Annotated in this window: 51 protein-coding genes; 28 read left to right on the plus strand and 23 right to left on the minus strand. The window is 36.7% G+C overall.

Annotation, left to right across the window (positions count from 1 at the left end; all coding sequences use genetic code 11):
- The 3 genes from IQ237_RS19425 to IQ237_RS19435 all read right to left on the minus strand — a co-directional run.
- Nucleotides 1–196: hypothetical protein (locus tag IQ237_RS19425; RefSeq protein ID WP_194058140.1), on the minus strand; the 196-nt coding region annotated here is incomplete at its 3' end.
- Nucleotides 197–459: 263 nt separating this feature from the next.
- Complete coding sequence (locus tag IQ237_RS19430; RefSeq protein WP_194058142.1) at nt 460–2,634, minus strand: DEAD/DEAH box helicase; 2,175 nt, start codon at nt 2,632–2,634, stop codon at nt 460–462.
- Between the two features lie 221 nt (nt 2,635–2,855).
- Complete coding sequence (locus tag IQ237_RS19435) at nt 2,856–3,008, minus strand: hypothetical protein (RefSeq protein WP_194058143.1); 153 nt, start codon at nt 3,006–3,008, stop codon at nt 2,856–2,858.
- A 164-nt stretch (nt 3,009–3,172) separates the two neighbouring features.
- On the opposite strand from IQ237_RS19435, the gene IQ237_RS19440 reads away from it, so the two are divergent.
- A complete protein-coding gene (locus IQ237_RS19440; RefSeq protein WP_194058145.1) occupies nt 3,173–3,859 on the plus strand; it encodes a Uma2 family endonuclease in 687 nt (228 codons plus the stop codon).
- Between the two features lie 61 nt (nt 3,860–3,920).
- On the opposite strand, the gene IQ237_RS19445 is transcribed toward IQ237_RS19440, so the two are convergent.
- The 3 genes from IQ237_RS19445 to IQ237_RS19455 form a co-directional block, all read right to left on the minus strand.
- Nucleotides 3,921–4,901: a serine/threonine-protein kinase gene (locus IQ237_RS19445; protein ID WP_194058147.1), complete on the minus strand. Its 981-nt coding sequence runs from the start codon at nt 4,899–4,901 to the stop codon at nt 3,921–3,923.
- 461 nt (nt 4,902–5,362) lie between these two features.
- A complete protein-coding gene (locus IQ237_RS19450) occupies nt 5,363–6,580 on the minus strand; it encodes a HetZ-related protein (protein ID WP_194058149.1) in 1,218 nt (405 codons plus the stop codon).
- Between the two features lie 384 nt (nt 6,581–6,964).
- On the minus strand, nt 6,965–7,624 hold the full coding sequence (locus IQ237_RS19455; protein ID WP_194058151.1) for an L-threonylcarbamoyladenylate synthase: 660 nt from the start codon (nt 7,622–7,624) through the stop codon (nt 6,965–6,967).
- A 170-nt stretch (nt 7,625–7,794) separates the two neighbouring features.
- Here IQ237_RS19455 and larC point away from each other — a divergent pair, with 170 nt between their 5' ends.
- Complete coding sequence (larC, locus tag IQ237_RS19460; RefSeq protein ID WP_194058153.1) at nt 7,795–9,102, plus strand: nickel pincer cofactor biosynthesis protein LarC; 1,308 nt, start codon at nt 7,795–7,797, stop codon at nt 9,100–9,102.
- Between the two features lie 199 nt (nt 9,103–9,301).
- Here the strand turns inward: larC and IQ237_RS19465 are convergent, their stop codons facing one another.
- Nucleotides 9,302–9,904: a hypothetical protein gene (locus tag IQ237_RS19465; protein ID WP_194058155.1), complete on the minus strand. Its 603-nt coding sequence runs from the start codon at nt 9,902–9,904 to the stop codon at nt 9,302–9,304.
- Nucleotides 9,905–10,330: 426 nt separating this feature from the next.
- Between IQ237_RS19465 and IQ237_RS19470 the strand changes: the two genes are divergently transcribed.
- The 6 genes from IQ237_RS19470 (at nt 10,331) to IQ237_RS19495 (ending at nt 16,162) form a co-directional block, all read left to right on the plus strand.
- Nucleotides 10,331–11,272: a YbhN family protein gene (locus tag IQ237_RS19470; RefSeq protein ID WP_194058157.1), complete on the plus strand. Its 942-nt coding sequence runs from the start codon at nt 10,331–10,333 to the stop codon at nt 11,270–11,272.
- Nucleotides 11,273–11,359: 87 nt separating this feature from the next.
- Entirely contained in the window at nt 11,360–11,944 is a 585-nt protein-coding gene (locus IQ237_RS19475) for a Uma2 family endonuclease (protein ID WP_194058232.1), read from the plus strand.
- Nucleotides 11,945–13,453: 1,509 nt separating this feature from the next.
- Complete coding sequence (ndhL, locus tag IQ237_RS19480; protein ID WP_371851453.1) at nt 13,454–13,666, plus strand: NAD(P)H-quinone oxidoreductase subunit L; 213 nt, start codon at nt 13,454–13,456, stop codon at nt 13,664–13,666.
- Nucleotides 13,667–13,702: 36 nt separating this feature from the next.
- Nucleotides 13,703–14,005, plus strand: coding sequence for a DUF3007 family protein (locus IQ237_RS19485; RefSeq protein WP_194058159.1), 303 nt, complete (start codon nt 13,703–13,705; stop codon nt 14,003–14,005).
- 145 nt (nt 14,006–14,150) lie between these two features.
- Entirely contained in the window at nt 14,151–14,954 is an 804-nt protein-coding gene (gene trpA, locus IQ237_RS19490; RefSeq protein ID WP_137667988.1) for a tryptophan synthase subunit alpha, read from the plus strand.
- Nucleotides 14,955–15,505: 551 nt separating this feature from the next.
- Nucleotides 15,506–16,162: a heterocyst differentiation related protein gene (locus IQ237_RS19495; RefSeq protein WP_194058161.1), complete on the plus strand. Its 657-nt coding sequence runs from the start codon at nt 15,506–15,508 to the stop codon at nt 16,160–16,162.
- A gap of 85 nt (nt 16,163–16,247) precedes the next feature.
- Here the strand turns inward: IQ237_RS19495 and IQ237_RS19500 are convergent, their stop codons facing one another.
- Nucleotides 16,248–18,143: a serine/threonine protein kinase gene (locus IQ237_RS19500; RefSeq protein WP_194058164.1), complete on the minus strand. Its 1,896-nt coding sequence runs from the start codon at nt 18,141–18,143 to the stop codon at nt 16,248–16,250.
- A 166-nt stretch (nt 18,144–18,309) separates the two neighbouring features.
- Here IQ237_RS19500 and IQ237_RS19505 point away from each other — a divergent pair, with 166 nt between their 5' ends.
- On the plus strand, nt 18,310–18,798 hold the full coding sequence (locus IQ237_RS19505; protein WP_194058166.1) for a hypothetical protein: 489 nt from the start codon (nt 18,310–18,312) through the stop codon (nt 18,796–18,798).
- Nucleotides 18,799–18,891: 93 nt separating this feature from the next.
- Here the strand turns inward: IQ237_RS19505 and IQ237_RS19510 are convergent, their stop codons facing one another.
- Together IQ237_RS19510 and IQ237_RS19515 are read right to left on the minus strand one after the other, a co-directional pair.
- Complete coding sequence (locus IQ237_RS19510; protein WP_194058168.1) at nt 18,892–19,764, minus strand: DUF4435 domain-containing protein; 873 nt, start codon at nt 19,762–19,764, stop codon at nt 18,892–18,894.
- Complete coding sequence (locus IQ237_RS19515) at nt 19,761–21,035, minus strand: AAA family ATPase (RefSeq protein WP_194058170.1); 1,275 nt, start codon at nt 21,033–21,035, stop codon at nt 19,761–19,763. The genes IQ237_RS19510 and IQ237_RS19515 overlap by 4 nt, the downstream gene beginning before the upstream one ends.
- 462 nt (nt 21,036–21,497) lie before the next feature.
- Between IQ237_RS19515 and mgtE the strand changes: the two genes are divergently transcribed.
- The 4 genes from mgtE to IQ237_RS19535 all read left to right on the plus strand — a co-directional run bounded on the left by mgtE (nt 21,498) and on the right by IQ237_RS19535 (nt 25,077).
- A complete protein-coding gene (gene mgtE / locus IQ237_RS19520) occupies nt 21,498–22,847 on the plus strand; it encodes a magnesium transporter (RefSeq protein ID WP_194058172.1) in 1,350 nt (449 codons plus the stop codon).
- A 97-nt stretch (nt 22,848–22,944) separates the two neighbouring features.
- The gene (locus IQ237_RS19525; protein WP_194058174.1) at nt 22,945–23,940 is read left to right on the plus strand and encodes an aspartate carbamoyltransferase catalytic subunit; all 996 of its coding nucleotides are present in this window, start codon (nt 22,945–22,947) and stop codon (nt 23,938–23,940) included.
- A 419-nt stretch (nt 23,941–24,359) separates the two neighbouring features.
- Complete coding sequence (locus IQ237_RS19530) at nt 24,360–24,935, plus strand: Uma2 family endonuclease (RefSeq protein WP_194058176.1); 576 nt, start codon at nt 24,360–24,362, stop codon at nt 24,933–24,935.
- A 25-nt stretch (nt 24,936–24,960) separates the two neighbouring features.
- Entirely contained in the window at nt 24,961–25,077 is a 117-nt protein-coding gene (locus IQ237_RS19535; RefSeq protein ID WP_194058178.1) for a type II toxin-antitoxin system VapB family antitoxin, read from the plus strand.
- A 191-nt stretch (nt 25,078–25,268) separates the two neighbouring features.
- Here the strand turns inward: IQ237_RS19535 and IQ237_RS26925 are convergent, their stop codons facing one another.
- Both IQ237_RS26925 and IQ237_RS19545 read right to left on the minus strand, forming a co-directional pair.
- A complete protein-coding gene (locus IQ237_RS26925; RefSeq protein ID WP_194058180.1) occupies nt 25,269–25,724 on the minus strand; it encodes a DUF3368 domain-containing protein in 456 nt (151 codons plus the stop codon).
- Complete coding sequence (locus tag IQ237_RS19545; protein ID WP_194058182.1) at nt 25,721–25,939, minus strand: UPF0175 family protein; 219 nt, start codon at nt 25,937–25,939, stop codon at nt 25,721–25,723. Before IQ237_RS19545 ends, IQ237_RS26925 begins: the two co-directional genes overlap by 4 nt.
- Before the next feature lie 132 nt (nt 25,940–26,071).
- On the opposite strand from IQ237_RS19545, the gene pheT reads away from it, so the two are divergent.
- The 10 genes from pheT to IQ237_RS19595 all read left to right on the plus strand — a co-directional run bounded on the left by pheT (nt 26,072) and on the right by IQ237_RS19595 (nt 34,171).
- Nucleotides 26,072–28,507 carry a phenylalanine--tRNA ligase subunit beta gene (gene pheT / locus IQ237_RS19550; protein ID WP_194058184.1) on the plus strand — a complete coding sequence of 812 codons (2,436 nt, stop codon included), beginning with the start codon at nt 26,072–26,074 and terminating at the stop codon, nt 28,505–28,507.
- 427 nt (nt 28,508–28,934) lie between these two features.
- Nucleotides 28,935–29,177: a hypothetical protein gene (locus IQ237_RS19555; RefSeq protein WP_194058186.1), complete on the plus strand. Its 243-nt coding sequence runs from the start codon at nt 28,935–28,937 to the stop codon at nt 29,175–29,177.
- Between the two features lie 559 nt (nt 29,178–29,736).
- On the plus strand, nt 29,737–29,976 hold the full coding sequence (locus IQ237_RS19560; RefSeq protein WP_194058188.1) for a hypothetical protein: 240 nt from the start codon (nt 29,737–29,739) through the stop codon (nt 29,974–29,976).
- A gap of 61 nt (nt 29,977–30,037) precedes the next feature.
- On the plus strand, nt 30,038–30,277 hold the full coding sequence (locus IQ237_RS19565; RefSeq protein ID WP_194058190.1) for a hypothetical protein: 240 nt from the start codon (nt 30,038–30,040) through the stop codon (nt 30,275–30,277).
- A gap of 61 nt (nt 30,278–30,338) precedes the next feature.
- Nucleotides 30,339–30,578 carry a hypothetical protein gene (locus tag IQ237_RS19570; protein ID WP_194058192.1) on the plus strand — a complete coding sequence of 80 codons (240 nt, stop codon included), beginning with the start codon at nt 30,339–30,341 and terminating at the stop codon, nt 30,576–30,578.
- A 61-nt stretch (nt 30,579–30,639) separates the two neighbouring features.
- Nucleotides 30,640–30,870 carry a hypothetical protein gene (locus tag IQ237_RS19575; protein ID WP_194058194.1) on the plus strand — a complete coding sequence of 77 codons (231 nt, stop codon included), beginning with the start codon at nt 30,640–30,642 and terminating at the stop codon, nt 30,868–30,870.
- 156 nt (nt 30,871–31,026) lie between these two features.
- A complete protein-coding gene (locus IQ237_RS19580) occupies nt 31,027–31,296 on the plus strand; it encodes a hypothetical protein (RefSeq protein WP_194058196.1) in 270 nt (89 codons plus the stop codon).
- A 92-nt stretch (nt 31,297–31,388) separates the two neighbouring features.
- A complete protein-coding gene (locus IQ237_RS19585) occupies nt 31,389–32,591 on the plus strand; it encodes a phosphotransferase (protein WP_194058198.1) in 1,203 nt (400 codons plus the stop codon).
- Nucleotides 32,592–32,666: 75 nt separating this feature from the next.
- Nucleotides 32,667–33,764 (plus strand): T3SS effector HopA1 family protein, encoded by a 1,098-nt coding sequence (locus IQ237_RS19590; RefSeq protein WP_194058200.1) that lies wholly within the window; start codon nt 32,667–32,669, stop codon nt 33,762–33,764.
- Between the two features lie 104 nt (nt 33,765–33,868).
- Complete coding sequence (locus IQ237_RS19595) at nt 33,869–34,171, plus strand: HetP family heterocyst commitment protein (RefSeq protein WP_194058202.1); 303 nt, start codon at nt 33,869–33,871, stop codon at nt 34,169–34,171.
- A 167-nt stretch (nt 34,172–34,338) separates the two neighbouring features.
- Here IQ237_RS19595 and IQ237_RS19600 read toward each other — a convergent pair whose 3' ends face one another.
- From IQ237_RS19600 to IQ237_RS19620, 5 genes are all read right to left on the minus strand, one after another.
- Complete coding sequence (locus IQ237_RS19600; RefSeq protein WP_194058204.1) at nt 34,339–35,139, minus strand: peptidylprolyl isomerase; 801 nt, start codon at nt 35,137–35,139, stop codon at nt 34,339–34,341.
- Between the two features lie 79 nt (nt 35,140–35,218).
- Nucleotides 35,219–36,745 carry an HlyD family efflux transporter periplasmic adaptor subunit gene (locus tag IQ237_RS19605; RefSeq protein ID WP_194058206.1) on the minus strand — a complete coding sequence of 509 codons (1,527 nt, stop codon included), beginning with the start codon at nt 36,743–36,745 and terminating at the stop codon, nt 35,219–35,221.
- A 324-nt stretch (nt 36,746–37,069) separates the two neighbouring features.
- A complete protein-coding gene (locus tag IQ237_RS19610) occupies nt 37,070–40,123 on the minus strand; it encodes an ABC transporter transmembrane domain-containing protein (protein ID WP_194058208.1) in 3,054 nt (1,017 codons plus the stop codon).
- 17 nt (nt 40,124–40,140) lie between these two features.
- The gene (locus tag IQ237_RS19615; RefSeq protein WP_194058210.1) at nt 40,141–40,740 is read right to left on the minus strand and encodes a helix-turn-helix domain-containing protein; all 600 of its coding nucleotides are present in this window, start codon (nt 40,738–40,740) and stop codon (nt 40,141–40,143) included.
- Between the two features lie 1,716 nt (nt 40,741–42,456).
- Entirely contained in the window at nt 42,457–44,982 is a 2,526-nt protein-coding gene (locus tag IQ237_RS19620; RefSeq protein ID WP_194058212.1) for a mannose-1-phosphate guanyltransferase, read from the minus strand.
- A gap of 571 nt (nt 44,983–45,553) precedes the next feature.
- Between IQ237_RS19620 and IQ237_RS19625 the strand changes: the two genes are divergently transcribed.
- Nucleotides 45,554–45,742 (plus strand): hypothetical protein, encoded by a 189-nt coding sequence (locus tag IQ237_RS19625; RefSeq protein WP_194058214.1) that lies wholly within the window; start codon nt 45,554–45,556, stop codon nt 45,740–45,742.
- A 152-nt stretch (nt 45,743–45,894) separates the two neighbouring features.
- On the opposite strand, the gene IQ237_RS19630 is transcribed toward IQ237_RS19625, so the two are convergent.
- Nucleotides 45,895–46,164 carry a YciI family protein gene (locus IQ237_RS19630; protein ID WP_194058216.1) on the minus strand — a complete coding sequence of 90 codons (270 nt, stop codon included), beginning with the start codon at nt 46,162–46,164 and terminating at the stop codon, nt 45,895–45,897.
- A 64-nt stretch (nt 46,165–46,228) separates the two neighbouring features.
- Here IQ237_RS19630 and IQ237_RS26740 point away from each other — a divergent pair, with 64 nt between their 5' ends.
- The 3 genes from IQ237_RS26740 (at nt 46,229) to IQ237_RS19640 (ending at nt 47,618) form a co-directional block, all read left to right on the plus strand.
- A complete protein-coding gene (locus IQ237_RS26740; RefSeq protein ID WP_255512692.1) occupies nt 46,229–46,357 on the plus strand; it encodes a hypothetical protein in 129 nt (42 codons plus the stop codon).
- Nucleotides 46,358–46,401: 44 nt separating this feature from the next.
- Nucleotides 46,402–46,941, plus strand: a complete 540-nt coding sequence (locus tag IQ237_RS19635; protein WP_194058218.1) for a Uma2 family endonuclease — start codon at nt 46,402–46,404, stop codon at nt 46,939–46,941.
- 137 nt (nt 46,942–47,078) lie between these two features.
- The gene (locus IQ237_RS19640) at nt 47,079–47,618 is read left to right on the plus strand and encodes a Uma2 family endonuclease (protein ID WP_194058220.1); all 540 of its coding nucleotides are present in this window, start codon (nt 47,079–47,081) and stop codon (nt 47,616–47,618) included.
- 240 nt (nt 47,619–47,858) lie between these two features.
- Here IQ237_RS19640 and IQ237_RS19645 read toward each other — a convergent pair whose 3' ends face one another.
- A complete protein-coding gene (locus IQ237_RS19645; protein WP_194058222.1) occupies nt 47,859–49,358 on the minus strand; it encodes a pitrilysin family protein in 1,500 nt (499 codons plus the stop codon).
- A gap of 127 nt (nt 49,359–49,485) precedes the next feature.
- Complete coding sequence (locus IQ237_RS19650) at nt 49,486–51,093, minus strand: pitrilysin family protein (protein WP_194058224.1); 1,608 nt, start codon at nt 51,091–51,093, stop codon at nt 49,486–49,488.
- A gap of 150 nt (nt 51,094–51,243) precedes the next feature.
- Between IQ237_RS19650 and IQ237_RS19655 the strand changes: the two genes are divergently transcribed.
- Nucleotides 51,244–51,858 (plus strand): TetR/AcrR family transcriptional regulator, encoded by a 615-nt coding sequence (locus tag IQ237_RS19655; RefSeq protein ID WP_194058226.1) that lies wholly within the window; start codon nt 51,244–51,246, stop codon nt 51,856–51,858.
- Nucleotides 51,859–51,939: 81 nt separating this feature from the next.
- Here IQ237_RS19655 and IQ237_RS19660 read toward each other — a convergent pair whose 3' ends face one another.
- From IQ237_RS19660 to IQ237_RS19670, 3 genes are all read right to left on the minus strand, one after another.
- Nucleotides 51,940–52,392 (minus strand): DUF4332 domain-containing protein, encoded by a 453-nt coding sequence (locus tag IQ237_RS19660; RefSeq protein WP_194058228.1) that lies wholly within the window; start codon nt 52,390–52,392, stop codon nt 51,940–51,942.
- A gap of 213 nt (nt 52,393–52,605) precedes the next feature.
- Nucleotides 52,606–53,403 (minus strand): PhzF family phenazine biosynthesis protein, encoded by a 798-nt coding sequence (locus IQ237_RS19665; RefSeq protein ID WP_194058230.1) that lies wholly within the window; start codon nt 53,401–53,403, stop codon nt 52,606–52,608.
- A gap of 66 nt (nt 53,404–53,469) precedes the next feature.
- The gene (locus IQ237_RS19670; protein WP_309225785.1) at nt 53,470–53,679 is read right to left on the minus strand and encodes a Uma2 family endonuclease; all 210 of its coding nucleotides are present in this window, start codon (nt 53,677–53,679) and stop codon (nt 53,470–53,472) included.
- Nucleotides 53,680–53,799 lie beyond the last annotated feature (120 nt).

Consider the following 53,799-nt stretch of genomic DNA (forward strand, 5'->3'; position numbering starts at 1 on the left):
CTGGTGTAAAGTATACACTTTCAAATTCTTGATCGGGGGTGTTCTCAATAAGTCCGGGACTGGTGCTGTTAATCTTGACAATAGATGGTATCGTACCTGTAAAGTCTATATTCAGATTTTCGGCTAAAACTTTGACTGGGAAAGCAGCAGCAATAATCATAGCTAAACTTATAGTTATTGTAGTTTGGTAGTTCATCATTCAGAATTGACTATAGGAAATAGATCAATCATAACTTTTCAAACACCCTCTAAGAGGATGTTTTAAAAGTTTTGGGCGAATATAATTCGCTACTAAGTAAGTGGGCGTTAAAAATTGTCGTTATGACAAGGGAACAGGGAACAGGGAACAGGGAATAGAGAAGAGGTTTTTGAATATTTTACTTTTTGTTACATATTTCGGTTTTTTTCTGTTCACCTACTTACACAAGCAAGGGAATAAATTCCCTGTCTTATAAAATATTAATCCCCATCCCCAATATCCCGCTTAGGTGGACGCTTATAAGCAAAGGTAAAACTCTCACCACTAGCAATTACTTTCCGCATCTCATCATACATGGGATAATTACCAACACCACTTAAATTTGCCCAACCCCGCGCCCTCGTTAACGCAACAAACAACTGGTTACGGAAACTGACATCACTTTCATTCCGTGCAACGTGATCAAAACCCACCACATAAACCATATCTGCTTCATGGCCTTTTGCGCGAGTAATACGAGAAACTGTCACCCCACCATCACACCAAAATTTATCAGGATCATTATTGGGATATTGGGGAACTAAATCATTTAATTTTAAAGCTGTGGGAATATAAACATCAATGTCCTGTTCCATTAAAAAACTTGCAACAGATGTTTCTAATTCCATTACTTCCAAAGGTGAACCTAAAACTAAAACCAAAATATCCCGACTGGGGTTAAGTCCATCATGGACAATATTGTGCATGATCTTTTCTGATAAAGCTGTCATTTCTGCTTCACGGGAAGAGAAAGTTTCAAATTCTAAAACCGGTTCTCCCCACAGTTCAGGAATAGGGTTTGGTGAAAATTCAGGTTTTCTAGTAATAGTAATTGGTTGACCAACTCGGCGAAAATCTCCTTTGACTTCATAACCAATTCTATGCCAATCTTCTTTATTTGTAATTCCCGTTAACATCCCTTCAGGACGTAATAAACCCATTCCCATTGCATGAGCAGCAGTTAAAATTTGTCCGGGTGTGCGATAACAACGACGCATTACTTCTGAACGTTTAATACCTCCAGAATATAGGGGTTGTTTATTCAATAAATTACTTAATTTTTCCCCAAAAACTTCTTTCGCTTTGGGAACTACTAAACTATCCAAACTTTGCGCTTCATCATAAGCCCAAATTAATCTTTTTTCTTCGGTTTTATCTTCACTTACTGGTTTTAATGCTTGATACGCTAACCAATAAATTGCTTGTTTATCTTCATATTTTAAATCATCATCTGCTACTAAATCTTGACCTTCATCTATCAAAATTGCATCAAACATGGGTTCAATTTTGATTTCTTCTAACAGTCGTTTACTTAAATCTATTAAACCCCGGTTTGGTTGTCTTTCCTTGGTATTTTGGACTGTTCCCGGTCTTTTTCCGTGATATTCACAAATGGTACTATATAAACCAGGTTGTTCTTTTGCACCCCAAGCATGAAGTACCTGTAATTTTAAATTTGTTTTGGGATCATAGTGCATTTCTCCACAACTAAAACGCCGTATCCATTGATCCAATAAACCAATCATTAAATCATATAAGGAACGGGTAAAAAATACTAAGGCAATATTCCAATCTGGATGTTTTAGGTGCATACTTGCGGCTTTTTGACAGAGTAAAACTGTTTTTCCTGAACCTGCAATACCGCGAATACGTTGGGGACCTGGGGGAATTTCTTTACCGATATGTTCCTGTTGTAAATCTATTTCATAGAGTTTTTCTCGTAAACTGTCAATCACCGCAGAACGGGTTTTTCCTGTAGTTGCAACTCGCTCACGGGGAGGTTTACGCAATACGGGAGTACCGCCAACTACTGAAAGTAATAATTCCCAATCTTTATCTTCGATGTTTTCACCGGGAATGAGAATATTAGCCTTTTCAATTGTTTCTATTAAACCAACTTTTCCTAATTGATCTTGAAGAATAATTGGCGGAATATCGGGTAATTCATGAAAACCTTTTTCTTGCCATTGTTGTGATGTAATATGAGGTAAGGCAATTATCGCTCTACCGTTAATTTTTCTCCAAAGTGCAGCTTCCCTATCACTATAGGATATGATTGCTCGTAGTTGATGTTCTGCAATTTGATAGGGATTGATTTCGGTAACATCACTATTTTGCAATTGCCAAGTTTGCCTGTTAATATTAGTAATCTGGTCAATATTTAGAGATTGAACAGCAATTACTAATACTCCAAATTCTCGATCAACTATTAATATATCCGGTTCTTTTCTTATTTCTCCTACTTTGAAAAAAATAGGATACCGCCAATATCCAATGCAGTTTCTATCTGCAAATGCACCCCGTACAGCATCCCATACTTTCTGCTCTCCGTCTTGATTTTTTATAGCTTCGGTAGTGATAAATTTGCTACCCTGTTCTTCTATGCCTACAGTCATTTGTTTTGCCTGTATAAGATAGTTAATACTGTTAAGCTAACACTATCTATAGCTTGTGAACAGTGAGATTATACGGATATGGGTTTTTCAGTATTTTTAACTATAAATTTACGGTTTTTATCAAAAAAATGTGAATTTGTGTAAGTTACTGTCAGTACAATATTGATCAGAACATAGGTTGATGCACACACTGGTATCTAGTACAAATTTAAAAGTATTCGTCATCTATCTCTATCTTCTCTAATCATTTCTGTATTATCTCGCAACTTAAAATCTGCTGGATTTGAACGACGAATATTTTGGGTTTCTTCTAATAGTTTCAAAATTTTAGTACGTCTTCCTGATTCTATTTGCTGTTTTTCTATAGGACTCATATTTGATTTTTGAACAGAACTCAGTACATACTGAAAGCCTTCTTTCCTGTTCCCTGTTCCCTCTTTCAGACTGGTAATTTAGCATAACAAGTACGGTAGAACCTTTTTTCTTTTTATTTTATCTATGTTAAAATCAACATAGTTTAGTTATAGTGAAGACGATTATGTTAAATTACGATTTGCGTCAATGTCTTCCATCTTCTGCGGAACTTCCTGACTCTGATGATACTCCAGTGGATAACGAATTACAAAACCTCATCCCTAATTTATTAGAAGCTATTTTAGCTTTAGTTTGGCAAAATAGAAATGATTGGTTTTTTGGTGTAGATATGGGAATTTATTATGCACCAAGTAAACCACCTTTAGTTCCTGATGGTTTTTTGAGTTTGGGTGTAGAACGTTTTATTGGTGAGGAAGGAAGGTTAAGTTATGTACTGTGGGAAGAAGATAATATTCCCCCGATTTTTGCTTTAGAAGTGGTTTCTAAAACCTACGGTGGTGAATATGAAAGAAAGAAAGTTGACTATGCAAAGTTAGGAATTTTATATTATGCAATTTATGTTCCTAATCGTCAATACCGGCGTAAACGTCAACCTTTGGAGATTTATAAATTAGAAAATCATCAATATATTTTACAACCTGATGGGCGGTTATGGATGCCAGAAATTGGTTTAGCGTTAGGAAGAGAAAGGGGTACTTATTTAGGGAGAGATAGAGAATGGTTATATTGGTATAATCAACAAAGTGAAAGGTTGCTAACTCCTGAAGAATTAGTGTATCAAGAAAGATTAAAAGCGGAAAGGTTAGCGCGAAAATTACGAGAATTAGGAGTTAACCCAGATGATATTTAATTAGTAGTTATATATCCCCAGATCCCCGACTTCTTTAAGAAGTCAGGGATCTATGAAATTTCTATTCTAATTTGATAATTTTTCCCGTAGTTTCAGGAATTTGATCATTTGGTTTTTTCATACCTGGTAACATTGCAGTATGAAAAATTAGGATAGAAATTAATGTGAACATCACCCCAAATAAAATCATATCTGTTCCTGAACGACTAGAAATACTCACAGATGAATTATTTATTTTTCCATTTGATAAAGGTATTGTTTTCTGTACAGATGGGGGTTTTTGTAAGTCTTGAATTATTTCCTGCGCTGATTGATATCTGGTATCTTGATATTCATCAATCATTTTACATAAAATCTCTTTTAAATCATCGGTAATATGAATATCCCTATACCAAGTATCAGTTAAATTCTCAGGTTTTAATCCCGTAATTAATTCAATTATTGTCATTCCCAGTGCATAAATATCACTATTTTTTTCTGGATAACCTCTCATTTGTTCTATGGGTGCATATCCACGGGAAAATATATTAGTACCTGGTGTTTGTAATTTTGTATCATTGGGATTTTCTGCTTTGACTGCACCAAAATCTATTAAAAATAACTTGTCATTATGATCTATCATAATATTATCAGGTTTAATATCACGATGGATAATACCTTTTTTGTGAATATAATCGAGTATTTTTAAGATATCTAGGAGAATTTTTTGAGATTTTTCAATACTCAAATTTTTAGCTTCATGCAGTTTTTCCCTTAATGTTTCACCATGAATATATTGTTGTACTAAGTAATATTGTTGATTTTCTGCGATATAATCTACAAAATCAGGAATTTGTTGATGAGCTTGCAACTTTTGTAAAATTTCTTTCTCGTCATTAAACTTGCGTTGAGCGATCGCTATTTTATTTGGATCATTGCTAGAAAATGTCAATTGTTTAACCGCGTAGTTTTTTCTATACTGATCCACTGCTAAATAAGTTGTCCCAAAATTACCACTTCCTAAAATTTTGAGCAGTTGATATTTTCCACCAATATTATTCATATAGCACCACCATCACAGAGATGATCCCCTTCTTCATCTTCAGCATGAGCAAAGATTAAGAAATTTTACTTAATCTATACTATACCAAATATGCTATGATTGGTGAAATTTACATTAGTTGATTTATTAAGTATTTTTACGGTAATGATTCAGGGGTAAGATCCCCTACTGCTAGAATCAATTTACAATTTATTGACAGGATAGTAAAAGAAGTCGGGGATCTTAATTTTTTTTGATTTTTCTTAATTTTTAATGGTGATACAGCAGATTGCAGATCCATTAGGTACAGAATCTAAATTGAAACCTATACACTAAGCTAGTTTTACTTCTGACTCCTGCTGTAACTACTTCTCTAATTCTCCCGTGATGGGGGAGAAATAGAGGAGAATGTTATTTTGTAGAAACAGGTGTATAAGGTGGCTAGGTATGCAGATAAATGTAACAATTTCACCAGAGAATGATCAGGCCTTAACTTCAACATTACCGTTGCGGATAGCCCAAGCTAATTCTAACATTTGAGTCCAGCGTTTTTGTAGCTGTTTGGGAGTGCATTGTACAGCCTTAGCGATCGCCTGATCACTTTCCTTCGCAGTTTTCAAGTTAAAAATTTGCTGTTGTTGTTCAGTCAATTGATTCCAGAAAACTTCCCATTGTTGAGAAGACAAACCCAACTTATGTTCTAAACCAGCACCCAACCATTGATGTACTAATTGCCAATGATGCTGTTTAGCGAACTTTTCAACATGATATTTAAATCTTTGTTGCAAATAATCACGTTGACGACTAGTTAAACCTAAAATTTGGTCAATTTCTGGTGCAGACAAATCTTGAAGTTTCAAAGACAGATAATTCATACAGTCAGATTGACCTTGAGACTCCAGATATTTCATCAACTCAGTAATTACGCGATCGCGTTCCGACTCCTCAGAAGGATCAAAACTAGGTTTAGCAACCATCTGGGATCTAATCTGCTGCACCGCTAAATTACGTTGATAAGACTCCGCTTCTTCAGTTTTAGCAGAATCAACCGCCATTTCAATATCAACAGTAGTTTCCTGGGGTTGACGACGAGCAAAACCTTGAGCGCGTAAAACAATTAACTGTTGATTAGCACCACCAGGTAAATTAATTCGACGTTTAGCATACTGTTCCGTAAACGCCATATACTCAGCTAATTGTAACTGAGTCCGGGGAGTATAATCTTCAGCTAATTCATTTTCCCGACGAAAAGCTTTAATCGCTTCGATATAAAAAGCTTGGAGAAAATCCTCAATCAGATTATAACGAGCTTCAAAGCCCAATTCAGAGCCAGCAAGAGTAACGTGGCGATAAACAATAGCACCTAAACTACTATGTAACTCTACCCTTCCTTGCCGAGAACCCAACTGATAGTAACGCAAACACTTTTGTAAACGATGTCTTGCTAAAGTAATCTGCCAAGACCTAACTTGCCCAGAAGTTTGAATGCGAGAACTTTTATCACATATCCGTTCTACTTCTTTGGTGATGCGCTCTGATACAGATTGCACGCATCGAGATGAAGCCTTGACTTGAGACTGCATTTCCTGACAAAGAAGCTGCACTAAAGTCTCAGAATTAGTACCTGATAAATCTTCATTTGAATCATCACTATCAAAAGCAGTTGTAGAATTTGGCAGATTGACGAAGTTAGCTTTCATGACTTTTCCTGGAGTTGGTATTGCACCTTAACTAAAACGCAGACACAGTTCTTAAGTCCAGTCATCATCAGAGAATCTTGCTGACATACATCTATCAAGACTCGCCGCAGATACTGTTGACATATAAGACTGTAGGAAATTTCAGAAGTTAAGGGGCCTGTCAAGTGTGTCGCTTTTTTGATCAGCAACCAGATTAAAGGTGAGATATCGGTATGGAGAAGACGCTAAAAATGATTCAAACCCTAGCAATGCTAAGATTTGCCGCCATCTCATTTTCCGTGATCCCAGCGTTTTTTGGTATGACAATTTCAAAATTGGAGTCAAAATTGGAGTATATTTATCACAATTTGCGAAACAGAGGGTTGAATCTGTAAAGCTCAATTATTATACCCAAGCTGCTGCTGCTTCCCAACCTAAACCCCTCCGTGTAATTATTGGTTCTTCATCCGTCAAGTCTAAAATGGTAGACACTTGATTCGTAGGTTCTTCACCTGTATCAATAATGATGTCCACCAAGTTATCTAAACGGTCAAATAGCTCTACCCTTGACAGAATAGATTCAGAATCTACTCCTAATATTTCATCATCTGTGTCATTGTGTGGTAAATGTGCCGAAGTGGAAATAATCGGATTTCCTAACGCTTCCAGCAATGCCAAACATACCCTATGATCTGGCACGCGGATTCCTGTAGTTTTTCGCTTAGGACTTTGCACCAGTCGCGGTACTAATTTGGTAGCAGGTAGCAAAAAGGTGTAAGTACCTGGTATCAAACGCTTCATAATCCGATAGGCTGTATCACTTACGAAGGCATAAGTAGACACATTAGAAAGTGAAGGACATAAAAAAGTCAGTGGTTTATCATTGGCTAACTGCTTAATTTGTCTCACTCTTTCCACCGCCGACTTAGCATTCAAATCACAACCAATGGCATAGACTGTATCAGTAGGGTAGAGCATGATAGCGCCACTAGAAAGCGCCAACTTTATATCCTCTATACGGCGGTTTTGAGGGTTATCAGGATGAATTTCAAAAATCTTGGCCATAGCAGGTGACAGGTGACAGGTTATAGGTAACAGGTTATAGGTTATAGGTTATAGGTAACAGGTTATAGGTTATGGGTTATAGGTGAATAGTATTTGCAATCACCAATCACCCATTACCAATCACCAATCACCAATCACCAATCACCCATTACCCATTACCCAAATAATTTATGAATAAAATTGCTTATTTTCAATGTCCCACGGGAATTTCCGGTGATATGTGTCTGGGTGCTTTGGTAAGTCTGGGTGTTCCCGTAGAGTATCTGATAGAAAAACTCAATGGTTTAGGAATTGAGCAGGAATACCAGTTACGGTCAGAACTTGTCCACAGACAAACACAACAAGCAACTAAGGTTCATGTAGACCTAGTACATCACCATCACCATCATCATGAACACTCTCACCATCATGGCCGTCACCTGCCAGAAATAGAAGAGATGATTGTTAACGCCAATCTACCATCACAGGCAACAGCTTGGAGTTTAGCCGTTTTCCGCCAGTTAGCAGTGGCAGAAGGGGCAGTTCATGGCATTGAACCGGAAAAAGTTCATTTTCATGAAGTCGGTGCTGTAGACGCGATTGTAGATATTGTTGGGACTTGCTTGGGTTTAGATTGGCTAGGTATCAATACAAATAAAGAAGGATTACCTTTAATATACTGTTCACCGTTTCCCACTGGTGGGGGAACTGTTCGTGCGGCACATGGAAAAATGCCAGTACCAGTACCCGCAGTTTTGAAGTTGTGGGAAATGCGAAGTTGTCCAGTTTATAGTAATGGGATTGAAAAAGAACTGGTGACACCCACAGGGGCAGCGATCGCCACTACTTTAGCTAGAAGTTTTGGTTCACCACCACTAATGACTCTCAAACAAGTAGGATTGGGAGCAGGTTCTCTCGATTTACCCATCCCTAATATACTACGGCTGTGGATTGGTGAAAGTTCAAATCTTCCAACCACTGTTACAGATGTTGCTCATACTCATCACCATTCAGAACATCATGCAGAACATCATTCAGAATCACATTTAGAACCTGTTTCAGTTTTAGAAACTCAAGTTGATGATTTAAATCCCCAAGCGATCGGTTATATATTTGATGCTTTATTTGCGGCTGGGGCGGTGGATGTCTTTACTCAAAGTATAGGGATGAAAAAATCACGTCCAGGAATTTTATTAACTGTGATTTGTCATCCAGAAAATTTAGCTAGTTGTGAAGAAATTTTATTTCGTGAAACTACAACTTTAGGGATTCGTCGCACAATTCAACAACGTCGTATTTTACAACGAGAAATACAACAAGTAGAAACACCCTATGGTAAAGTCGGTGTCAAAATTGCTTGGAAAGGAGAAGCAGCAGCAAAAGTCATTAGCAATGTGCAGCCAGAATATGAAGATTGTGCAGACTTAGCACGAAAACATAATATTCCCTGGCGGGAAATTCAGCGTTTGGCTTTACATAATTGGTATAGTCAAAATTAACTTTCAAGTAATCATTTTTTAGTTCCATAGGTCTGATAAAAGTCTGATAAAAAAATGGTGGGCAATGCCCACCCTACCAATACTTTTTTTGCATATTTTACCCAATTACCAATTACCAATTACCAATTACCAATTACCAATTACCAATTACCAATTACCAGCCCAAACAGATATGATAAGTTGACCACTGGCAATGATATCAATCCGCTTCTCTTAAAGTCCTATTTATTGCTTCTCCTGTATCCTCTGCTCGACGTTGAATATTTCTCCCAACATCTTCCGTTCCACGTTGTACATTTTTGGTTAAATCTTTAAATCCTCTTTCCACATTTTCCTGTAGATTTTCCATTCCTCTTTGAGTACCCTTGGTTACTCCTTCTCTCAACTCTTCCGCTGAACTTCCCACATCTTCACCTAAGTTTTTCACCCGTTCACCAAAAGGTGTTCCTTCTCGATAATTACGAATATATTGATCAGTGCTATCAACTCCCTTGCGTTCAATATTTCTCCGAGCATTTTCTATGAGTTGATCTGCTCTATATCTGGCTGCTTTTTCAGCTTCTCTCGCTCTGGGATCTACATCACTAAAGTTATTCATTCCTCCTTGATATTTGGAAATAGGATAATCTTTTGTCGGATCATATCTTTTCGCATTTGGTGGTTGTGCCGCTGGTTGTGGTGGTTGTCCCGCTATATTAGGACGATTACAAGCTTGTGCTAAACATAGGAATGTTAACGCCAAAAATATGCTTAAAATTTTCAATGGTCGCAGATTTTGTAACCAATTAGTTAGCCTTTTCATCTTATCCTCCTTGTATTTTTTTGACTGCATACAAGCATAAAATCTGAATCACAAAAGTCTATTTACTTACTGCGAGATTTTTCTTTAATTCAGGTCTATTACTTGCTTTATATGCTTTTTATTTTAAAAATCCTGAAGCTTTTTCTACTGACTATTAGAGGATGTTTGAAAAGTTTTTAATGTATAAATAAACCCCTCTCCAAACCTCTCCCCGACGCGAGGAGAGGCTTTGAAACCCTCATTCCCTTGTAGGGAAGGGGGGAAGGGGGGTTAGGTTTCTAGAGATTATCGGTTTCATCTAATACTTTTCAAACAACCTCTTAGGTGACATTTTAGTGGTGATTAATTTTTGATTTTATCTAACTATAGAGAGATATTATTTAATATAATGATCTTGCTCCATTTAATGCTTAAATTCTACAAATAATGAAAAAAGTTGTGAAAAACGCTTTACGCTGGTTCATTTTCGGGGGAACGCTATTTTTTTTAGGGAAAGCTTTAAAGGATAATTGGCTAGAAGTGAGTTCTATCCGTATAGATGCGGCAGGATGGGCAACTTTAACAATTGCTACTGGTGTAACTTTACTGGCACATACTTGGGCTGGTTGGATCTGGACTTGGATATTAAAAGAGTTTAATCAATCTGTTTCAACTTTTGAATTTATTCAAGTTTATTTAAAAACGAATATTGCTAAGTATTTACCTGGCAATGTTTGGCATTATTACGGGCGTATCTTAGCGGCTAAAAATGCTAATATTTCTACTGTTACTGCAACTTTAAGCGTTTTATTAGAACCTTTACTCATGGCTGCTGCGGCTTTAATTACTGTTGTTTTGTTTGGTAGTCAATTGGCAGTTAATAACACTAATATTTGGGTACAAATTCTGCAATTTCTCAGTTTAATTGTGCTGCTGGGTGCGGTTCATCCTTGGGTATTAAACTCGATCATTCGTTTTTTATATCGGTTAAAAAATCAAAACAAAAATCAAAATTCTACATCAGAAAATCAGTCTATTAATGGTTTAAGTCTTGACCGCTATCCTCTGCTTCCTTTGTTGGGTGAATTGATTTTTTTAGGATTGCGGGGAACTGGTTTTATTTTAACTATGTATGCTTTATTTTCTGTAAAATTAAGCCAAATTCCTTTATTATTCGGTGCTTTTAGTTTTGCTTGGGTTTTGGGTTTGGTTGTTCCCGGTGCGCCTGGTGGTTTGGGGGTTTTTGAAGCAACTGCGATCGCTCTTTTACAACATCGTTTCCCCGCTGCTTTGGTAATTAGTGCGATCGCTCTCTATCGTCTCATCAGTATTTTGGCTGAAACCGCTGGTGCTGCTTTAGCTTCCCTGGATGAACGTTTTTCTAGTTAGGTGACTGGTGATTGATGATTGGAAAACAAGGGAACAGAAAATTATAATAAAAGTATTACCAATTACCAATTACCAATCACCAAAAAAATGATCGCCGCTAAAGACAAAACCCCCCACCTCACCCCAGAAGAGTACCTGACCTGGGAACTCACCCAACTGGAAAAACACGAATATATCAACGGGCAAGTTTACGCCATGAGTGGCGGTAGCATCAATCATGGTCGTATTGCCATCCGCTTCACCGCCATGTTTGACAGCCACCTAGAAAATACAGGCTGCATCACTGGAAATTCTGATATCAAAGTTAATATTTTCGGTACTAATAACTACACTTACCCAGATGCCAGCGTCACCTGCGACGAGCGCGACAAAACTAATACCCAATACATCACCTACCCCTGCTTAATTGTTGAAGTTTTATCAGGCAGCACCGAAGCTTATGATCGTGGTGGTAAATTTAGAATGTATCAAAATAATCCAGCCTTAATAGATTATCTCCTAGTCAGTTCTACTAGCATGGAAATTGACTTATATCATAAAAACGACGCAGGAGACTGGTTAATTATCAACTACAAACCAGGTGACACTATTGAACTCAAAAGTATTAACCTCAAATTCCCCATTGAACAAGTCTATCGCGGTTTAACCCTTGAAGCAGGGAATGGGAAGTAAAACAAAAGCATTGCATATCATGATTTGTCTTATTTGTCAATACCAGGATATAGAACCCGCAAATAACAGCATTGATTTTTTGGGAAAATTAGTTTTTCTGAACCTTGGTTAATTGGTTAAGTTTTGTATATTTGATTTTTTAACTTTTCGCAAAGTCTTATATAGCAATGATTTCTAGCTGATGCTGAAAAATTAATCCTTAAAATAGGTACTATTTAGGTAATTTACAAATTCTTCTAAATCATACCAGAAGGCTGAAAATATTGCAATACCGTGAATAAATAAAAAGAATTCTCAATTAATTGTTAAGAAATAATAAAGCAAAAATCTTGAATTATATAAATTTTAAAATTGATAATGTTTTATAATCAGTTTTACCTATCTGTAATAATGAAAGGCGAGTAATTGATAGGAGTAATTAATAAAATTAAAAAAGCCAGTGTAACTGAAGATATCACACTGACTATAATTAGTTTTATTTATCAAAGGTGGGAGTGGGGGGACTTGAACCCCCACGACCGTTTAAGGTCAACGGATTTTCATTCTCTCGCAGCTTTCGCTACTGCCTTAAAGGTTTTGAGAATTGGACTCTCCCTTTACCCTCGGCTTTACGTTAGGGTAGCTCCCGTCGAGTCTCTGCACCTTCCCGGAATTTTAACTTTGAAACTTTGGCTTTTGGATTTAACACCAAAATCAATTTTCAACTGTAAACTTTCTGGGCTTGGCTCAGGATTGCCATATCTGTTCACATAGATTACAGATTTAGGTTTCCCTGAATTTGAGAGCTTCCACTTGAAAGATTTCTCTATCAAGGCTCAGTTTTCTAAGTCCGTAGCGTCTACCATTCCGCCACACTCCCAAAGGATTTTTACTTAGGGTTTTTTGCTTTTGTATCTCAAAACACCTTTGGTAATCTTACCATTAACTGCGTTTTTTGTGCAAGTAGTTTGAAAAAATTTTTTTAACTTTTTTTTAAGTTGGATTTTTCACAAGCTACGGTGTTTGATGCACTCGCATTTAACAGGCGATTTTGATTATAACACAATCTTACCTGGTTTTGATGATTTTGCCAAGTATTTGGCAATTTTTTTTTCTTGGCTGGCTACAACTCTTGAAAATAGGCAGGTTCAGGGGAGATAGGGATATCTCACAGGGGTAGGTATTTTACATTTTCGTGAGGGCAAGACTTGGGGGACAAGGAAGGACAGTGGACAAGGGAGGAAACCCGTGCAAATAATGTACAATTGGTCACAAAAACCGACGCTCAACAGACCATTTTTGTATAAAATCTTCCTTGTCTACAATACCTCCTTGTCTTCCAGGTCCTGCCTTAACAGATAATATTAAAAACCTACCCCTGTGAGGATAGGGAGATAGGGCAGGTAGGGAGAAATTATTTGTATTTTCTCAATCACCAGACACCAATCACCAATACTTCCCTTAGTTGACAGGTTGGGCATATCATGGTTAGTAGATGCACCAAATGGTATTCTCAAATCTAAACAAAGAATTATGGTTGTAGCATTACTGTATTTAGCTTTAGCGGGAGCTTATCTTCTGGTAGTACCAATGATTGTGATGTTTTATCTCAAGCTGCGTTGGTATTCTGCCAGTTCTGTAGAACGTGGATTCATGTACTTTTTGGTGTTTTTCTTCTTTCCGGGTCTGTTGCTGCTCTCCCCAATTGCCAATGTTCGACCCCGGCGCAGACAAATTGTTTAATTTGTTCACTTAGTATATTGGTAGGTCATAACTCTCATGCGACGTATTGATGCAATCGGTATTACTTTGGGCGTTTTTTTGGCTGGTGGACTGGCTTATGTAGGATTACAGTTAGTCGGTTTAGATGTCCAAGACGCTGGAATTTGGAGTCAAGCTTTACTGGTTGTGGGTTTGATAGGTTGGTTAGCCACATATCTTTTCCGTGCAGGGAGTAAAAAAATGACCTACCATCAACAACGGGAAGAGTATGAAAAGGCGTTTATAGAAAAGCGACTAGATGAACTCTCTCCCGAAGAATTGGCGAAATTACAAGCTGAAATCGAATTAGGTGACAGGTGACAGGTGACAGGTGACAGGTGACAGGTGACAGGTGACAGGTGACAGGGAAGATGGGAAGATGGGAAGATAGGGAGATGGGGAGATGGGGAGAATAATATATTCCCTGTTCCCTGTTCCCTGTTCCCTGACCACTGACCACTAACAAATGACTGCAATTTCTCGTTGTTTTGAAACTTTAAGACGGAATCACGAGTGCGCTCTGATTCCGTTTATTACTGCTGGTGATCCTGATTTAGAAACTACTGCTCAGGCTTTAAAAGTTTTAGATCGTTCTGGTGCGGATATTATTGAACTGGGTGTTCCCTATTCTGATCCACTGGCAGATGGTCCGGTGATTCAAGCTGCTGCTACCCGCGCTTTACAAAAGGGTACTACCTTGGATCAGGTACTGGAAATGTTGCAAGCTACTACTCCCAGTTTGCAAGCGCCAATTATTTTATTTACTTATTACAATCCAATTTTACACCGAGGAATTGATAAGTTTCTGGGGCAAATTAAGGCTGCTGGTGTGGCAGGTTTGGTAGTTCCTGATTTGCCCTTGGAAGAGGCAGCAGGGCTACTGAAACCAGCGAGTGAGATGGATCTTGATTTAACTTTGTTGGTAGCTCCTACCAGTTCTGCTGAGAGAATTGAAGCGATCGCCAAAGCATCCCAAGGTTTTATCTATTTGGTAAGTGTGACTGGGGTAACGGGAATGCGATCGCAAATGGAAAGTCGTGTTTCTGACTTACTCACACAAATTCGCAGTTTTACAGATAAACCCATTGGTGTTGGTTTTGGAATTTCCGATCCTGAACAAGCGCGGCAAGTGCGAGAATGGGGAGCGGATGCAGCAATTGTTGGTAGTGCTGTGGTAAAGCGTTTAGCAGAAGGAACACCAGAACAAGGACTCTCGGCGATCGCTCAATTTTGCCAAACTCTCAAGCAAACAATCACAACTCCCTCTTGATGATTTGGGAAAAGTAGATTAAAAAAGATATCAGCGTAGTTTTTTTATCATTCCCTGGTGGACAATTTGACTGATATAGTCTTGAATACTAACAATACATACCAGGCTGAAAAAAACTACCTGATATATTTGCTTATAGGTTGAGTCCTATGTGAATTAAAACTAGGCAATAAATTTATGATTGTGAGAGAGAGCTTGTCCTAAGTTGACAATTTCATAGACAAAACTATACTTAACTTATATTGACAAAAATCAATATATTTTCCGGAAAAAATCAACTACTTGATATATAATACGGTGATATCAAGTATTGAATTGAGACTATTGCCGACGCGAAAACCAAGCAATGATGGTGGTAGTCTTTTTCAGAAACTTAATTGGAACACAATCGCGTTGGGCTACAGCGTGAAAGTCTACAGAGGGATAACTGCTCCCATGCTCCCGTTGAAGTAGAAAGTAAAGTCTAGTTTTGTCTAGGTTTTATATAGCAGTATAATATTGTGTCAGTCACAAATAAATTATGGTTTGGTATTAGTTGAGGGGTAAATTTTATGAGTGAAAGTATGGCATTTATCGGCGGAGTGGCTGTAGCTGGTTTAGCGGCTCTCCTGTTGCTCAAAGGAACGAATACCCCTATACAACAACCTAACTTTGCTGTGGCTCCACAAATGCCATCTGCGGTTGTAGCGCCCCAATTTATGCAGCCTTCAATGCAATATCCCCCTTATGGGCAACCAGTATATCCTAACCCCCAACCCATTGCACCCAATTCCGACCAACGTCTGGAAATGGAAAAGCTGAATATGCAGATGGAGAAGTTGAAAACCGACAATGAACAACTAAGATTACAAAATCAGCAACTTCAAGGTCAGGTTCAAAGTTTCACTCAACATCAGTGGCAGTTAGCTCAACAGCAAAATCAGCAAAAAGTCGCTGCTGCACTACCACCTGAACAAAATCCCTGGTGGTCTTCACCTATAATTTGGGCTGTAGGTGGGGCAACTCTGACTATTGGTGGTGGTGTGGTTGTGGCTGGAGTTCTATCTTTGTTCTCTCCTAAGCAACGTCCTGCCCGTACCGTCCAAGTAATTCACCCCTATCACGGACCTACACCTCCTTTAGCTACAATTAGACGGGCTGAATTTTTACCATCTTCCCGCCCAGAAACCAGAAGAGTAGAAACGGCAGAATACGACGAATTACATTAATTGGTGATTGGTGATTGGTGATTGGGTATTGGTAATAATAAACTATTGCCTTTTGCCTCTTGCCTCTTGCCTTCAAAACCATTACCTAATTATCACTATCTTCCTGTTCCTTGGCGGTGGGTGTTTCGGAAGTCGTTGGTTGATTTTGATTGGGTTTTTGGTTTTGGTTAGGGATAACCTGTTTAGCAGCGTTTTCTGCGGCTTGTTTAAACAATGGTTCTAGTTTATTTTGCCAATATTTAATATTAGGTAATTTTTCGGGTTGGTCTCGATAAGCTAACACTTTATCCCATTGACCGTTATCAATAGCTTTATTAATCTCATTAGCTATTGCTTCTGCTTTCGCCCAGTCTTCCTGCCATTGGTTGATGATCTCTACTGTTTCTTTAAGACCGGATGTAGCATTTTTAGGAATTGTTTTTAGTTGAGCGATCGCCCCTTGCACATCTCCAGATTCAAATTTCTGTCTAGCTGTTTCCACAATTTTTTTCTGCTCCTCACCCGCTGGAGATTTTTCAGATTTTACTGGGTTGGAAGTAACCACAGCAGTTGGTGTTGGTTGCGGTTTAGGAACAGGTCGAGATGCAATTAAAGGCAGATCATCTACAGTTTGAATAGAAATTCCTTGATCCCGCAAACAAGCAATCCATTCATTATTATTAATAATAACATCAGAGTGCGCCCAAGCCAAACGACCAGATTTAAGTTTTAATTCTATCCAACCGCGTTTTGTTCTTTTACCAGTGACATCAAACTCACTAGCATCACCAAGAGTCTTTAAAATATTATCAGAATTAATCGCACTGGGTTCAGAACGGACATTAGAATTAGGCTTGACTATAGCCAAGCAATTTGTAGCTGAAGTGCTGCTTTTCCCTGTCCAATTAGCAGCGATATTTTTCACATTTGGATATAAATTTGTTACCAAAGCTGCTGCACCACCAGCTAATAATAAACCAATGATCAAGGGTAATGGATCAGGTTTGTTATCATCTTGTTGAGGAACAGGTTTAGGAGCTATAGGATTATGGTTAGCCGGTGCAACAGCAACAGTTTGCTGTGAAAAGATTTGAGATAGTTTACTGGTAGAAGCGGGTTTGGGGGGATGGTAGCTAACTTGTTTGGGAGCTTCGGAATAAACAGAAGATGTAGAAGTCATATTCACAAACTCTCTACAAGCTTGTAGTGCTTCTGTTGCTGTTTGGTAGCGATCCTTGAAGTGATAACGCACCATTTTACTCAGAATTTCTGCCAAGCGGTAATTAACTGGGATAAAATGCTGCCAGAGAATTTCACCAGTATCAGGATCTTCTTGAAATTGGTTAGCGGGTACTCCAGTTAAAGCTTGAATAGCAATGATACCCAGGGAATAAATATCACTATTAGGACGAGGTTTACCTTGTCCTTGTTCTGTAGGCATATAGCCAGGAGTGCCTATAGCAACTGTAGCTGTTAGCTGTGCGCCAACAGAGACTAAAGGCGATCTTAATTGTTTAACTGCCCCAAAGTCTACTAAAACTAATTTATAATCAGCAGCACGACGGATGATATTATCTGGTTTGATGTCACGATGAATTACACCTTGTTGATGGACAAATTCTAAAATTTCCAGGACTTCCAACAACAACTGCATCACTTGGTTTTGACTCCAAGGTTGGCCGGGTATTAGTTCTTCAGTCAGAGTATGTCCGTCAATGTATTCTTGAACTAAGAAAAATTCTTGATTTTCGTCAAAATAAGCTAATAGTCTGGGTATTTGGTCATGATTACCCAATTTTTCTAAAGTTTCGGCTTCGCTGTTAAATAGACGTTTAGCAGTTTCAAAGATTTTTTGGTCTGTGCTGGCAGGTTTAAGGTGTTTGACAACGCAGATGGGATTACCAGGCCGCCTGGTATCTTCAGCAATATAGGTTTGACCAAATCCTCCCGTTGCCAAAATGCGTATGACTTGGTATCTATGGTCTAGTAGTTTGCCAATCATTATTCCCTCCCCAGTTTTAACACCTAATTTTGCAAACGGTAATAAATATCTCCAAATTTTCTGTCCTGAGATCCGCTATCTTGAGAAAAGATTTAGACTAAAATTGCAGTTTTTTAATAAAAACAACAAATTGTTACTGTTTGTTTAGTATTTTTCTTAACTAACAATGCCACCTAAGATAACAAATTCTACTACATGGCAACAAGCTGAAATTCTTATGCAACCGGCTTTTATTCGCGTTGTTGATAATATTCGTAAGCATCTGGATACATCCTCTTGGAAAGGAATTTACCATGATGTACTGATTTGGCCACCTGGTACAACTGATGAAACCAAGGCTATGGTGGCACAGTTGTTGCAAGATATGGAAACTGCCACACCGGAACAGGTGGAAGATATTAAGGCCAATCTTGCTTTGTTGCCTATGCCCCATCCAGGATACCATTTGCGCTTGCAACGTCAAGAGCAGGAAGTAAATGTGGATTTGTGGGATCTGTGTTATCAAGTGTGTTTTGTTAATTATAGTCCTGAGAGTACGGATGTTGATATTGATACTAATTTATTAGATGAGTTTGGGGAAGTGGATTGGCAACATTTGGAAAATAAGACTAAGCAGTTAGTTAAACGGGTATTTGACAGTTTACCAGAGGGTTAATTCCTGCGGGGTGGGGGGTTTGGGGTGTTGTGTGGGATTATACAGAATATCAGGTGACAGGTGACAGGTGACAGGTGAAAGTTTTTGAGGTTCTTAATTTTCTGAAGATGGGGATGATAAAACTTGATAAGGTTGGTTATTTTGTTCCCATCCTTGAATCAATTTATATAACTGTGTATCACGGAAATAAGATTCTTCGTATGCCAATCTTAAACTTATTTCTAATACTTCTGGTTTAACATCATTACTGTTCCATGTTCCCCAGATTTTACACAATCCTATGGACAAAATACAAATTAAATCATGACCACAACAAACTTGAAGCGGATCATGATCATTATCTTGTAAATTCTCTAACTTTTCTTGAATATCTTTTTCTATCAGTGCTGGTTTTTGGGAATGATCTTTAACTGCTTTAATTAATTTGGCAATATCTACTTTTAAGGTTTTTTGATCTATAAATTTACTGTAGGTGAGATTTTCAAATTTAAGTGATAGATTGAATTTTAAAGATACCCATCTTAAATAACCGATTAATTTACCATTTTCCAAGAGATTTATAATAATTGGTTGATAAAGTTTATAAAAATTATTGATTTTTTCCTCACTGCCAAATTCACGCATTAATTTATCAAGTGCAGGAGATTGAATTAACATAATTTCTAAATCATGATAATCAGTAAATAATAGATTTTGACTAGCTGGTAAAGTTCCTTCTAGTCTGGAAAAATCTGCATCAACAATAGCTAAGACACCTGTAAAATTATCTCTTTCAAGAATAGATAATGCAGCTATAGCTTTATCTTTATTGTTAGCAATTTCAAAGTTACATTTTTTATTATCTAAACAGCGTTCATATACCCGCGTATCGGTAGAACCTTCAACAATTATAAAAGTCCCTGAATAAGCACTGCGTCTCATCCGAATTTGATTAGCAATAAACTCAGGTGTGATAAATTCTCTCATCTCTGAGGACCTTTTAATTCAACAGTTAAGTCCCATCTATCATGAATTATACCAGGTGAGTGAGTTGCTAGTAAAATATCAATGTTAGCTATTTTTGTAATTTCTTTTAAATCTTTTAAAAAATTAACTTGCCATTCTACGTGCAGTGATAGTTCTGGTTCATCAATTAAAATTAATGAATTTGGTTTAACTTTAAATAATAATTCATAAAGCATAACTAATTCATGTTGTTCTCCCGAAGATAATTTTTCAGGAGATAAGGAATTATCATTGCAAGTAAATATAAAACCTTTTTCCTTATCAATATTTATTTCTTTATAAGAAAATCTTTGATTGATTATTTTCTTCATAAGTTCTATTCTTTGAGAGAGGTTATCAAATACAGCAAGTTTCTTTTCTACATCTTCTATATAAACTGATAAAACTTGTTTGATGTTTTCGTCTATTTGTTCGGAGATTTGAAAGTTTGTATTTTCATCTTTATCTAAGAGTCCAGCATTTATTAAATGTTTTCTCTTGTTTTCAACTGCATCGAGTTTTTTAATAAGCTGATCATTTGTGAGAGAATTTGTTGATGCTTTTTGAACTAATCTAACGGGAAATGTTCTATCTAGTGATTGTGATAATGTACCATATTCAGCTAATTTTTCCTGGATGTTTTCTGCCAGTTCATTGGCATAAGCATTTACAGATGGTATCATTTCATTATCTTCTGATATATTTAATAGTCTCTCGGACTCTATCAAATGAATATCTATAGAATTAATTATGTCTTGTAACCATTCTGGTAGTTTTTGAAGTGTTGATCCATACAAAAATATTGCATATTTTCTAAAATCTTCCATCATTGGCATCTCTTTTTTAGTAGTCCAATTTTCAGTATTTTTTAAGTTTAAAGTTTTTTTAGAAGTCCTTTCTGGTATAAAATAATCATGCTGATTGAATAATAATTCGTATTCATTGCGACTGGTATTTGTTTTTAAAACAATTCTTATCTCAGGTTTTTCTACATTGTCATCAATATTTGATTCTGGGGGTTTATGAAACTGAAGACAACTACCATCATCAAAATCTATTTGTAATTTTTTAAATGGAATATTGTTTAATCCTGAAAACTGAAAACTAAAAATATAATTCAATAATTTCAATATCGCAGTTTTACCAATACCATTTAAACCGTAGATAATAGTTATTCTGTCTTCTGTATTCAGGGGAATAACATGATTAAAAATACCAAAAAGTTCTGTAACGGAAATTTGCTTAATTCTCATATTGTCCTCATTAAAAAGTAATTTAACAGGTTTTTAACGCTGATGATGTTACATGGAATTATATTATAGCTTTTTAATACCCAGATCACCGACTTCTTCAAGAAGCTGGGGATCTATCTACTATCTACTGAAAAATATATTCATTGTGTAAAGATTTCCTGTAAAGTGGCTGATAGACTTGACACAGATTAATATAGTAGTAAAATCTCTACATCTATAAAAAATCAAGGCATCTCCAATATATGCCTGTGTATAATGCTACAACATAAAGTCATTATTACCAGGTTGTTATCAAATCAGCCCTTTCCGGGTTAGGATGATAACTTAATGATGACTTGATTAAATATCAATATTGAGTTCTTGAAATTTTATGGACAAAAGTCCACCAGATGGCAGTAGTATCCTCCCCTAAGCTGGCGAGAAAGTCTCCCAGCGAGGGGGAGACATTAGGAGGAATTTATCATGCTGACACAAGATGTTCGCAATTCTTTGGATGTTGCTGACTTAAATCAATTGAAATGTGATTTAAATAATCTGCAACCTGTGGATGTGGGAGAATATATTTCAGAATTACCGGAAAAACACAGGGCGATCGCTTTTCGTTTACTGAACAAAAATCAAGCTATTGATGTATTTGAATATTTACCCACAGAAGTACAAGAAGAACTGATCAACTCTTTACATGATGTGCAAGTAGTACATCTAGTAGAAGAAATGAGTCCTGATGAAAGAGCATACTTGTTTGATGAACTACCAGCAGGAGTAGTTAAACGTTTATTACAACAACTTAGCCCAGAACAAAGACAAGCTACCGCAACGATTTTGGGTTATCCTGAAGGTACTGCCGGCAGGGTAATGACAACAGAATATGTACGGTTGCGACAAGGTTTGACTGTAGGTGAAGCGTTAAGTAAAATTCGTTTACAAGACGAGGATAAAGAAACAATTTACTATGCTTACGTCACCGATGATAATCGTAAATTAGTTAGTGTTGTTTCTTTGCGTCAGTTATTATTTACATTTCCCGAAGTCTTAATTAAAGATATTGCTAGTTCTCATGTTGTGAAAGTGAAAACTGAAACCCTACAGGAAGAAGCTGCCCGCATTATGCAACGTTATGATTTAATTGCTATGCCTGTGGTGGATAGGGAAGAGAGATTAGTCGGGATTATTACCATTGATGATGTGATTGATATTTTAGAAGAAGAAGCTACAGAAGATATCCAAAAATTAGCTGCTGTGAGTGGGGATGAAGAAGCTTTGTCTCCTCCTCATGTAACTATTAAAAAACGGTTGCCTTGGTTATTAGGTATCATGGCATTGTATATTGGTGCTGCTAGTGCGATCGCTCCTTTTCAACAAGTTATTGCGGCTGTACCGGTTCTAGCTGTAATTATGCCCATATTTTCTAATACCGGGGGAACTGTCGGTATTCAAGCCTTAACCGTGACTATTCGCGGTTTAGGTGTAGGAGAAGTAACAGCAGAAGACACAGGCAAAATTCTCCGCAAAGAACTATTAGCAGGTTTAGGAACAGCTGTTGCTTTAGGTATAACAATGATTGCCCTTTCTCTTATTTGGGCAAAACCGAATGAAAGATGGGTAGCTTTAGTTGCCGGCACAGTCATGGCAACGAATACAATGGTTGCTGTTAGCTTGGGAACTTTGCTACCAATGGGATTAAAACGACTCAAGTTAGATCCGGCTTTAATGAGTGGTCCATTAGTAACAACCATGCTGGATACTATTGGTTTTATCACCTTCCTCAGCATAGTTTCCTTTGCTTTGAAAGTGTTTAATTTACCAACTTAAAGGTTTGGTGATTGGTAATTGGTAATTGTTCATGACTACTGCTAATTACCTCAAAAATCCCAAATCTAAAATCTAAAATCTAAAATCTAAAATTTCAATGCCTACAACTACTTGGAATCGTCATCACATTCTTTCTTTATCTGACTTCACAACGGATGAATATAATGCGGTTTTACAAACTGCGGCTTCATTTAGAGAGGTACTATCACGCAGAACAAAAAAAGTACCCACATTACAGGGACAAGTGGTGGCAAATTTATTTTTTGAACCTTCTACTCGCACCCGGAGTAGTTTTGAAATAGCTGCTAAAAGGTTAAGTGCAGATACTCTGAATTTTGCTGCGGCTACATCTTCCATGACTAAAGGAGAAACAATATTAGATACTGCTAAAACCTATTTAGCAATGGGTACAGATATTATGGTAATTCGCCATAAAGAAGCAGGAGTACCCCAGGCGATCGCCCAAGAAATGGATCGTTTAGGTGAAAAAGTCAGTGTTTTAAATGCAGGTGATGGACAACATGAGCATCCATCTCAAGCATTATTAGATTTATCTACAATTTGTAGTTTAATTAATCCAGAAAAACCCAGAATTGAATTATTGGAAGGTAAAAAAATTGCCATTGTTGGGGATATTTTACATTCTCGTGTTGCCCGTTCTAATATTTGGAGTTTAACCGCCAGTGGTGCAGAAGTGCATTTAGCAGCACCTCCCACTTTATTACCTAAATTCTTTGCTGAATATTTACAAGGTACAGCAAATGCAGAACGGTTATTTATCCATTGGCAACTAGAACCAGCTTTAGAAAATGCTGATTTTGTGATGACATTGCGTTTGCAAAAAGAACGAATGACAGCCCATTTATTACCCAGTTTAAGGGAATATCATCAATTATTTGGGATTACTAGAAATCAGTTAAAAACCTGTAAAACAAATGTGAAAGTTTTACATCCTGGTCCAGTTAATAGAGGTGTAGAAATTAGTTCAGATTTAATGGATGATCCTGAATTTAGTTTAATTCAAGATCAGGTGACAAGCGGTGTAGCTGTGCGGATGGCTTTGTTATATTTTATTGGTGGTGGTAGGGGATAATTAATTTTTTGTCAGAATCAGGATGTTCAAGATTTAAGGATTTACAAGATTTAATTTGTCAGAATCAGGATTTACAGGATTTGAGGATTTACAGGATAAGTAACTAGGAAACTGATAAAATATATTAAATTTTTGATCCTGATGTGATATAATAGTTAGGATTGATTGACAGTATAATATAAATATTAATTAGCTAACTCTAGTTGCTAATCGCTCTAGCTAACCCTAGTCATGATTAATTACTGATAAAATACCTGTTTTCATCCTGTAAATCCTCAAATCCTGGAAATCCTGATTTCGACAATACAGAAAAATACCTGTTTTCATCCTGTAAATCCTTTAATCCTGGACATCCTGATTCTGACAAATTCCTTAACTAGAAACTTACATTATAGTCACTCCATCACCCAATATTGACAATGACAGCCATAACCATTAACTTAAACCCTATTGTCAGATTTACCGATGATCAATTTTATCAACTATGTCGGGAAAATCCTGATGTGAAATTTGAACGCAACGCAAAAGGAGAACTATTAGTTATGTCACCCACTGGAGGAGAAACAGGAAGAAGTAATTTTGAAATTGGAATTGATTTTGGTGTTTGGAATCGTCAAAATAAACTAGGAGTGTGTTTTGATTCTTCCACCTGTTTTAAACTGCCTAATGGTGCAAATCGCTCTCCAGATGTTGCATGGATTAAAAAAGAAAGATGGGATAATTTAACTCCAGAAGAAAAAACTAAATTTCCTCCCATTGCTCCAGATTTTGTTTTAGAATTAATGTCACCTACAGATAGCTTGCAAGAAACACAAAATAAGATGCAAGAATATATGGAAAATGGGGTAAAATTAGGTTGGTTAATAAATCCTAAGACGCAGCAAGTAGAAATTTATCGTTTAGGTAAACCAGTGGAAATATTAGCCGAACCTTTAGAATTATCAGGGGAAGATATTTTACCCGGATTTATTTTGAATATGGCAATAGTTTGGTAAATGAAACTTTAGAGAAACATACAATATGATAACAAATTTAGAAATAGACGAAAACTTAATCAAAGAAGTCTTAGAACTGAGTGGTTATAGTGATCAAAGTGCTGTAATTGCAAAAGCTTTAAAACAGCAAGAAATTATATAGGAATAATATTTGATATCTGAAATTGTTTGCGTAGTCAGATAAAACGCAAAAGGTAAGATACAAAAGGGTTTCAGAAAATTTAGGTGTACGGATTTTTTTCAAAAATCAAATATGAGTCCTATAGAACTATTTCGTATAATTGAATATGAAGATGATTATGACTAGAAACAACAGCGCAAAAGTTGTAATTATTATAATTCTCCCGCTAAAATTAAAGCTTTTTGAATTAAAGCAGGTGCTATCCGAAAATTAACAGATTCTAGTGACATGATCACTGGTTTAACTTCCGAAATCACACCTTTTTCTTTAGCACGTAGTAACATTCCTAGTGTACCTATAACTTTTAAACCCATTTGTTGAGCAATACGACGAGCATTACGTTCATCTATAATTAAAAAAACATCTCCTAATTCTATTGCTAGTGCTATAGCTTCCGCTTCTCCTGGATCAAGTTGGGTTTTTAAAGCAGCAATTAAAGCTAAATTAGCTACTGATTGAACTATTGGCCAATCTGCATTAATACCTACTTCTTGCTGTACAGCTAATGGTATGAATATAGAAGAGAAAACCTGTGGTAATATTTCTAAACGTCCTATTCTTTCTAAACCAATCAAACAGGTGCTATTAGTAACAGCAACTTCACTCACAGATTCATCTCCTGTTCTAGTTCTTCAGGTGGATAATTAATTACAGGAACTCCCATTTTTCCCAGTAACTCTATATATGTACTCTTAGAATAACCTGCTAGTTTAGCAGCTTGTCCTAAAGATAATTTACCAGATTCAAATAATTTAACTGTCAACAATAGTTGTGCTTCATCAAGAGAAATATTTGCAGGTAATTCCAGCCTAAGCTCATTCATAATTCTTCGCTGATAATAATTTGGTTAACCATATCTTGAACTTTAGCATACACAGCCAAATATCCTAAAAATTATCATAAAATTAATTATAAAATTAAAGCAAAACACAAATCCAAACACAACGACAACTAAATGCGTATCTCTTTCAATTGGTTACGGGAACTCGTAGAAATTAACCAAACTCCAGAAGAACTAGCCCACACCTTGACAATGGCAGGGTTTGAGGTTGAAGATATAGAAGATCGACGCACTTGGGCGGATGGCGTTGTGATCGGTAAAGTGCTGCAACGGGAACAGCACCCCAACGCGGATAAACTGAGTGTCTGTACAGTAGATGTAGGTGCAGAGGAAACATTAAACATTGTTTGTGGTGCGTCTAATGTCCGCGCAGATATTTATGTACCAGTTGCAACGAAAGGTACTTACTTACCCAAAATTGACTTAAAAATTAAACCCACAAAACTTAGAGGTGTACCCTCAAACGGGATGATCTGTTCTTTAAAAGAACTAGGTTTACCGACTGATGTAGACGGGATTCATATTTTCACAGAAGAAAATCTCACCTTGGGTAGTGATGTACGTCCTTTTCTGGGTTTAGAAGATGTCATTTTAGATGTCACCGCAACCGCTAACCGTGCAGATGCTTTATCTATGGTGGGTATTGCGCGAGAAGTTGCAGCTTTAACCGGTGGAAAGTTATCTATTCCTCAACCTTCAGCAGTTACAATTAATAATAATCCTGGAAATTTAAGCTTGAAGATTTCCGAAAATAAAGCTTGTCCTGCATACATTGGAACTGTTGTTGAAAATATCAAAATTGCCCCTTCTCCTGAGTGGTTAAAACAAAAATTACTTGCTGCGGGAGTTCGTCCCATTAATAATGTGGTAGATATCACAAATTATGTGTTATTAGAATGGGGACAACCGTTACACGCTTTTGATCAAGAAAGATTAAAATCTGTAGCTGGTGGTGAAAATTTAACCATTGGTGTCTGCTTTGCTGAAAGTGGGGAAACTATCAAAACTTTAGATGGACAAACCCGCAATTTATCTACCCAAAATTTATTAATTACTGCTAATAACAAAGCTGTTGCTTTAGCAGGAGTAATGGGTGGTGAAGAAACCGAAGTTTATGAAGGTACAACCAGTTTAGTTTTAGAAGCGGCGTTATTTGATTCTGTGGCTATTCGTCGTTCTTCTCGCGGTGTGGGTTTAAGAAGTGAAGCTTCGGGACGATATGAAAGAGGTGTAAATCGAGCAGAATTAGAAACTGCTTGTAACCGCGCTTTATCCCTAATTCAAGAATTAGCAAATGGGGTGATTGTGCAACAGGAAATAGTTGATAATCGTCCTGATGCTGCTACCTGGACACATTCTATTGTTTTGCGGTTAAATAGAATTAATGAAGTGCTAGGTCCAATTGATTTAGGATTAGAAACTGGAGAATTAGAAGCAGCAGATGTAGAAAGAATTTTGACTGCTTTGGGATGTGAATTAACTGATAATAATGACCGCACTTGGACGGTAAAAGTACCACCCTATCGTTACCGTGATTTAGAACGGGAAATTGATTTAATTGAAGAAATTGCCCGTCTTTATGGTTATGATAATTTCGTGGATACTTTGCCAGAAAAAACCGAACCAGGTTATTTACCTTTAGATCAAGAATTACTGCGAAAAATTCGCTCTTATTTACGGGGTGAAGGTTTAACAGAATTAATGCAATATTCTTTAGTTAAACCAGGGGAAGATAAACAAATTGTTTTGAGTAACCCTTTATTTGCAGAGTATTCAGCTTTGCGGACTGATTTGATTTCTGGATTGATTGATGCTTTTCAATACAATTTAGAACAAGGAAATGGGGCGTTAAATGGTTTTGAAATCGGGCGCATTTTCTGGCAAGAAGAAGAAGGGTTAGATGAAGCTGAAGCGTTAGCTGGGATTATGGGTGGTGATACTAGCATTGGTAAATGGTCCAGTGGTGGACGTGAACAACCAATGACTTGGTTTGAAGCGAAAGGTATTTTAGAAAATGTCTTTCAACAATTTAGTTTAGAGGTAGAATTTCAACCAGAAAATAGAGATTCCCGGTTACATCCAGGAAGGACTGCTTCTTTATGGTTGGGTGGTAATAGACTGGGAACTTTTGGACAAGTTCACCCCCAACTAAGAAGGGAAAAAGGTTTACCAGATGCGGTTTATGTGTTCCAGTTAAGTTTGGATACTTTGTTAAATGCACTGGATAATGATGATTTACTAATTCCCAAGTTTCAATCCTATTCTACCTATCCAGCTAGTGATAGAGATTTGGCATTTTTTGCACCTGTGAAAGTCACAGTTTCCGAACTGGAAAAAGTGATTAACAAAGCTGGGAAAGGGTTGTTAGAATCGGTGGAAGTCTTTGATGAATACAGGGGTGAAAATGTTCCTGCTGGTCAAAGAAGTTTAGCTTTTCGTTTAGTTTATCGTGCTGGCGATCGCACTCTCACTGATAATGAAGTTGAACCTGTACATAATAAAGTGCGAGAAGCTTTAGTAGAAAAATTCGGTGTGAGTTTGAGAAGTTAATTTATCACAGGCCGCTGATAACGATACCTTGAGCATACATAGGGCATTGGGCATGGATAATAAAACCAATGCCCTATTTCATTGTGATCATGGGCGCTCTCATCTCCTGTGCTGTCTTCCGGGGGGAATAGGTTGAAAACCCTATTTAAGCTGTTAGGCAGCTAAATTTTATCATCCTAATCTAGTTAAGTCTTGTGGTGCGGGCATCTTGCCCGCTAGACTTATACAAATTAAATACACAACAGCTTAATAGAAAATTGCATTTCTCAAAAACTATCAGTTTGCTAGACAAAACTCATGAAATTCTGTCTGGAAAATGGCTCTCAAAATCTTGACTTGATCAGATATAAGTTCACAATATAAGCAAGGGAATTTAAAATTTTAACTCAGTTCTATTCAAACCAGTATTTCAGGAGGCGATCCAAAAATGGGCATAAAAATTTATGACCTCTACCTTAATCATGATGCACAGTTTATTCAGGAAGCAACTCCTGGGGAAATGATCAATATCAAAGGTGGTTTTGGTAGAAGAAGAAGGAGAAATCCAAGCACAACATTAGAAAGTAGTGATATTTCCGCGCTAATGGAAGACATAAATACTAATCTCGATAGATGGAGAATGGACATTGACACCACACTTGAGGACTTGAGACAGTCAATCAATTTTTAACAGATTGGCTGGGTAATTTAACCATAGTTTCCATATTCGTGTGTTTTCTGTTTAGGAATAGATAACGCACGATTTTTTATGCTATTTTCAAAATCATCACACCAGATAGGATAATTGATTTTTGTTTATCTATCCTGGACTTACTCAATCAAGATTGGACTAAAAACCTAATTCTTGGTAGGGGTAATTCATGAATTACCCTTACTTTCATTCTTTTTTGTGTAAGTCCTGATATAGCTGTAAACAGAGTATTTAGGACATCTTCTGTAGGGTTTTAGCATTTGCTAAACCCCTACTATATCTGTGAAATCTTATGGTTTACTTACAGCATTTCCAATCTGAATGTTGACTTGAAAAGTCATGTAACTCAAAAATTAATCAGCTATAAAAAAGACATAAATTCATGATTAATGTCTGATCAACCCAGTTCAAACCCTTGATTTTTCAAATTTTCTTCAATAAAAATAGGAGTATCGGTTGAGCAAAGAAAAACTTAACCGCTCCCACAAATTCTCATCATTGTTCTAATCACTGAGAACAAGTCTTTTAGGAGGAAATTATGGCTAGTATCAAACTCTCTGAATTGCAAGCAACTGGTTCTGAATTATTCCAAGATTCCGAAAGCTTTCTTAACGAAATGAGCGATGTTAATTCCATTGCTGTTTATGGTGGATATTCTGGTAGCAGCGTGAGTGATATGTCCACACTCACAAAATTAGCTGAAGCTTTTGTGAATACCTATGGTATTGCTCATATCGCTTACTTAGCTAAGTCCTACAGCGACAAGGGCTACTGGTAATTTTATAGTTCCCCATCGTGCAATTTTTAATCACTGAGAACAAGTCTTTTAGGAGGAAATTATGGCTAGTATCAAACTATCTGAATTGCAAGTAACTGGTTCTGAATTATTCCAAGATTCCGAAAGCTTTCTTAACGAAATGAGCGATGTTAATTCCATTGCTGTTTATGGTGGATATTCTGGTAGCAACGTGAGTGATATGTCCACACTCACAAAATTAGCTGAAGCTTTTGTGAATACCTATGGTATTGGACATATCGGTTACTTAGCTAAGTCCTACAGCGACAAGGGCTACTGGTAATTTTGTAGTTCCCCATCGTGCAATTTTTAATCACTGAAAACAAGTCTTTGAAGAGGAAATTATGGCTAGTATCAAACTATCTGAATTGCAAGTAACTGGTTCTGAATTATTCCAAGATTCCGAAAGTTTTCTCAACGAAATGAGCGATGTTAATTCCATTGCTGTTTATGGTGGATATACTGGTAGCAACGTGAGTGATATGTCCACACTCACAAAATTAGCTGAAGCTTTTGTGAATACCTATGGTATTGCTCATATCGGTTACTTAGCTAAGTCCTACAGCGACAAGGGCTACTGGTAATTTTGTAGTTCCCCATCGTGCAATTTTTAATCACTGAAAACAAGTCTTTGAGGAGGAAATTATGGCTAGTATCAAACTATCTGAATTGCAAGTAACTGGTTCTGAATTATTCCAAGATTCCGAAAGCTTTCTTAATGAAATGAGCGATGCTAATTCTGTTTATGGTGGATATGACAGCAATGTGAGTGATATCTCAACACTCACAAAATTAGCGGAAGCTTTTGTAAATACCTATGGTATTGGACATATTGGTTACTTAGCTAAGTCCTACAGCGGAAAAGGCTACTGGTAGTTTTGTAGTTTTGTAGTGAACGACTGAGTTAAATGGCTCTCCTGGGATTAACGGTAAAAGTAATTTATGTAATTAACATAAGTTGACTATTTTACCAATAAACCAGGAGAGCCAATAAAAAAATCAACAAAATCTAATTTTTACAACATTAAATAAATGGCACGAATTATTATTGCTGACCTGCATCCTATGGATTCAGAAGGATTTCTCAATGAAGTCAATAATCAGGATTCTCAAGCAGTATTTGGTGGTGTAGATGGTTCTAGTTCTCAAATTCTAAATTTTGGTGTTAAGACTCTTGAATTTATGCTTGTAATTGCGGCTATTGATGCTATTTCATTTTTAACGAGTTCATTCATAAACACAGATTATGAATTTAGTAGTAGAGACTTGTCATTAGAAAGTATGTACAATATTCAAGAATAAAAATAATTTTTAAATGCGAAAGCAAAAATAAGGAGATTTCTGGAAATTTATCAAATTTTATTGATTAAAAGTTTTTCATTTTCATTAAAGCTATGCCATTTCTTTTAAGTTCTCAAAACGTTTTTTCTTATCTCATTTCCCACGGACTTTGTACTCAAGCAGAACAGTCATTGAGTAAAATTGAGTTAAAATCTGCCAAAAATTTTAATTTATTAGTTAGCTTGCCCGATGGTAGTCAATTGTTGGTAAAACAAGAACGTCTTAACCGAGAAGGTAGAACTCGTGGTGAGTTTTTAGATGAATGGCAAGTTCATGATTTTTTCCAAACCTTCCCAGAAGTCAGTCATCTACGCTCATCTGTATCAGAAGTAATTCATTTTGATGCTGAAAATTCCATCATTGTTTTTAATTATCTCAATAACTATCGGGATGTAGCAGAATTTTATGCTAAGGAGAATTTATTCCCGACTAAAATTGCTCGCTCAATAGGAGAAAATTTAGCTTCAATTCATCGTTTAACTTTAGACCGTCAAGAGTATCAGCAATTTTTACAAAATTCTGAAGTGATCACACAAACAAGTTCTCAGATGAATGGGGGAGTAAATAGAATTACACCAGAAGTATTTGGTCACGTTACATCTGATGGGTTGAAATTCTTTGCACTTTATCAACGTTACGATAATTTAGGAAAAGCGATCGCCAATTTGAAAGAGGCTTTTCATCCTTGTTGTTTAACTCACAATGATCTCAAACTTAACAATATTTTGCTTTCTTTAGATTGGGAAACAGCAGCAGAAAGAGAAATATCTTCAGAATTTTTCTTGCCTGATCAACATGATAAAATTATTCGTTTAATTGACTGGGAACGTGGTTCTTGGGGAGATCCAGCCAACGATTTAGGATCAATAATTGCTAGTTATTTACAAATTTGGCTATATAGTATGGTAGCTAGTAGAACCATGCCCATTGAAGAATCTTTACGTTTAGCGGCAATTCCTTTACATCTAATACAGCCTTCCATAGCAGAATTAATGGCTACTTATTTAGCTAACTTTCCCGAAATTTTAGAGCGTAGTCCTGAGTTTTTACAACGAGTTGTGCAATTTACCGGTTTTTCTTTAATTACATCTATTCAAGCTAAATTGCAACATGAAAGAACCTTTGGTAATTCGGGTATCTGCATTCTTCAAGTCGCCAAAAGCTTATTGTGTCGTCCTCAAGCATCTATGACCACAATTTTTGGCATGGAAGCCTCAGAATTGATACCTACCAGTTTATCAATGACTGTCGCTTGATACGATTTTAGATTTTGGATTTTAGATTTTGGATTTTGTTCTGTTCCCTGTTCTCTACACCCCTCACTAGAAACTATGCAACTATTAGATTCGGTACAATCTCAACTTGCAGAACTGCCCCAGCAATTGCAGACATCACTAGAAGATATTGTCAATAACATTAAAATTGAATCTCACCACTGTATCAAGCATCCAAAGTACAAATCTTTAGAATTGCCAGAGTCAGTAATCCCTCGCTTTGAAAAGTTACCATTGGAGATGCAGCAACAGCACTTAAAGTTACAATTGCGTAATTTTATATACAGTGCTTATTATAACGTTGCCACAAAACCTGATCAAAATCCTGATGACGAGGAAAGCAATAGTAAAGTAAACCAAAATCTTGAAAATAATAGTTTATTCGGAGTGGATTTAGAATTCTATGATCTTTTGCATACCAGGAACAAAAGTCAAGGCTACTGGAGTCATAGCTGGCAGGTAGTCAGGGAAGAAACAGATGGCACTTTGGCAGTCCATAAAAATGGGTTAACACTGCACGTTGATCCTAATTTGCATCTGTTACCAACAAAGCAAAAATTAACTGTTGGTAAGTTTGTATCTATTAAAATGCCGAAGAATTTGGTGCAGAAGGGATTTTATATGGCCGTAGCAAATGCAGGTTCTCAAAATAATCATGAGATTACGCGAATTTACTTTAACTTAACACCTGAAGGGGCAGCAGCCGTAATGGAAAGTTTAACAGAAGCACTAAATAATATCGACATTTCATTTTCGTTTAAAGCACTATATAATCCTGCCGATTATCGACGTTATGACTCAGCCGTGCTTTACTTTAACAAAGGCAAATATGAGCTAGTTCACCCAATATTACCAAGAATATATGAGGAAAATAAATCCTATTTTCAAGAGCAAGTACCTTTGTTTACTAAGTTATTAGCACCGGGGTTAGCTTGCGCTGAAGAACCAGAGCAAAAATTTGGTGAGCAGGAAAGTTTTGGTACTCATCGCTGTCAAATTATTGCTAATGGTTTAATAGCAGCTTGGCAGCAAGGTGATCATAGCCCAGAAGGTCGTATGACATCTATTTTTAAGCAATTTTCTGCGATGAAAATTGACTTACAAAGTCCTTATCTTAATCCCCGTTCTCAGGATATTTACACTCCTTTGTTTTAGTTGCACTTAAGCTTTTAGCATTTAGCCCAGATGCTAAATGCTGAGGATTTTAGCATTAGTACCGTTGATAAATTTGTTTGGCTTCTCATTTTAGAGGTAATGGTATGATTCAAGAAAATTTTGAGCAGAATCAAGAATTAGATAAGATATTTAAAGACGCACAGTTTCAACAAATTATCAAAGCTATTATCCTTGGTAAATATGCCTGGGCTTGCATTTTATTTCTCCACTTTGCTGGATGCGACCCTCTAGACTATATACCCCATGAAATTTATAGTCAATTAATCCAAGATAACTATATTTTTAATGGAGATAAGCAGCATTTACAGCAGGATAGAAAATTAAAATTTTCTGGTTTAAAGGTAAATTGGGGTAAATTTACGAGCAGTAAACATAGCCCAAATTAAATTTTGGTTACTCATAAATATATCCCCGACTTCTTTGAGAGGTTGGGGATATTAACATGAACATTAAAGTTCAGTTAAGCCTATTTCTCGCAATTAATAAAAAGCCAGATACAAATCATAGGTTTTCAATTCTTTACTCATGGGTTGTTTTGTTATTTATAATTGCCTTAGCTGGCTTCGCTGAATATTTGTGGAGAAGATTTTTGTGGAGAAGATTGATAATTTTTATCTTCTTCTAAATTGGCTTTTATTTCTAATGTTTTCACTTGTTGTTTTAACCAATTTGTAAATAAATCGCCCATGATTTTCACCCGCATCTGTTCATTTAACTGGGGTTTAATAATTTCCTCTACCATAATGATATGCGCTCCTTGAGATGTAATGATTGGTTTGAGAATTTGGGGGGGGTTGGCTGCAAAAATAGCGGCGGCTATTTCTGGTCTAAAATCACTGCGTTGGCGCATACCTTGATATCCTCCAGCACGACGAATTTCGGGAGTTTGAATATATTGACGAGCAATTTGGTGGAAACTGATTTCACCTTCTTGCAAAGCATAAAATATTTCTAAAGCTAAATCTTCATCATCTAATATCACTTCATAAGTTACTGCGGCGGTGTAGTCGAGTTGGTGAGCATAAAAAAATGGTTCAACTTTATCTGCAAATAAATGCTCGGCTAATTTTGCAGATACTAAGTTAGTATGAGCGATTTCTTCAAAGTTATCCAAGGAAAGATAATGTTTATTTAACCATGCCCAAGTGTCTTCTGCTTTAATCAGTTTGTTGGCTAAACGTAGGCTATCGGCTGCTTGTTGTAGTTCTTCTGTTGTGATGGTAATATCTTCTTTGATAGCAGTATCCGCAATTATTTTTCTAGTGGCGATCGCTTCTAGTACATTAGGAATTTGGCAAGATATTTTAACATGGTAAAGAATATCCTCAGAAGAAACGCTGATAAATTTTGACATCTTCTAATTCTCCATTATTAATAATTGAGGAGTCAGGAGTAGTTTTACTCTTGACTCCTGACTCCTGACTCCTACTATATTAAAGGTCTAAACCATTCTTTTGCAGCTTTTTGAACGGATCTAAAATAAAGTCAATAACGCGACGTTGACGCACAATAACTTCTGCGGTTGCGGTTTGACCTGGTGTTAAAGGAATACGTTTGTTACCAGCTTGAATATAAGGTTGTTCCAAGGCAATTTCTAACTCATAAGTTTCTAAGCGAGTGGGGCTATTTTCTGGAATTTTAGCATCAGGTGAAATCCAGGTAACACGCCCTTGCGTCACACCATATTCCTGGAAAGGATAAGCATCAAACTTGATTTTTACTGGCATTCCTACCTTCACAAAACCACTTTGTTGACTGGGCATTTGTGCTTTCAAAATTAAAGTAGCACCTTTGGGGGCAATTTGCGCCAGCATCTGTCCTGTTTGCACAACAGCACCGGGTTTTTTTACAGGTAATTCAAAGATTGTGCCATCAATAGGCGATCGCACAACTCGTTGTTGTAATTGCAATTCCAATGATTTAATTTGACTCTTGGTTTGAGTAATTTCTGATTTAACTGAAGTAATTTGTGTTTGTAAATCTTTCAGTTGTTCCTGATTTTTCAACAATGTTAATTTACCTGCTTGTACAACACTTTGATAGCTACTTTCCTGTTCTTGTAAACGCAGTTTTGCTTGTTCAATATCTGACTTTGCTTGAGTCATAATTGAGTTATATCGGCTGACTTCTTCCTGAAGACGCAACTGAGATTGTTTAATATTAGCTTTAGTTTCTTCTCCCAACCTTTGACTTTCTTCTGCTGTTTTTTCTATTTCCACAAATCTAATTTGAGGAATTACACCTTGCTTTAAAAGTTGACGATAGCGTGCAACTTCTAATAAATCTCGACTTAAACGACTTTTAGCTAAACTATGGGCAATTTGGGTAGAATTGATGCTCTGTTTTGCTTGTTCAATTTGAGCGAGTCTTTCCCATTGTTGCAGATTATATGCACTTTGTTTAGCAGCCAAGTTTTCTCTTGCTTGATTAACTTGAGCGAGTTTTTCTAATTGTTGGGATTGGTTTTGTTGTTCTTGGATATTTATCGCCAGTAATACTTGATTTTTGAGTAATTCTAATTGAGCTTGGCGATTAACTAAACCTTCTAATTTGGCGTGGGTTTGTTGCAGTTCTGTTCGCAAAACTTCAGAATCTATTTCTACTAAAACCTGTCCAGCTTGAACTGTTGCACCTTCTTGAACATTGACAGCAATAACACTACCAGTAACTGCACTATCTAATGTTTGGGTTGCACCTTTTGGTTCTATTCTACCACTAGCATTTCCAGTTTCATCAACTTGAGAAAACATTGTCCAAGGTAAGGCTATTGCTGTAAAACTAACTAGTAAATAGAGCATTGAGCGTGTCCAGGCTTTAGGTAAAGCATCTAATAATTCTTCTGTACCATAAAACCAATCTTTTTCTGTAGTTGCTGTCTGTTTTTCCTGTTGAATATCAGTAGAATGAGTTTGTCCTGATATCAAAACCGCTGAGGATGAATTGTAAGTTGATTGTGGCATACTTTAATTGTTTTTCAGATTCTCAGGTAAAAAATGATTTTTTTAAGTAAGAATTCAGGAGTCAGAAGTAGGGGCAATCCTTCCGTGGTTGCCCAACTTGAATCCTTACTTTTTTAAAGCCAAGTTATATGAAAAAGCCCTATGATTTGTAACTAGATTCAGTTGAAAATTCAACATACATATTAGAGACGTTGTATGCAACGTCTCTTGATTTATATTGAAGATTAAGGTGATTGGTGACTGGTGACTGGGAAGAAAATCAATAATTACCTGTTCCCTGTTCCCTATTCTCTTGTTACTGTCACCTGTCACCTATTTACTAATTTAACCTGTAGCTGCTAGTTGTTGTTGATTGAGATAGTAATAATGTCCTTTTTTAGCAATCAATTCTTCGTGAGTACCGCTTTCCACTAAAACACCGCGATCTAAAACTAAAATCAGGTCAGCATTACGCACGGTAGAAAGACGATGGGCAATAATTAAACTTGTGCGTCCTTTGAGGATTTTTTTGAGGTTGTTCTGAATAATTCTTTCAGATTCAGCATCAAGATGACTGGTAGCTTCATCTAATATTAAAAGGCGCGGATTTCCTAATAATGCACGTGCTATGGCTAGGCGTTGGCGTTGTCCTCCTGATAACATTCCTCCACCTTCTCCAATTTGGGTTTCATAACCCATTGGCATCCGTTTAATAAATTCATCTGCACCTGCTAATTGTGCTGCTTCAATAATTTCTTCTAGACTGGCTTCGGGGTGAGCAATGCTGATATTTTCCCGAATTGTACCACCAAATAAAAATGTTTCTTGGTCAACAACTCCTATTTGCGATCGCAAGGATTTTAAGGCAATACTAGTCACATCTTGATTGTCAATTAATACTCTACCATCTGTCGGCAGATATAACCCTAAAATCAATTTAGAAAGTGTGGTTTTTCCTGAGCCACTACGCCCAACTACCGCTACAGTTTGTTCAGGTTTAATTTCAAAACTTAAATTTTCTAGAATGTTAACCTCGCTGTCTGAATGATAGCGAAATGTCACATTATCAAAACAAATTCTTCCATGTAATCTTGGTAAATTTTGCCGGGGTTGTATTGCTAAATCTTCTTCTACTTCGGCTTCTAATACATCATTAATCCGCTCGGTAGAAACAATCACTTCTTGTAATTGATTCCATAACACAATTAACCTTTGAAAAGGCTGAATAATATTGCCTAATAACATATTAAAAGCCACTAATTGACCAATGGTTAATTGATTTTGAATCACTAACCATGCTCCAAACCACAATAAACCAGTAGTAGCTAGAGATTGAATTGTAGAACTAATAATTTGCAGTTGATTACCAATTATTTGAACTTGAAAATTTTTCTTGGTCAAGTTATTTAGCAATTCTTCCCAATGCCAACGCACTGTTTGTTCAATAGCCATTGAACGAATGGAAGAAATGCCAGATAAACTTTGAATTAAGTAACTATTTTCTTTAGTTACCGCACCAAAGACTTCACGGCTCATACGTCTTAAAAAAGGCGTAGCAAAAAGAGCTAAACAGACAAAAGGTGGGACAATTGCTAAAACTAATAAAGCCAAAGGTGGACTATACCAAAACATCAAACCCACATAGATAAACACGGTCAGCAAATCTAAAATAATAGATAATGCTTCGCCAGTAAGAAAGCGTTGAATTTTTTGATTTTCTTGGACGCGAGAAACAATATCACCGACGTAACGCGACTCAAAAAATGACAAAGGTAAACGAAATGTATGTTTAATAAATCCCACCAACAAAGCTACACTAATTTTATTGGCTGTGTGGTCTAATAAATATTGTCTGAGTCCATTGATGACAACACGAAATAAGCCAAAAATTAGTAAACCAAACCCCACGGTATTTAAAGTAATGGTGCTACCTTGAACAATGACTCTATCTAATAATAGTTGAGTAAATAAAGGTGTCACCAGTCCAAAAACTTGAATTAATACCGAAGCTACAAATACTTCTAGTAATACCTGAAAGTGAGGTTTAACTAACTCAAATAATTGCCAAAATGGTGTATTCGTTTCTGGGGTTTCTTTGAGTGATTTTGTCGGTTGTAATAACAACGCATAACCAGTCCAACCGGCTTTAAATTCCCCGATAGTGAGGGTGCGTTGACCAATAGCAGGATCAGCAACAATTACCTGTTTTTTGGTGATTTCATAGACAACAATGTAATGTTTTCCTTCCCAGTGGGCGATCGCTGGTAATGGTTGTTGTGCTAATTTATCTAAACTGGCTTTTACTGGACGAGTAGCAAAACCAATACTTTCAGCCGCAGTAGTTAAACTCCGCATAGATGCACCAGCACGGTTAACATTAGCAAGTTCCCGCAAGCGATTTATACTGAAATTTTTACCCCAATAACGGCTAATCATCACTAAGCAAGCTGCACCACAATCAGAAGCACTTTGTTGTTCAAAATATGGGTAGCGTTTGCTAATTTTGCGCCACCAATTACCGGCGGTGACAGTAGGACTAGGAAAGTATTTTTGGCGTTGTTTGGGGCGTTGTTTCGGTTGTGGTAGAGGTTGGTTTCTCGGTTGGGGAAATTGAATGACATTGAGATTTTTGGGTTTAACTTCGCGCTTGATCGGTTCGGTAATTGGTAGATTTTCTGCTGCAATTAATGTACTAAGTTGCGGCCAATGTTGTAGTGCTTGTTGCCAATCAGCTTGACGTAAAATGTAGACTATTGTTGGTTCCGTTGCTTGCCAATTTCCCTTTTGGGAATTTACAAAAATATTACCAGGTGTTAATTTTGTACCTTGAGGATTTTGTAATTCTCCCTGCCTTACTAACAACAGTTTAGCATCTTTAATGATTTGGGAATTGACATTACCAATATCTAAATTTTGTTTGGTAAATAAGGACAATGCTGTTAACATTTCCTCCACTGATTCATGGCGGGGTATAGCAGAGTTTTGGCTCAATAATAGCAGTGTATCCCAAAGTTCTGCCCTCAGGAATAGGCGCTCCCATACTGTCGCAATCTTATTAATTACCTCCTGGGGAAGATAACCTATTTTTAAATTCATAGAAGCTCTAGCTACATAATCGCTAAACTTCTGTTCGGGAAAAAGTGTCAACTCTCCAAAGAATGAACCAGATGTTAAAGTCGTAATTAAATTATTTTCACCATCTAATAGTCTGACTTTACCAGCCAAAACTAAATAAATTCCTGGTGCTGCGGTGGCTGATTGCCAAAATTGCTTGGCTATTGGTGGTTCAATAATTTCTAAGGCTTGAATACAATTTTCTAAGTCTTTTTTAGACAGAGAATCACCCAAAATTTGGGTAATTTGTGCGGTTAATTGTTCCTGAGAAAAAGTTGATGTCATTTTCTTACCTCCAAATTTTAGTTATTGGTCTGAATTAAATTAAATGACCAATTGAAACTAGGTTCGGAGTTAGATTGCAAATCGCAAATGGTGATATTAGCATCCTGATTTGGCAGATTTTTTTGTTGTTGGGAACTTTTGGATTTGGTAGAAAGTCCCATTTGTTTAAGCAAGCGATTAATGTGGCGATCGCTAATTTCAATTCCTAATTCATTGGCTAAATGTTTACTTAACCATTGGGCAGTCCAACATCCAAAAGCATAGCCATATTCACGAGGACTATGAGTTACCAATTCTTTCAATCTTTCAATATATTGATTATTAACTGTTTTCGGTCTACCTATCCTTCTTTCATTCCATTTATGAGCCATTCCTGCTTCAGCAATACCGATCCAATATCGTGCCATCTCCTGAGAACAACCAATAATTTCACAGATATGAGATTGAGATTTACCCATATCTGCTAACAAGATAATTTCAATCCGTCTGCGATATTCTGGTTGTAAATCAGTTTGCAAGTTTTTTAACAACGTCTTCCGTTGAAAAGGTGTTAAAAACCTACTTTCGTGTGCATCGTAAAGATCCAAAACTTGATTTTGATGAGAAGAGAATGACATAATTCTTACCAGTTGCCGAATACTGTAAAATTTGGGCTAATTTACCTCTTACATCTGTTGCTAAAATCCAGATGTAAAATTCATAAATCACTTCTAACTAACTAAATATTTATGATATTTATGACGTGCAGCTAAAGCTGGCTGAAAAAAAATATACAGTAAAACACCTTTAAATCTTTATAATTGATTAATTCATAATTAGTTTTGAATAGAGATTTAGATCCCAAGCAAAACCTGGCTGCTTAGAGAATTGTTAAATTATCAGCAGTCTTTTAATTATGAATTATGAATTAGTAATTACTAATTGTTTTTAATCCTGCAATGCAGGTTCATCCAGCACCTTGCAAAGATTTAAGTTAGTTAGGTTGTGATTACCCAATCAGATTAAATGTGTTCCACAAATTGCAGCCTACAAATCATTTTGTTCGGGACAGGAAGCTATTTATTTTTTAACACTAGCTTAATACTAGAATTTTCTCATCAGCAGATTTTCATAAATCTGAAATTGTTTCTCAGCCAAGTTATCAGCCAAGTTAAAAGACAATGCCAAATTTCTTCATACTTTGTCTTGAAATACTATTAGTCATGGCATAATTTCCCTACATATTCACGAAAGTTTTATGAAAGTTTATACAAGGGTAGATAGTCTTTATTGAATCTTTCTACTAATCTTACATCAAATTTATATTTTTTGATGCAATACTTTAGTTTGATGAAATTGCCAAAAATCGAATTATCAAGCACCTTAATCTAAAATATTTAAATTCTTCATTTAAATTCTTCAATTTTGCAAAAATATAAAAAATAAATATGTTTTCCTAAAAAATAGATAAACCTCTACCTATTGAAGTAAACATATATTCTATTACCATCGGAAATATACCAAATTTTTATCTATCTGTAGTATGATAATTTTCAATTAGATTTGTAACCTGTGACTAATAAGTAAACTGATTTAATAAATCTAACCTGCGATGAATAATGAAACAAAAAATATAGTGTACTAAGTAGGAAGTACACACCAATTTATTCCCTGATCCTTCCTGTTCCCTGTTCCCTAAAACAAAAAAAACTTTGTACCTCATGCTTCTTGGGAATAGCTATAAAAAAAAGAAGCTGTGTAATTTACCAGCTTCCATGATCGGTTAATAAATTGCCAATTGATGCAGTAGAGATAATCCTGTTTGGGAGAAATAGGATTACTATAAATGAAGTAGAAGTGTGATAAATCAAGGTGCTACACTCAAGGTACTATCAGCCATAAGGAAGATTTTACCGTAACTTTTCAATTTCCCAGTTTACTGTCATTGCTAAAGATGATCGTAAAAAACTAACATCTAAAATAGCCGGAGAATTTTGCTAACAATCTCAAATTTCGGGTTAGCCATTACCCAAATTTTTAATTGTTTAAACTGTTGGGAAAAAAGAACCACCAATAGTTACGCTTCATCTGTCTTGGTGTAAAAGGTAAACATTTGGTTGTTAGGATAAAGCCTAAAGGTAGGCTATTTCCACAGCTATTTGTGTTGTTATTGATAATTTATAGGATTTTACGGATGTATATTCGCCATTCTGGCAGAATCTTACACTGGCTTTGATAATTGATAATTGATAATTGATAATAGATCCCCGAATTGTTGAAGAAGTCGGGGATCTGGGTATGACGTTTTTTAAGGTTGAGTTACTGAGAAAATCCTGTACATTCTGATTCAGAAATCAAACTTCTGCGTAATGTTCCTGTTCTCGTTCTACAAAACTCTGGACACGGTTGCGATAGCTTCTCAAACTATCATCTACCCAATCACGATCGCTGCTGTTAACAAATAAATGCACCAACGGTTCACTAGCATCGGGTAAAACCAACACCCAACTATCATCATAAGGTTGACAAATTTTCACCCCATCAATTAATTCCAAATTTTGCGCGGGGTGAGTTTCCACCAAATAACGCATCAACGCTCCCTTAGCAGTCCAAGGACAACGAACGGTAGAAGTTCTGTGAATCACGCGGGGTAATTCAGCACGCACAGCAGCAAGCGATCGCTCTTGAATTGTCAGCATTTCAATCAACTTCGCAATGCAAAACATCGAATCAAAACCCGGATGCAAATGCGGGAAAATAAAACCAGTTTCCCCACTTCCCCCTAAAACCACATTGGGATTTTTTTGACAAGCTTCCATCAACGCTGTAGGATTCGCCTTAGTTCTAATTACCCTCCCATCATGACGACGTGCTACCTGTTCCACCGCACTAGAAGCATGAACCGGCACAACTACCGAACCTCTGGGATTAGATGTTAACATCATTTCCACCATCAACGCCGTCAACATTTCTCCCCGCACGGGATAACCAGACTCATCCACTAAAATCAACTGTTCCCCATTTGCTGACACCTGCACCCCAAAATTTGCCTTGAGTGCTTCCACCACATGACCTAACTGAGTTAACAAACCTTCCCTCGTAGTAGTCGTCATCGCGGTTTTATTCACACTGGCATTCAAAACCACCGCATCAGCACCAAACTTATCTAACATCTGCGGTAACACCGCCCCAGAAACCGCATAAACATAATCTATAACCACCTTTGCACGACTATTACGCAAAGTTTCCACATTCAAAAGCTTTTCAAAAGCAGTACAGTAACGTTCAATCACCTGACTAGGATATACCACATCACCTATTTCGTGACTTTGCGCCCTCCGCATATCTTCTTTAAAATACGCCCCCTCAATTTTCTTCTCTTGGGCTTTAGTAATATTAATTCCCTTTCCATCCATGAACTCAATCAGGATATAATCAGGACGATCCGGGTGTACCCGCACATGAATACCACCCGCTACCCCAATTTTGGGAATCACGGTTCTAGTAATAGGAATAGCTGTCGAATCCAGATTTTGCACATCCACACCTACCGACATCAACCCAGCAATGAGAGAACGAGTTACCATTCGTGACACATTCCGCTGATCACGGGAAACACTCACCTGAGAACCGGGTTTTAAAGTCGAACCATAGGCAGCACCCAATTTGACAGCAAATTCCGGGCTAATATCAATATTAGCTAAACCTTGTACCCCACGTTGACCAAATAAATTCCTTTGGGCAGTGTTACCCCAAATCAAATTAATGTTTAAAACAGCACCTGATTCAATTTTCTTACTTGGCCAAACTCTCACCCCAGGGCTAATTTGCGCCTCTTCTCCTATAGTAGAAAGCGAACCCACAACAGCAGCTTCTAATACATGAGCGCGGCGATCCACACGAGTACCACGGGAAATTACACAAGCTGATAATTGGGCTTCATCGCCTATAATTGCCCCATTCCAAACTATTGGACGTTTTAAATTGGCATCTGCGCCAATAGTCACATTATCACCAATTATAGTCCCATCCTCAATTTGCACTCTCGCCCCAATGCGGCAATTATCACCAATTATCGCCGGACTTTCAATTCTGGCACTGGGATCAATATAAGTATTTTGACCTACCCACACCCCAGAAGAAACTTCTGGATATGCAAACTCTAGTTTTACCTTCCTAGCTAAAGCATCATATTGCGCTTCCCGATAAGCATCTAAATGACCAACATCACACCAATATCCTTGAGCAATATAACCATAAATTGGTTCATTTTTCGCCAATAGTAAAGGAAATAAATCTTTAGAAAAATCAGATTCAGTATGTTCTGGTAAATATTCCAAAACTTCTGGTTCTAAAATATATGTGCCAGTATTCACAGTATCAGAAAAAATTTCACTAGTGGAAGGTTTTTCTAAGAATCGGTTGATACGTCCTTCTTCATCTGTAATTACTACCCCAAATTCAATCGGGTTAGGAACACGGGTTAAAATTAAAGTTGCTTTAGATTGTTTTTGTTTGTGAAATTCAATAGCTGCCGTCAGGTCAAAATCTGTGATACTATCACCGCTAATCACTAAAAAAGTTTCATCCAAAAGTTCAGCAATATTTTTCACACAGCCAGCCGTTCCTAAAGGTTGGTCTTCTTCGATAGAATATGTCATTTGTACGCCAAAATCGCTACCATCTTGGAAGTAATCGCGGAGGACATCGGGTAAATAGTGTAATGTGGCAATTATTTCTGTAATGTTATGCCGTTTGAGAAGATTGATAATATGTTCTGCAATGGGTCGGTTTAATATCGGCACCATTGGTTTGGGTAGATCGCAAGTTAAAGGACGTAATCTTGTCCCTGAACCACCTGCCATTAGCACTGCACGCATAAATCCTCCTAATTACAGCCTTGGCTGCATCGAGATTCGTTATAAAAATTGGTTCTTCTTTATTTAGTCTCCTATGAATATTGATCTTTGAGGAACTTCCACAAGAAACATTTGATAAAAATTAAGTAAATCGACGCTTAAAATTATGTAAATAGTATTATTACAGCCCCGTATTTACATTACCCTTGTTATATTTAACATAGCTGTAAATTTTACCTACATCTTCCTATAAACTGCTGCTAATTCAGAAAAATCAACTAACAACCAAAACTCAGTGTTCTGGATTTATTAGTAGCACTGGACATAATATACAAAAGTAATATAAATTTACATATACTTCTATATTTTTATTAACAATCTCTATAAACACCTCTATGTTGGCATTGACTACCAAGCCGCATTCTGGAATACTATTCTTAACTAACATCAAGACATTGCAAAGTTAAGAGTCAATTTTTACCTGCACCAACAGCTAAAAACTTTGAAAAACTGTATTTTGGTAAGCAACTCTCTGCAATGCTTGTGACTTTTGATGCACAATTTTCTGCATTTACCATAGGAGTAGATTGTAATGGAATTAATTATTATTGGTTTGATTGTGACTTATGTATTTGGTGGATTAAAGTTTTGGTTGGGTTTTAAGAAGACTCATTTTACACAAACTTTCCTCAATCGCATTGGTTTTAGTTTATTATGGCCAGTTTTGTTTATAGCTAATTCATCCTATCGACGCAATTTTAGAAGAGCATTAAGAGATTAATTCATAATTCGTAAACAAGGGAATAGGTGACAGGTGATACAATTTTGGATTTTGGATTTTGGATTTTGGATTGTTTTTGTTAACTCCAATCTAAAATCTAAAATCTAAAATCTAAAATCATTCTGACTCCTCCTGCAATTATGAATTATGAATTAAAAAACTTGAATCCACTCTTTAATAGAATACTCTGTCCAGATGCCATTTTGCCAATAAGGATCAGCTTCCACTAACTGACGGACAGTTTCTTCATTTTCCGCTTCATAAATACCAAAAACTTTGGTGACATCTTTAGTCGGACCCAGGGTAATTAAAATTCCTGCTTCTTTTTGTTTTGCTAGTCCTTCTAAATGTGCTGGTCGGTAGGGTTCACGTTTGGTTAGTACGTCTTCGCAGTAGCTTCCCCACATTACGTATTTTGGCATGGTGTTGTGATTTTTATAATTGGTGAAATATCTATTTTAGATGTATTGGGAATTGTAGTCAATTATGATGAGGAGATATGAAGAAAATGATCCTGATTTTGATGAAAAAGTACAAGCAGCTATTCGTGAAAAAATAGAAATAGATGCTCCCAAATATACACTAGGAATATTCTACTATTTACCAAAAATTTAGATTATAATATTAACATTGCCTCAGTATTTCAGGAGCAAACCATCATGTCTTTAACTGTGAAAGAACTAGAAGAAATACAGATAGCATATCCAGATTATCGCATAGAATTAGTAGATGGGAGTATTATTATTATGAGTCCGTCGGGTTATGAACCAGAAGAAGTAGGTACTGAGTTTGCGCGAATTTTGGGAAACTGGGTTAGACCTCGTAAACTAGGCCGTGTAGTGGGTTCGAGTGCGGGTTTTAAATTACCAAATTCTGATTTACGTGCGCCCGATGTTTCTTTTGTTCGTGCTGAGAGATTGAAAATATCAACAGAAGATTATGCAGAATTAGTTCCTGATTTGGTAGTGGAAGTAAAATCTAAAACTGATTCTATAGATAAACTGAGAGAAAAGATTCAAGAATTTATTAAATTAGGTTCACAAGTGGGAATTTTAATTAATCCTAAAACGAGAACCTTAGAAGTTTCTCGTGATGGTGAAACAGTTATTTTAAAAGATGGTGATATTTTAACACTTCCTGATTTATTACCTGGTTTTGAAGTGGTAATTTCAGAAATTTGGCCTCCTGTTTTTGAGTAGTTTCGATAATTAGGGGTTGCTAAATAGAATTAGTAATATCATCTTTAACTTAAAATTGAACACATCAGTTATAATCAAATATAACAATACACAAAAATCAGCAGAGTATTTCCGTAGTATTTCAGGAGAAAATTATCATGTCTTTAACCGTGAAAGAACTAGAAGAAATACAGATAGCATATCCAGATTATCGCATAGAATTAGTAGATGGGAGTATCATTATTATGAGTCCGTCGGGTTATGAACCAGAAGAAGTAGGTACTGAGTTTGCATCTTTGTTAAGAAACTGGGTTAGACCTCGTAAACTAGGCCGTGTAGTGGGTTCGAGTGCGGGTTTTAAATTACCAAATTCTGATTTACGTGCGCCCGATGTTTCTTTTGTTCGTGCTGAGAGATTGAAAATATCAACAGAAGATTATGCGGAATTAGTTCCTGATTTGGTAGTGGAAGTAAAATCTAAAACTGATTCTATAGATAAACTGAGAGAAAAGATTCAAGAATTTATTAAATTAGGTTCACAAGTGGGAATTTTAATTAATCCTAAAACGAGAACCTTAGAAGTTTCTCGAAATGGTGAAACAGTGATTTTCAAAGATGGTGATATTTTAACACTTCCTGATTTATTACCTGGTTTTGAAGTGATAATTTCAGAAATTTGGCCTCCTGTGTTTGAGTAGTTTCGATAATTAGGGTTATTTTCTACTGATACCATAATCACCTTACCTAGTATTGGCAACTACTATTAATTACTATGATATCACAAAAATATTGATGATAACGGAAATTGGCAATTAGTAAATAGAAAACAATTACCAATTACCAATTACCAATTACCAATTACCAAGTTTTAACTTCTCAAACTCACACCAAACAGTATTGAACTGCAAATAGGTTGATTTTTGTGTTGATTTTTGTGTTTATTTCTGTGCTTGGGTTTGAGAACTGGGAATAGTAACATCTATTGGTGTCACTGTAGCTGCTAACTGAGTTAATGGTGGTTTAATAGCGGTTTGATTTCCCACTACTAGGGTAACTAAATTTTCTGGTTTGAGGTATTTTCTGGCTACTCTTTGTACATCTGCTGTTGTGGTTGCAGTGACAGCTTTTTGATAACGAAACAGAAAATCAGCGGGATATCCATAATATTCGTAGCGCATTAATCGAGATAAAGTTTGACTGGGATCTTGAAAATTGAATACAAAAGAATTGAGGGTAGATTCTTTGGCATAATTTAATTCTTTTGCTGTCACCCTTTGATTTTGCATCCGATTAATTTCCGCTTTCAATGCTTTCACAAACTGTACTGTAGCATCAGAACGAGTTTGTCCCCCAGCAATAAACATTCCTGGATAATCGAAACGGGGACTCCAGACACCATATACAGAATAAGCTAAACCTTGACGCGATCGCACTTCATTAAATAATCTTCCCCCAAATCCATTTAATACCCCATTCATGACACTTAATGCAGCATAATCAGGATTATCGAAAGTTCCGCCTAAATGTCCAATGAGAATATTACTTTGTGTGAGTTGGGGTTGATTAACAAAAAATACACCACCTAAATTAGCTGATGATACTTGCGGTAGTTGAGTTGTAGAAATATTAGGGTTAGGTTTCCAGTCACCAAACTTAGCTTGAATGAGCGATCGCATTTGTTTGGGGTTAAAATCTCCCACAATTCCCAAAATCATATTATTGGGATAATAATATTGTTGGTAGAATTTAACCACATCTTCACGGTTAATTTGATCCAGAGTTGCATATTCTACCGTGCGAGAGTATGGGCTTTCTTGACCATAGATTAATTTTCTAAACTCCCGACTAGCAATATCATCTGGATCATCATTGCGACGAGCAATACTACCCTTAACTTGAGTTTTAATCAAATCTAACTTTTCTTGAGCAAAAGCTGGTTCTCGCAACACCTCAGCAAACAGCCCAAAAACTGTTTCTAAATCTTCAGTCAAACTATCAAAACTAGCACTACCAGCAGCTTCGCTAATATCAGTTTCTACAGAAGCTGCTCGTTGTTCCAAAATCTCATTTAATTGATCTGGAGAATGTTTGAGAGTGCCACCAGTTCGCATCAGTGAACCAACAACATCCGCTAACCCAACTTTATCACCTGATTCCCAACGGCTACCAGTTTTAACCAGAGTTGTGCCACTGACTAAAGGTAACTCATGATCCTCCATTAAATAGACAACCAAACCGTTATCCAAAACAAACCGTTCATATTTCGGTAATTTAATTTCCGACAAAGGAGTAAACTGTAAATCTGAGTAATGCTTTGCTGCTGCTGTCGCTACCCAAGAAAAATTAAAAGTCAGCAGAAAAGCAATCACCAAAGCGGAAATAAACCGCCAACTCTTAGAAAACTTCAATGAAAATTTCAATTTCTTACCCTTCACCATTTTTGTATTTCTATCCTCTATTTTTTTTAGGGAACAGGGAACAGGGAACAGGGAACAGGGAGCAAGGGGGAAAATACCTCTTCCCTATTTCTTCTGTCACCTGTCACCTGTCACCTGTCACCTATCTCTATCCTTGCTTTGACAACAACTTACCCACAGTGCGATTTTCCGGGGTAAAAGTTGCCTGTGCTACCCGTTGAATATCCGCAGGTGTAACTTGAGTAATATCATCCAATTGTTTAAACAAATTCCGCCAAGAGCCGGTTTTGACTTCATATTCCAATAATTGCTGCGCCATACCCATATTAGAATCTAAACTGCGTAATAAACCTGCTCTAGCTTGAGTTTTCACCCGCTGTAATTCTGTTGCTGATACAGGTTCAGTTTTCAATTTTTCAATTTCTTTACCCAGGGCGATCGCTAATTCATCTACTGTATGTCCTGGTGCTGTCAGGGCATAAAATAACATTAAATTTCCATATTTATCACCAGGAAAACCGCTCAGACCTTGAGCAGCTAAAGCTAACCTTTGTTTTTCTATCAAAGACTTATAAAGTCTGGAAGTGCGTCCATCACTTAATAAACTGGCCATGATGTCATAAACGGCATTATCAGGATCAGTGATAGCGGGACGGTGATAACCTTCAAAATACCAAGGTTGAGAAGATAGCTCTACGGTAATTTCTCTGGGTTCGGTTTGTTTTGGTTCTAGAGGAATTTTTGCCTGTGCTTTGGGTCTAGACTGATAACGTCCAAAGTAAATTTTGGCTAATCTTTTCACCTCATCCGGGTTAACATCACCGACAACAGCAATGGTTAAATTACTGGGAACATAATAATTATCAAAAAATTGTTTGACATTTGCTGGTGAAAGATTACGGATATCTTCGTCATAACCTATTACCGGTCTTCTGTAGGGATGGACTTTAAAAGCAGTATCCATAAATTTTTCTACCATGAAACCGACAGGAGAATTTTCCACTCGCATCCGTCGTTCTTCTAAAATTACATCTCTTTCTTTATAAAACTCCCGAAAAACAGGTTCTAAAAATCGCTCTGACTCCAAAGACATCCACAGTTCCAATTTATTAGCGGGAAAACTGTAAAAATAACGAGTAGCTTCACTAGAAGTAGTAGCATTTAAACCTACACCTCCCGCTTGCTCAACAATTTTACCCATTTCGTTTTGCTTAACCAACTTCTGAGCCTGATTTTCTAATGATTTAAACTCAGTTTGTAGCTTTGCTAAGTCTTCTGTTTTATTTTGAGCTTTGGCGGTTTTAATTTGCTGATCTAATTGTTCTAACTGGTTTAATAATGGTTTTTCGGCTAGATAGTCTGTTGTACCAATGCGTTTTGTACCTTTAAAAGCCAAATGCTCTAAAAAATGCGCTACCCCTGTTTGGCCATCAGGTTCATCTATACCACCAACATCAGCATAGGTGACAAAGGAAACTACGGGGGCTTGATGTCGTTCTAAAACTATGAATTTCAGCCCATTATCGAGGGTAAATTCTGTTAACTCCTTCACCACCCGATCTAAATAAGGTTGAATGGAAGTTTGCTGGGGTTGCAGTGCTAAAGCTGCTTGGGGAGTTAAACCGCAACCAAATATTAACAGCGCCAAAGCCACTGCTAACAGACGGCTAAGATTATTCTGAACAGGTGATTTATTAGTTTTATCCCTTAACCAATCTAAAATCCAAAATCTAAAATCCAAAATCAAATGTTTCATAGCAAAAATTAAAGTAAATTTACACTTCTTGAGAATTAGGTTAATTAGCAAGCAGAGAGTTAATCTTATATTAAGCTTTCTGCGCTTTTTGGATTTGATGTTAGACAATATTGCTACAAGTCGTGTTCCTGAGATATAGCAATAACTACTATGCGAGTTTTTAATTCTCCCCCTCCCTCAGAAGCTCAAACCCGTGATCGCATTCTTCAGGCGGCACAGCGGTTATTTGCATCTCAGGGATTTGATGGTACTACAACCCGTGACTTAGCACAGGCCGCAGGGGTAGCTGAGGGTACGCTCTTTCGTCATTTTGCCAATAAAAAGGCAATTTTGGTAGAGGTGGCGACAAATGGCTGGGTGGAAATTCTCACAGATTTGTTGACAGAATTGAGTGAAATGGGTAGTTATAAGGCTGTAGCCCAGGTAATGCGCCGCAGAATGTGGAATATGCGGAAAAATGTGGACATGATGCGAGTTTGTTTCATGGAAGTGCAGTTTCATCAAGATTTGCGCGATCGCATTCAAATCGAAGTCATTGATAAAATGACAGATGTGGCAGAAGCATTTTTTCAAACGGCAATGGATAAAGGAATCTATCGCCGGATGGATGCGAAATTAGTGGCTAAGGTGTTTTTGGGAATGTTTGCGATCGCAGGTTTTTCTGATAATACTCTCATCGAACCCAACGCATCACCCCAAGAAATGCAACAGATGGCTGAAGGTTTGGCTGATATTTTCTTAAATGGTGTGTTAATTAAAGAGTAGGTGACAGGTGACAGGTGACAGGTGACAGGTGACAGTTCAGAGGAAATAGGGAATAGGGAATAATTATTTACCAATTACCAATTACCAATTACCAATTACTTTTGCTTGTTGACTCCATTGTTGCACCAATTCCACAGCCGGACATAAATCACGTCGTTGTAAAGTTGCTACTTGCAAACGCATAATTTGTTGATGTAATTTATGGCTATGAATTTCCGCCAATTGCACAACAGAAATTACGCCAGCATGAAGCAATAAACCACAATATTGAGTACCCACACTGGGAAGACGTGCCAGATCAGCTAAAGCCACCCATTTATGAACATATTGAAGATTAACTTGTAATTTACTTGCTAATGCAAGTTTAGCTGCTGGTGTTTTCCCTTGTTTAACTAAATCCAGTGTAGTTTTAATATCACAACTTTGCAATTTTAAAAGTTCATCTGGACTTAATCCTGGTAAATTTTCAATCGGCCAGTCACAAGGTTTCAAGACACTTTTATTACTTTTAATCTTTATCTGTTTAGTAGACATTGGGTAATTGGTAATTGGTAATTGGTAATTGGTAATTGGTAAGTAAGTAGGCTTAATTAATTGTTAGATAGTGGAACAGGCTTCTAGCCTGTTGACGGGCAAGATGCCCATCCCACATTTTATATTTAATTGTAACCAGCTACTTAATGGGTAATTGGTAATTGGTAATTATTCATTATTCCCTTTTTACTGTCATCTGTCACCTATCACCTATCACCTATCACCTAATAAATCACCACGCATTACAGTTATAGCTTGTCCTGCTAAAAAAACGCGATTTGCACCAGGATAATAAACCTTTACCACTCCACCACGACGAGAAGCTTGATAAGCTAAAAACTCATCTTTTTTTAACCTTTCACGCCAAAATGGTGCTAAACAACAATGTGCAGCACCAGTTACCGGATCTTCATCAATACCCAACCCAGGGGCAAAAAACCGCGATACAAAATCATATTCTGAATCATCTATACTGGTAACAATTACATTAGCAACTGGTAATTTTTTCATTTGTTGAAAATTCGGCTGCATTTCTCGCACTAATTCCGCAGATGCAACTTCTACTAAATAACCTAGAGAATTAAGGTAAACTGATTTATAATCTATTCCTAAAACTTCACTTAGCTCTGATGGTGGTTCTATGATTTGGGAATAATTTACAGGAAAATCTAATTCAATCCAATCATCTTTTTTCTGAGCGATTAATAAACCACTTTTAGTATAGAAACGGGCTTCTTTATCTGGTGATAAATGACCTTCTGACCATAATACATGGGCGCTGGCTAAAGTGGCATGACCACAAAGGGGAACTTCTACCGATGGGGTAAACCAACGTAGATTAAAACCGTCATTTTCTTTAATTAAAAAAGCCGTTTCTGATAAATTCATTTCTTGGGCGACTTGTTGCATCCAGTCGTCAGGTTGGGGAGTTGCTAATACACAAACTGCGGCGGGGTTGCCTGTAAATAGTGTATTGGTAAAAGCATCAACTTGGGTGATTTTTTGGGTCATGTTTTGGCTGATAATGAGATTATTTGCATAATATCATTAATTGATGGTTACAGCAGAAATTGAAGCTTATCGCCTGGGAAAATTAACATCTTCATAAACATCAGTTAAAAGACATTGAAAATTTATGCTTGTTAACTCTAATTGTTGATTTCCTCTATAAATATAAAGCTCCCATCTTCCTTGATTATTGCGACGAAAACAATCTACTCTTTGACGATTTTGGCTAACTAAAACATATTCTTGTAATGTTTCTAATTCTTGATAGTCAATAGACATATCCGAAAAAGAATCAAATTATGGTATAACAGGATAAAATCGTGTACCTACCCTGAGATTATGAGCAACATAGTTGAGTACATTCATAACAATCCTGAAGAATCACAACGGTTATTAGGG

Origin of the sequence: Sphaerospermopsis sp. LEGE 08334, assembly GCF_015207205.1 — a bacterium.
GTDB lineage: Bacteria > Cyanobacteriota > Cyanobacteriia > Cyanobacteriales > Nostocaceae > Sphaerospermopsis.

Bases quoted from the DNA above. Each gene is read 5' to 3' on its own strand.
- IQ237_RS19600 (WP_194058204.1), bottom strand. From the start codon at position 35,139: ATGTCAAAATTTATCAGCGTTTCTTCTGAGGATATTCTTTACCATGTT.
- IQ237_RS19505 (WP_194058166.1), top strand. From the start codon at position 18,310: ATGCCACCTAAGATAACAAATTCTACTACATGGCAACAAGCTGAAATT.
- IQ237_RS19450 (WP_194058149.1), bottom strand. From the start codon at position 6,580: ATGAAAGCTAACTTCGTCAATCTGCCAAATTCTACAACTGCTTTTGAT.
- IQ237_RS19465 (WP_194058155.1), bottom strand. From the start codon at position 9,904: ATGAAAAGGCTAACTAATTGGTTACAAAATCTGCGACCATTGAAAATT.
- IQ237_RS19645 (WP_194058222.1), bottom strand. From the start codon at position 49,358: ATGGTGAAGGGTAAGAAATTGAAATTTTCATTGAAGTTTTCTAAGAGT.
- IQ237_RS19640 (WP_194058220.1), top strand. From the start codon at position 47,079: ATGTCTTTAACCGTGAAAGAACTAGAAGAAATACAGATAGCATATCCA.
- IQ237_RS19605 (WP_194058206.1), bottom strand. From the start codon at position 36,745: ATGCCACAATCAACTTACAATTCATCCTCAGCGGTTTTGATATCAGGA.
- IQ237_RS19470 (WP_194058157.1), top strand. From the start codon at position 10,331: ATGAAAAAAGTTGTGAAAAACGCTTTACGCTGGTTCATTTTCGGGGGA.
- IQ237_RS19430 (WP_194058142.1), bottom strand. From the start codon at position 2,634: ATGACTGTAGGCATAGAAGAACAGGGTAGCAAATTTATCACTACCGAA.
- IQ237_RS19665 (WP_194058230.1), bottom strand. From the start codon at position 53,403: ATGACCCAAAAAATCACCCAAGTTGATGCTTTTACCAATACACTATTT.
- IQ237_RS19565 (WP_194058190.1), top strand. From the start codon at position 30,038: ATGGCTAGTATCAAACTATCTGAATTGCAAGTAACTGGTTCTGAATTA.
- IQ237_RS19485 (WP_194058159.1), top strand. From the start codon at position 13,703: ATGCGACGTATTGATGCAATCGGTATTACTTTGGGCGTTTTTTTGGCT.
- IQ237_RS19625 (WP_194058214.1), top strand. From the start codon at position 45,554: ATGGAATTAATTATTATTGGTTTGATTGTGACTTATGTATTTGGTGGA.
- IQ237_RS19635 (WP_194058218.1), top strand. From the start codon at position 46,402: ATGTCTTTAACTGTGAAAGAACTAGAAGAAATACAGATAGCATATCCA.
- IQ237_RS19570 (WP_194058192.1), top strand. From the start codon at position 30,339: ATGGCTAGTATCAAACTATCTGAATTGCAAGTAACTGGTTCTGAATTA.
- larC (WP_194058153.1), top strand. From the start codon at position 7,795: ATGAATAAAATTGCTTATTTTCAATGTCCCACGGGAATTTCCGGTGAT.
- IQ237_RS19495 (WP_194058161.1), top strand. From the start codon at position 15,506: ATGAGTGAAAGTATGGCATTTATCGGCGGAGTGGCTGTAGCTGGTTTA.
- pheT (WP_194058184.1), top strand. From the start codon at position 26,072: ATGCGTATCTCTTTCAATTGGTTACGGGAACTCGTAGAAATTAACCAA.
- IQ237_RS19590 (WP_194058200.1), top strand. From the start codon at position 32,667: ATGCAACTATTAGATTCGGTACAATCTCAACTTGCAGAACTGCCCCAG.
- IQ237_RS19630 (WP_194058216.1), bottom strand. From the start codon at position 46,164: ATGCCAAAATACGTAATGTGGGGAAGCTACTGCGAAGACGTACTAACC.
- IQ237_RS19435 (WP_194058143.1), bottom strand. From the start codon at position 3,008: ATGAGTCCTATAGAAAAACAGCAAATAGAATCAGGAAGACGTACTAAA.
- IQ237_RS19585 (WP_194058198.1), top strand. From the start codon at position 31,389: ATGCCATTTCTTTTAAGTTCTCAAAACGTTTTTTCTTATCTCATTTCC.
- IQ237_RS19595 (WP_194058202.1), top strand. From the start codon at position 33,869: ATGATTCAAGAAAATTTTGAGCAGAATCAAGAATTAGATAAGATATTT.
- IQ237_RS19580 (WP_194058196.1), top strand. From the start codon at position 31,027: ATGGCACGAATTATTATTGCTGACCTGCATCCTATGGATTCAGAAGGA.
- IQ237_RS19575 (WP_194058194.1), top strand. From the start codon at position 30,640: ATGGCTAGTATCAAACTATCTGAATTGCAAGTAACTGGTTCTGAATTA.
- IQ237_RS19545 (WP_194058182.1), bottom strand. From the start codon at position 25,939: ATGAATGAGCTTAGGCTGGAATTACCTGCAAATATTTCTCTTGATGAA.
- IQ237_RS19530 (WP_194058176.1), top strand. From the start codon at position 24,360: ATGACAGCCATAACCATTAACTTAAACCCTATTGTCAGATTTACCGAT.
- IQ237_RS19670 (WP_309225785.1), bottom strand. From the start codon at position 53,679: ATGTCTATTGACTATCAAGAATTAGAAACATTACAAGAATATGTTTTA.
- IQ237_RS19655 (WP_194058226.1), top strand. From the start codon at position 51,244: ATGCGAGTTTTTAATTCTCCCCCTCCCTCAGAAGCTCAAACCCGTGAT.
- IQ237_RS19615 (WP_194058210.1), bottom strand. From the start codon at position 40,740: ATGTCATTCTCTTCTCATCAAAATCAAGTTTTGGATCTTTACGATGCA.
- IQ237_RS19525 (WP_194058174.1), top strand. From the start codon at position 22,945: ATGCCTACAACTACTTGGAATCGTCATCACATTCTTTCTTTATCTGAC.
- IQ237_RS19620 (WP_194058212.1), bottom strand. From the start codon at position 44,982: ATGCGTGCAGTGCTAATGGCAGGTGGTTCAGGGACAAGATTACGTCCT.
- IQ237_RS19610 (WP_194058208.1), bottom strand. From the start codon at position 40,123: ATGACATCAACTTTTTCTCAGGAACAATTAACCGCACAAATTACCCAA.
- IQ237_RS19475 (WP_194058232.1), top strand. From the start codon at position 11,360: ATGATCGCCGCTAAAGACAAAACCCCCCACCTCACCCCAGAAGAGTAC.
- IQ237_RS19560 (WP_194058188.1), top strand. From the start codon at position 29,737: ATGGCTAGTATCAAACTCTCTGAATTGCAAGCAACTGGTTCTGAATTA.
- IQ237_RS19500 (WP_194058164.1), bottom strand. From the start codon at position 18,143: ATGATTGGCAAACTACTAGACCATAGATACCAAGTCATACGCATTTTG.
- IQ237_RS26740 (WP_255512692.1), top strand. From the start codon at position 46,229: ATGATGAGGAGATATGAAGAAAATGATCCTGATTTTGATGAAAAAGTA.
- IQ237_RS19510 (WP_194058168.1), bottom strand. From the start codon at position 19,764: ATGAGAGAATTTATCACACCTGAGTTTATTGCTAATCAAATTCGGATG.
- IQ237_RS19555 (WP_194058186.1), top strand. From the start codon at position 28,935: ATGGGCATAAAAATTTATGACCTCTACCTTAATCATGATGCACAGTTT.
- IQ237_RS19660 (WP_194058228.1), bottom strand. From the start codon at position 52,392: ATGTCTACTAAACAGATAAAGATTAAAAGTAATAAAAGTGTCTTGAAA.
- mgtE (WP_194058172.1), top strand. From the start codon at position 21,498: ATGCTGACACAAGATGTTCGCAATTCTTTGGATGTTGCTGACTTAAAT.
- IQ237_RS19650 (WP_194058224.1), bottom strand. From the start codon at position 51,093: ATGAAACATTTGATTTTGGATTTTAGATTTTGGATTTTAGATTGGTTA.
- IQ237_RS19515 (WP_194058170.1), bottom strand. From the start codon at position 21,035: ATGAGAATTAAGCAAATTTCCGTTACAGAACTTTTTGGTATTTTTAAT.
- IQ237_RS19445 (WP_194058147.1), bottom strand. From the start codon at position 4,901: ATGAATAATATTGGTGGAAAATATCAACTGCTCAAAATTTTAGGAAGT.
- IQ237_RS19455 (WP_194058151.1), bottom strand. From the start codon at position 7,624: ATGGCCAAGATTTTTGAAATTCATCCTGATAACCCTCAAAACCGCCGT.
- IQ237_RS19535 (WP_194058178.1), top strand. From the start codon at position 24,961: ATGATAACAAATTTAGAAATAGACGAAAACTTAATCAAAGAAGTCTTA.
- trpA (WP_137667988.1), top strand. From the start codon at position 14,151: ATGACTGCAATTTCTCGTTGTTTTGAAACTTTAAGACGGAATCACGAG.
- IQ237_RS19440 (WP_194058145.1), top strand. From the start codon at position 3,173: ATGTTAAATTACGATTTGCGTCAATGTCTTCCATCTTCTGCGGAACTT.